At 67.7% G+C, this 56190-nt stretch carries 57 protein-coding genes (1 of these 57 only partly in view); 38 read left to right on the top strand and 19 right to left on the bottom strand.

All coding sequences use genetic code 11. The features are described from left to right. Positions 1–1170 (top strand): NAD(P)/FAD-dependent oxidoreductase (locus tag NET02_RS12020; RefSeq protein WP_284057663.1); only part of this gene is annotated, 1170 nt, incomplete at its 5' end. A gap of 298 nt (positions 1171–1468) precedes the next feature. Here the strand turns inward: NET02_RS12020 and NET02_RS12025 are convergent. Together NET02_RS12025 and NET02_RS12030 are read right to left on the bottom strand one after the other, a co-directional pair. Then, positions 1469–2854: an MmgE/PrpD family protein gene (locus NET02_RS12025; RefSeq protein WP_284057664.1), complete on the bottom strand. Its 1386-nt coding sequence runs from the start codon at positions 2852–2854 to the stop codon at positions 1469–1471. A gap of 97 nt (positions 2855–2951) precedes the next feature. Further along, on the bottom strand, positions 2952–3479 hold the full coding sequence (locus NET02_RS12030; RefSeq protein WP_284057665.1) for a YIP1 family protein: 528 nt from the start codon (positions 3477–3479) through the stop codon (positions 2952–2954). Positions 3480–3770: 291 nt separating this feature from the next. On the opposite strand from NET02_RS12030, the gene lplB reads away from it, so the two are divergent. From lplB to NET02_RS12050, 4 genes are all read left to right on the top strand, one after another. Further along, complete coding sequence (lplB, locus tag NET02_RS12035; protein WP_284057666.1) at positions 3771–4049, top strand: lipoate-protein ligase small subunit; 279 nt, start codon at positions 3771–3773, stop codon at positions 4047–4049. Further along, on the top strand, positions 4046–4858 hold the full coding sequence (locus tag NET02_RS12040) for a lipoate--protein ligase family protein (protein ID WP_284057667.1): 813 nt from the start codon (positions 4046–4048) through the stop codon (positions 4856–4858). Before lplB ends, NET02_RS12040 begins: the two co-directional genes overlap by 4 nt. Positions 4859–5007: 149 nt before the next feature. Continuing rightward, positions 5008–6216, top strand: coding sequence for an aminotransferase class V-fold PLP-dependent enzyme (locus NET02_RS12045; RefSeq protein WP_284057668.1), 1209 nt, complete (start codon positions 5008–5010; stop codon positions 6214–6216). A gap of 32 nt (positions 6217–6248) precedes the next feature. Next, positions 6249–7085, top strand: a complete 837-nt coding sequence (locus tag NET02_RS12050; RefSeq protein ID WP_284057669.1) for a creatininase family protein — start codon at positions 6249–6251, stop codon at positions 7083–7085. 7 nt (positions 7086–7092) lie between these two features. Here the strand turns inward: NET02_RS12050 and NET02_RS12055 are convergent, their stop codons facing one another. The 6 genes from NET02_RS12055 to NET02_RS12080 form a co-directional block, all read right to left on the bottom strand. Next, positions 7093–7356, bottom strand: coding sequence for a hypothetical protein (locus tag NET02_RS12055; RefSeq protein WP_284057670.1), 264 nt, complete (start codon positions 7354–7356; stop codon positions 7093–7095). A gap of 129 nt (positions 7357–7485) precedes the next feature. After that, the gene (locus NET02_RS12060) at positions 7486–9582 is read right to left on the bottom strand and encodes a vWA domain-containing protein (RefSeq protein ID WP_284057671.1); all 2097 of its coding nucleotides are present in this window, start codon (positions 9580–9582) and stop codon (positions 7486–7488) included. A 5-nt stretch (positions 9583–9587) separates the two neighbouring features. Continuing rightward, the gene (locus NET02_RS12065; RefSeq protein WP_284057672.1) at positions 9588–10988 is read right to left on the bottom strand and encodes a sigma 54-interacting transcriptional regulator; all 1401 of its coding nucleotides are present in this window, start codon (positions 10986–10988) and stop codon (positions 9588–9590) included. Positions 10989–11210: 222 nt separating this feature from the next. Beyond that, positions 11211–12095, bottom strand: coding sequence for a type II secretion system protein E (locus NET02_RS12070; RefSeq protein WP_284057673.1), 885 nt, complete (start codon positions 12093–12095; stop codon positions 11211–11213). 175 nt (positions 12096–12270) lie between these two features. Beyond that, a complete protein-coding gene (locus tag NET02_RS12075) occupies positions 12271–13386 on the bottom strand; it encodes a citrate/2-methylcitrate synthase (RefSeq protein WP_284057674.1) in 1116 nt (371 codons plus the stop codon). A 253-nt stretch (positions 13387–13639) separates the two neighbouring features. Further along, positions 13640–14014 carry an SWIM zinc finger family protein gene (locus tag NET02_RS12080; RefSeq protein WP_284057675.1) on the bottom strand — a complete coding sequence of 125 codons (375 nt, stop codon included), beginning with the start codon at positions 14012–14014 and terminating at the stop codon, positions 13640–13642. A gap of 142 nt (positions 14015–14156) precedes the next feature. Between NET02_RS12080 and NET02_RS12085 the strand changes: the two genes are divergently transcribed. The 13 genes from NET02_RS12085 to NET02_RS12145 all read left to right on the top strand — a co-directional run bounded on the left by NET02_RS12085 (position 14157) and on the right by NET02_RS12145 (position 27505). Then, on the top strand, positions 14157–15296 hold the full coding sequence (locus tag NET02_RS12085) for a hypothetical protein (protein WP_284057676.1): 1140 nt from the start codon (positions 14157–14159) through the stop codon (positions 15294–15296). A 39-nt stretch (positions 15297–15335) separates the two neighbouring features. Beyond that, positions 15336–15824 carry a YbaK/EbsC family protein gene (locus tag NET02_RS12090; protein ID WP_284057677.1) on the top strand — a complete coding sequence of 163 codons (489 nt, stop codon included), beginning with the start codon at positions 15336–15338 and terminating at the stop codon, positions 15822–15824. A gap of 140 nt (positions 15825–15964) precedes the next feature. Beyond that, positions 15965–17359, top strand: coding sequence for a dihydrolipoyl dehydrogenase (gene lpdA / locus NET02_RS12095; protein ID WP_284057678.1), 1395 nt, complete (start codon positions 15965–15967; stop codon positions 17357–17359). A gap of 180 nt (positions 17360–17539) precedes the next feature. Further along, positions 17540–18802, top strand: coding sequence for a cation:proton antiporter (locus NET02_RS12100; protein ID WP_284057679.1), 1263 nt, complete (start codon positions 17540–17542; stop codon positions 18800–18802). A 313-nt stretch (positions 18803–19115) separates the two neighbouring features. Next, positions 19116–19829: an MIP/aquaporin family protein gene (locus NET02_RS12105; RefSeq protein ID WP_284057680.1), complete on the top strand. Its 714-nt coding sequence runs from the start codon at positions 19116–19118 to the stop codon at positions 19827–19829. A 108-nt stretch (positions 19830–19937) separates the two neighbouring features. After that, positions 19938–20939 (top strand): dihydroxyacetone kinase subunit DhaK, encoded by a 1002-nt coding sequence (gene dhaK, locus NET02_RS12110; RefSeq protein ID WP_284057681.1) that lies wholly within the window; start codon positions 19938–19940, stop codon positions 20937–20939. A gap of 66 nt (positions 20940–21005) precedes the next feature. Then, positions 21006–21644: a dihydroxyacetone kinase subunit DhaL gene (gene dhaL / locus NET02_RS12115; RefSeq protein WP_284057682.1), complete on the top strand. Its 639-nt coding sequence runs from the start codon at positions 21006–21008 to the stop codon at positions 21642–21644. Between the two features lie 129 nt (positions 21645–21773). Beyond that, the gene (glpK, locus tag NET02_RS12120) at positions 21774–23276 is read left to right on the top strand and encodes a glycerol kinase GlpK (protein WP_347711039.1); all 1503 of its coding nucleotides are present in this window, start codon (positions 21774–21776) and stop codon (positions 23274–23276) included. A gap of 34 nt (positions 23277–23310) precedes the next feature. After that, positions 23311–23916, top strand: coding sequence for a class I SAM-dependent methyltransferase (locus NET02_RS12125; RefSeq protein WP_284057684.1), 606 nt, complete (start codon positions 23311–23313; stop codon positions 23914–23916). 135 nt (positions 23917–24051) lie between these two features. Next, entirely contained in the window at positions 24052–24450 is a 399-nt protein-coding gene (dhaM, locus tag NET02_RS12130; protein WP_284057685.1) for a dihydroxyacetone kinase phosphoryl donor subunit DhaM, read from the top strand. A 105-nt stretch (positions 24451–24555) separates the two neighbouring features. Next, complete coding sequence (locus NET02_RS12135) at positions 24556–24837, top strand: HPr family phosphocarrier protein (protein ID WP_284057686.1); 282 nt, start codon at positions 24556–24558, stop codon at positions 24835–24837. A 3-nt stretch (positions 24838–24840) separates the two neighbouring features. After that, the gene (ptsP, locus tag NET02_RS12140; RefSeq protein WP_284057687.1) at positions 24841–26577 is read left to right on the top strand and encodes a phosphoenolpyruvate--protein phosphotransferase; all 1737 of its coding nucleotides are present in this window, start codon (positions 24841–24843) and stop codon (positions 26575–26577) included. A 103-nt stretch (positions 26578–26680) separates the two neighbouring features. Beyond that, entirely contained in the window at positions 26681–27505 is an 825-nt protein-coding gene (locus NET02_RS12145; RefSeq protein ID WP_284057688.1) for a hypothetical protein, read from the top strand. Positions 27506–27514: 9 nt separating this feature from the next. On the opposite strand, the gene NET02_RS12150 is transcribed toward NET02_RS12145, so the two are convergent. The 4 genes from NET02_RS12150 to NET02_RS12165 are packed head-to-tail and all read right to left on the bottom strand — an operon-like array spanning position 27515 to position 30566. Then, complete coding sequence (locus NET02_RS12150) at positions 27515–27811, bottom strand: hypothetical protein (protein WP_284057689.1); 297 nt, start codon at positions 27809–27811, stop codon at positions 27515–27517. A 39-nt stretch (positions 27812–27850) separates the two neighbouring features. Continuing rightward, entirely contained in the window at positions 27851–28921 is a 1071-nt protein-coding gene (locus tag NET02_RS12155) for a type I phosphomannose isomerase catalytic subunit (protein ID WP_284057690.1), read from the bottom strand. 5 nt (positions 28922–28926) lie between these two features. Beyond that, positions 28927–30216, bottom strand: a complete 1290-nt coding sequence (locus NET02_RS12160; protein ID WP_284057691.1) for an FAD/NAD(P)-dependent oxidoreductase — start codon at positions 30214–30216, stop codon at positions 28927–28929. After that, positions 30213–30566, bottom strand: a complete 354-nt coding sequence (locus NET02_RS12165) for a (2Fe-2S)-binding protein (RefSeq protein WP_284057692.1) — start codon at positions 30564–30566, stop codon at positions 30213–30215. The genes NET02_RS12160 and NET02_RS12165 overlap by 4 nt, the downstream gene beginning before the upstream one ends. A 338-nt stretch (positions 30567–30904) precedes the next feature. Here NET02_RS12165 and NET02_RS12170 point away from each other — a divergent pair, with 338 nt between their 5' ends. Beyond that, complete coding sequence (locus tag NET02_RS12170) at positions 30905–32230, top strand: CapA family protein (protein WP_284057693.1); 1326 nt, start codon at positions 30905–30907, stop codon at positions 32228–32230. 93 nt (positions 32231–32323) lie between these two features. Here the strand turns inward: NET02_RS12170 and NET02_RS12175 are convergent, their stop codons facing one another. From NET02_RS12175 to NET02_RS12190, 4 genes are read right to left on the bottom strand one after another with little or no spacing between them, the layout of a single operon-like run. After that, positions 32324–33433 (bottom strand): metal ABC transporter permease, encoded by a 1110-nt coding sequence (locus NET02_RS12175; RefSeq protein ID WP_284057694.1) that lies wholly within the window; start codon positions 33431–33433, stop codon positions 32324–32326. Continuing rightward, positions 33430–34614 (bottom strand): metal ABC transporter permease, encoded by a 1185-nt coding sequence (locus tag NET02_RS12180; RefSeq protein WP_284057695.1) that lies wholly within the window; start codon positions 34612–34614, stop codon positions 33430–33432. Before NET02_RS12180 ends, NET02_RS12175 begins: the two co-directional genes overlap by 4 nt. Further along, positions 34595–35431 carry a metal ABC transporter ATP-binding protein gene (locus NET02_RS12185; protein WP_284057696.1) on the bottom strand — a complete coding sequence of 279 codons (837 nt, stop codon included), beginning with the start codon at positions 35429–35431 and terminating at the stop codon, positions 34595–34597. Before NET02_RS12185 ends, NET02_RS12180 begins: the two co-directional genes overlap by 20 nt. A 36-nt stretch (positions 35432–35467) precedes the next feature. Next, complete coding sequence (locus tag NET02_RS12190; protein WP_284057697.1) at positions 35468–36472, bottom strand: metal ABC transporter solute-binding protein, Zn/Mn family; 1005 nt, start codon at positions 36470–36472, stop codon at positions 35468–35470. A 325-nt stretch (positions 36473–36797) separates the two neighbouring features. On the opposite strand from NET02_RS12190, the gene NET02_RS12195 reads away from it, so the two are divergent. Together NET02_RS12195 and NET02_RS12200 are read left to right on the top strand one after the other, a co-directional pair. Then, on the top strand, positions 36798–37352 hold the full coding sequence (locus tag NET02_RS12195; protein ID WP_284057698.1) for a deoxyuridine 5'-triphosphate nucleotidohydrolase: 555 nt from the start codon (positions 36798–36800) through the stop codon (positions 37350–37352). A gap of 141 nt (positions 37353–37493) precedes the next feature. Next, positions 37494–37772: a hypothetical protein gene (locus tag NET02_RS12200; RefSeq protein ID WP_284057699.1), complete on the top strand. Its 279-nt coding sequence runs from the start codon at positions 37494–37496 to the stop codon at positions 37770–37772. Positions 37773–37884: 112 nt separating this feature from the next. Here NET02_RS12200 and NET02_RS12205 read toward each other — a convergent pair whose 3' ends face one another. The 3 genes from NET02_RS12205 to NET02_RS12215 form a co-directional block, all read right to left on the bottom strand. After that, complete coding sequence (locus NET02_RS12205; protein ID WP_284057700.1) at positions 37885–38181, bottom strand: putative quinol monooxygenase; 297 nt, start codon at positions 38179–38181, stop codon at positions 37885–37887. 363 nt (positions 38182–38544) lie between these two features. Beyond that, positions 38545–39333 (bottom strand): SDR family oxidoreductase, encoded by a 789-nt coding sequence (locus NET02_RS12210; protein ID WP_284057701.1) that lies wholly within the window; start codon positions 39331–39333, stop codon positions 38545–38547. A gap of 548 nt (positions 39334–39881) precedes the next feature. Further along, positions 39882–40946, bottom strand: a complete 1065-nt coding sequence (locus NET02_RS12215) for a glycoside hydrolase family 172 protein (RefSeq protein ID WP_284057702.1) — start codon at positions 40944–40946, stop codon at positions 39882–39884. A 316-nt stretch (positions 40947–41262) separates the two neighbouring features. Between NET02_RS12215 and NET02_RS12220 the strand changes: the two genes are divergently transcribed. From NET02_RS12220 to NET02_RS12300, 17 genes are all read left to right on the top strand, one after another. Continuing rightward, positions 41263–41634, top strand: a complete 372-nt coding sequence (locus NET02_RS12220; protein WP_284057703.1) for a VOC family protein — start codon at positions 41263–41265, stop codon at positions 41632–41634. A gap of 457 nt (positions 41635–42091) precedes the next feature. Beyond that, complete coding sequence (locus tag NET02_RS12225; protein ID WP_284057704.1) at positions 42092–42961, top strand: branched-chain amino acid ABC transporter permease; 870 nt, start codon at positions 42092–42094, stop codon at positions 42959–42961. Continuing rightward, positions 42958–43974, top strand: a complete 1017-nt coding sequence (locus tag NET02_RS12230; protein WP_284057705.1) for a branched-chain amino acid ABC transporter permease — start codon at positions 42958–42960, stop codon at positions 43972–43974. Before NET02_RS12225 ends, NET02_RS12230 begins: the two co-directional genes overlap by 4 nt. A gap of 14 nt (positions 43975–43988) precedes the next feature. Beyond that, positions 43989–45428 carry an ABC transporter substrate-binding protein gene (locus NET02_RS12235; protein WP_284057706.1) on the top strand — a complete coding sequence of 480 codons (1440 nt, stop codon included), beginning with the start codon at positions 43989–43991 and terminating at the stop codon, positions 45426–45428. A gap of 16 nt (positions 45429–45444) precedes the next feature. Next, positions 45445–46224: an ABC transporter ATP-binding protein gene (locus NET02_RS12240; protein ID WP_284057707.1), complete on the top strand. Its 780-nt coding sequence runs from the start codon at positions 45445–45447 to the stop codon at positions 46222–46224. A gap of 95 nt (positions 46225–46319) precedes the next feature. Then, positions 46320–47051 carry an ABC transporter ATP-binding protein gene (locus NET02_RS12245; protein ID WP_284057708.1) on the top strand — a complete coding sequence of 244 codons (732 nt, stop codon included), beginning with the start codon at positions 46320–46322 and terminating at the stop codon, positions 47049–47051. 22 nt (positions 47052–47073) lie between these two features. After that, entirely contained in the window at positions 47074–48318 is a 1245-nt protein-coding gene (locus NET02_RS12250; protein ID WP_284057709.1) for a Tm-1-like ATP-binding domain-containing protein, read from the top strand. Further along, positions 48315–49157, top strand: a complete 843-nt coding sequence (locus NET02_RS12255) for a phosphoenolpyruvate hydrolase family protein (RefSeq protein WP_284057710.1) — start codon at positions 48315–48317, stop codon at positions 49155–49157. The genes NET02_RS12250 and NET02_RS12255 overlap by 4 nt, the downstream gene beginning before the upstream one ends. 106 nt (positions 49158–49263) lie before the next feature. Next, entirely contained in the window at positions 49264–49992 is a 729-nt protein-coding gene (locus NET02_RS12260) for a GntR family transcriptional regulator (RefSeq protein WP_284057711.1), read from the top strand. Between the two features lie 42 nt (positions 49993–50034). After that, on the top strand, positions 50035–50757 hold the full coding sequence (locus tag NET02_RS12265; protein ID WP_284057712.1) for a cyclase family protein: 723 nt from the start codon (positions 50035–50037) through the stop codon (positions 50755–50757). Between the two features lie 6 nt (positions 50758–50763). Then, the gene (locus NET02_RS12270; RefSeq protein WP_284057713.1) at positions 50764–51735 is read left to right on the top strand and encodes a PEP/pyruvate-binding domain-containing protein; all 972 of its coding nucleotides are present in this window, start codon (positions 50764–50766) and stop codon (positions 51733–51735) included. 9 nt (positions 51736–51744) lie between these two features. Further along, positions 51745–52350 carry an HD domain-containing protein gene (locus tag NET02_RS12275; RefSeq protein ID WP_284057714.1) on the top strand — a complete coding sequence of 202 codons (606 nt, stop codon included), beginning with the start codon at positions 51745–51747 and terminating at the stop codon, positions 52348–52350. Further along, entirely contained in the window at positions 52347–52820 is a 474-nt protein-coding gene (locus NET02_RS12280) for an SRPBCC family protein (RefSeq protein WP_284057715.1), read from the top strand. Before NET02_RS12275 ends, NET02_RS12280 begins: the two co-directional genes overlap by 4 nt. Beyond that, a complete protein-coding gene (locus NET02_RS12285; protein ID WP_284057716.1) occupies positions 52813–53697 on the top strand; it encodes an FAD binding domain-containing protein in 885 nt (294 codons plus the stop codon). The genes NET02_RS12280 and NET02_RS12285 overlap by 8 nt, the downstream gene beginning before the upstream one ends. Continuing rightward, positions 53694–54677, top strand: coding sequence for a fumarylacetoacetate hydrolase family protein (locus tag NET02_RS12290; RefSeq protein WP_284057717.1), 984 nt, complete (start codon positions 53694–53696; stop codon positions 54675–54677). The genes NET02_RS12285 and NET02_RS12290 overlap by 4 nt, the downstream gene beginning before the upstream one ends. 149 nt (positions 54678–54826) lie before the next feature. Continuing rightward, positions 54827–55123, top strand: coding sequence for a putative quinol monooxygenase (locus NET02_RS12295; RefSeq protein WP_284057718.1), 297 nt, complete (start codon positions 54827–54829; stop codon positions 55121–55123). A gap of 96 nt (positions 55124–55219) precedes the next feature. Beyond that, positions 55220–56190, top strand: the 5' portion of a protein-coding gene (locus NET02_RS12300) for a PEP-utilizing enzyme (RefSeq protein WP_284057719.1). 733 nt of this gene lie beyond the right edge of the window; the window shows 971 of its 1704 coding nt (coding positions 1–971); it begins with the start codon at positions 55220–55222; its stop codon lies beyond the right edge, outside the window.

Raw genomic sequence — 56190 nt, forward strand, 5'->3', positions numbered from 1 at the left:
GCTGGCCAACCGGCGGCCAGAGGCCTATCGCGGATTTCCGGTTACGGTTTGACGGAGGTCGCGATGCTCGACGTTGCCGTGGTCGGGGCCGGCGTCGTCGGCGCGTCGATCGCCTGGCGATTGAGCCAAGCCGGCGCTCGGGTCAGGGTTATCGAGCGCTCGCGGCCGGCCGCTGGCACCAGCGGGGCGAGCTTCGCCTGGGTGAACGCCAGCGCGAAGTCCCCACGGGACTACTTCGAGCTGAACCTCGCCGGGTTGCGGGAGCACCAGCGACTGGTCGAGGAGCTCGGCGGGGCGCCCTGGTACCACCCTGGCGGCAATCTCGTCTGGGTCGCCGAGGACGAGCTACCGGTCATGGAGCGCCGGGTCGAGGAGCTCCTCTCTTGGGGCTACTGGGCTGAGTGGCAGTCGGCCCAGGACGTGCAGGCGAACCTGGAGCCTGGCCTTCGCTGTGCCGACCCAACGGCACGACTCGTCTTCTACCCTGAAGAGGCGTGGGTCGACGTCCCGTTGCTGGTGGGCACGCTGCTCGACCTGGCCCGCTCCGCGGGGGCGGAGGTCATCGAGGGCGATCCGGTCGTTGCGATCGAGGTGGCCGGAGGCCAGGTTCATGGCCTGCGCCTGCGGAGCGGAGCGGCCTTCGCGGTGCATGCCGTGGTCAATGCGGCCGGCCCCTGGGCCGGTCGGATCGCAGGGTTGCTCGGCCTCCCGCTGCCGCTGGCTCCGTCGGCCGGGCTGGTCGTCCGCGTCGCCGTCCCCGGAGAACCGATCCGCCGCGTGCTGCACACGCCGATCGTCAACGTCCGGCCAGACGGACCGGGCCATGTCCTGCTCCACCACGACGACGCCGACGCGCAGCTCGGGGATCGCCGCGAGGTAGAAGCGCACGACCCGCTGAGCTGGATGCTGCTGGAGCGGGCGCGCCAGGTGCTGGACGGGCTCGAGGAGGCCGACGTCGTGGCGGCGACGGTCGGCATCCGGCCGATCCCGGCCGATGAGCGCTCGTGTATCGGCGCGGTTTCGGCGGTCGGCGGGTACTACGAGGCGGTGACGCACAGCGGGGTGACGCTGGGGCCGCTGATCGGGCGGCTGCTCGCGCAGGAGATCCTGACCGGCGAGGTCGAGCCTGTCGCCGCGCCGTTTCGCCCGGACCGCTTCCCGCGCGGGTAGCGGTCCTGCCCTGAACCGCGCCTTGGCCCGCAGCGAGCGGACACCCGGCGGTGACGAAACCGGCTCCACCGGGTAGCCTGGGTATCACAGGGTAGTCTGGCAGGCTGCTCGCCTGTCGATCTGTCGGGGCGAGTAATCATTCGTTCCTACATGTCTACAGGCCGTAGCGTTCGAGACGTTCGGCTTCGGCTAGACCGGGCAGTCGCCCGGCAGGCGCAGAGACCGTGCCCGTGGGGCTGTCGCTCTGCGGCGCGATCGGTGGTACGCAGTAAGCCCTCGTGCCTGGGCAGTCCGAGGGCTAACGTTCGGGCTGCGTCAGGGCGAGCAACCCGCGGACGTCCGGTGCCTCCTCGATCTGCTCGATGGCCGCGATCAGCTCCTCGACCCGTGTGGGCGGGAGCGCCAGCCTCGCGCACTCGCGGAACTTGGCCAGCAGGTCGTCCCGGGTGAAGGGGCGCTGGGGGCTGCCGCGGGCGAAGCTGGCCTGGGCGCTCAGCGTCCGGCCATCGCGGAGGCGCAGCGTGACCCGGGTGAACATCTGGTGGTAGCCGGCCGCCTCGGCGTCTGGATCGATCGCGACCTCGACGCGGCGTACCAACGCGCTCACGTCGGGCTGCCGCACCCGCTCGTCGGTGAACTGGGCCAGCCCGGCTGCCCGATCAAGCAGCGTCACGGCGACGGCGTAGGGGAGACTGAACTTTGCCTGAAGCTCGTCCGCCGGAATGGCGTGCAGCAGCGCGTTCGGCATGTGGCGGTTGACGCCGACCAGGATCGAGTCGACCTGCTCCGGGCGCACGTCGTGCTCACGCAAGAGGTCGAGCGTGGCATCAATGGCTGGATGGGTCAGCGACCCGGAGGGCGCCGGCTTCAAAGAGACGCCAGGCTCGAGCAGGCTCCAGGGGTTGCCGAGCCGGCCGCGCACGACTTTCTCGTCGAAGCCCCCAGCGTAGGCGCTGAAAAAGCCGCGCGGTGCCTCCAGGGCATTCTCGGCTGCGGTGAACCCGGCAGCCGCGAGCTGCGCTGCCACGACGCCGTTCTCGGCCGCCCGCCCGGCGTGGAGCGGCTTGGTCATGGTTCCGAACTGCTCGCGCAGCCCACCGGCCATCGAGGCCGCGAGCGAGAGAGCCCGCGCAATGACCTCCGCATCGCGGGTCAAGAGCCAGGCTGCCCCGGCGGCCGCGCCCAGCGCGCCGACCACCCCTGTCGTGTGGAAGCCTGCTTCGTAGAGCCGCGGGTTGGCCGCCTCCGCCAGCTTGCAGGCTATCTCGACGCCGAGCGCGTAGGCGGCCAGCGCCTCGTGGCCGCGAGCTCCCGTCACCTCGGCGACTGCCAGCACGGCTGGCAGCACGGGCGCCGACGGGTGGGTGAGCAGCCCATAGACTCTATCCGGCTGCTCGGCGAGCTGCGTGTCGTCGTAGTCGAGCGCGTGGGCGGCGGCTCCGTTGGCCAGCGCTGCCTGCTGGGCCGATGCCCGGAGTGTCGAGCCGATCACCGTGGCCTGAGCGGCCCCACCAGCGCCAGTGATCTGCGCGCGCAGGATAGCGCTCAGCGGCTCCTGTGACCCGGCGAGCGCGACGCCCACGGTATCCAGAACATGAACGATCGCCTCCCGGCGAACGGCGTCCGGCACGTCCTCCGGACGCAGCGCGGCAATCCACTCAGCCACATGCCGTGTCAGGCTCATGGTTCGCGTGACCTCTCGTCGTTCCTCACATCACTTGCGGGGGCATCTTCCCGCCTATGCTTTGCCGGCTGCAGGCTCCGGCATGCTCAGCGACCGCTCATGCAGCGAGAACCCCGACCGGTATGAGGATGACCGCGTAGACGATCACCAGCACCAGCCAGGCGATCACTGCGGTGCCGATGGCGCGGCCGGTAGTGAAGTCGAGCGCCTGCCGGATTGCGACGACCGTCGTGATGAGAGTCCAGATGAACACGATCAGGGAGATGAGCACTCCGAGGATCGGGATCCAGCCGAGCACGAGGAGCAGACGGGGCGCCTGGGCGAAGCCGAGCGTCCGGAGAAGCTGGCCCCAGGTTGCCTGCGTCTGAGGGCCCGCGAGGAGCCGGCTTCCCACCAGGTATGCCACGCCGGCGTAGGCAGCCCAGCTCACGATGGCAGCTATGACTCCCAGGATGAAGGCCGCGATTCGACCGGAGCCGAGGGTTCCGATGCCAGCGGCGATGGCTGCTAGCACCACGACCAGGAGCGCGGACGATGTCGCCGCCTCATCGTGCTCGACGGCCTCGTAGGTCGCGGTGTCCAGCCGAGCCGCGCCGATGATGCGTGCCGTAAGCGATGCTTGCATCGGTCAACTCCTTCCCGTAACGCGCTGCATACCGGTCTACCAAGGTTATACCCGGTTAGTGCTGTTCGCGCTTCCGCCTGGTGTTGCGGCTGCACTCTCCCGTAGCGGCGTCACCAGCTCGGCCGGATTGCGATGTCAGTATCCAGGCCGGACTTCCCCTAGTCAATCAGGAAGACGTTCAACCGATCCCGCTGCATGGGCACCTGCGGCGTTCTTGCCCTCCCCCGTAGAATTATCGGTGGAGCGAGGGAGAACTCGTCTCAGCACTGCCCGACCGGAACGGAGGGACCGGTGCACGGAGAGTACAAGACGCCCGGAGGCAAGCTGGTCGTGGTGGACTTCGACGTGGTCGACGGCCGTCTGCGCGGAGTGCAGGTGACCGGCGACTTCTTCCTCGAGCCACCGGAAGCGCTGGAGCGCATCGCTGGTGCCCTGGAGGGGTTGGCGGTCAGCGAGGTCGGGGAAGAGCAGATCGCGGAGCGGATCCGGGCTAGTCTCGGCGAGGGCGTCGAGATGATCGGCTTCTCGCCGGAGGCGGTGGCACGTGCGGTGCGGAGGGCGCTGCCATGAGTGAACAGGTAGTCATCCGCGCGGAGCCGAGCGAAGCGCAGGCACGCTGGCGGCAGTACCGCTGGCAACTCCTCTATGGCCAGGCGTTCGATCCGCCCATGCAGATGGCGCTCGACGAGGTGCTGACCCGGCGAGTCGGCGCGGGCCAACGCTTGCCCACCCTGCGCTTCTGGGAGTGGACTGCGCCGGCTGTCGTCATCGGGCGCTTCCAGTCCCTGCGCAACGAAGTCGACCAGGAAGTGGCACGGCAGCTCGGCATCACCGTCGTGCGGAGGATTACCGGCGGCGGTGCCATGCTGACGGAACCGGGTAAGGTGATCACCTACTCGATCTATGCGCCGCCGGAGCTGGTGGCTGGCATGTCGTTCGTCGAGTCGTACGCCTTCCTCGACGCCTGGGTGATCGAGGCGCTGCGCTCGCTCGGGATCGATGCCTGGTACCAGCCGATCAACGACATCACCTCGGCCGAGGGCAAGATCGGCGGTGCGGCCCAGGCTCGCCGCTTCGGCGCCGTGCTGCACCATACGACGATGGCCTACGACATCAGCCCGGAGAGAGTCGTCCAGGTGCTGCGGATCGGCCAGGAGAAGCTGAGCGACAAGGGAATCCCCAGCGCGGCCCGGCGGGTAGCGCCGCTGCGCCAGCAGACGAATCTGCCGCGCGAGACCATCACCGAGCGCATGATCGAGGTCTTCTCCGCTCGGCACGGCTTGGAGGAGGGCCGGCTGCTGCCGGAGGAGATCGCGGAGGCCGAGGAGCTGGTCCGCATGAAGTTCGGCACCGAAGAGTGGACCGCGATCCTGCCGTAGGCGCTCTCGACCGATAAGTCGAGCCTCGCTGACCGCAGCATGTGCGTGGCCGGTTGACCAGGACACGCCCCGCTCGCGCCCCGTATTCACCGTCCAGCCCGGTAGCCATACACTAGACCTGTCGAAACGGGAACGGTGCGAGGGGAACGATGGGTATCTACGAGCTGCTCGGGGTGCGGCCGGTAATCAACGCGGCCGGGCCACTGACCAGGCTCGGCGGCATGCCGCTTCATCCGGATGTCCTCGCAGCGATGCGCGAGGCAGCGCAACAGTGCGTGCCGATGGAGTTACTCCAAGAGGCGGCCGGGCGCTTTCTGGCTGAGGTCACCGGCGCCGAGGCCGGCTACGCCACCGCGGGCGCGGCCGCCGGCCTGGCGCTCGCCGCGGCGGCCTGCATCGCGCGGCTCGACCCGGCGGCGATGGATCGCTTGCCCGACACGTCCGGGCTCCGGAACGAGATCGTGATCCAGCGTCCGCACCTCAACGCCTATACGCGGGCGCTCCGGCTCGCCGGCGCCAGGCTCGTGGAGGTGGGCTACCTGGGCTTCCCAGGGCAGGGCATTACCTGGCCCTGGCAGATCGAAGCCGCCATCACCGAGCGGACGGCCGCCATCGCCTACGCGGTGCAGCCGGAGCCACGCTCGGTAGGGGCGGTGCCGCTCGACCAGGTGGTCGCCATCGCGCGCCGGCACGCGTTGCCGGTAATCGTGGACGCTGCGGCCGCGCTGCCGCCGGTCGAGAACCTGCGCCGGTTCATCGCGGCCGGGGCCGATCTGGTGGCGTTCAGCGGCGGCAAGGCGATCGGTGGGCCCCAGGCGACGGGCATCCTGGTGGGCCGTGCCGAGCTCATCGATTCGGTCGCGCTTCAGCACCAGGACATGGATATCTACCCTGAGACCTGGGCCTGGCGAGAGCGCTTCCTAGAGACCGGCCGCCTGCCGGGCCCGCCACATCACGGGCTGGGCCGGGCGATGAAGGTCGGCAAGGAGGAGATCGCCGGGCTGATCGCCGCGCTGCGGCGCTTCCTCGCGCTCGACCATGCGGCCGAGCGGCGCCAGCAGGTTGCCCAAATCCAGTCTATCCTCGATGCGGTCGCCGACCTGCCAGCCGTGCGCTCGACCGAGCTGCGCGATGACCCCGAGGGTGGCTGGCCGGTCGCGATCGTCCGGCTTGATGAGCGAGCCCTGGGGCGGCCAGTCGAGAGGGTGGTCAATGAGCTGTTGGCCGGCGAACCCGCGATCGCTGTCTCTCAGAGCTACCTGCATCTGCGGGCCATCGGGTTGAACGCGTCGACCATGCAGCCAGGCGAGGCCGAGCGAGTGGCCCAGCGACTGCGGGCAGTGCTGGGTGCGAGCTAAGTCCGAGGCGGACGGGCGGAGAGGAGGCGTAGATGGTCACGGACGCATCGGTCTTCGGGGCCGGCCAGCGTGCACGCTTGGGTCGCACCGTCCACTGGCAGGAGATGTGGCGGCACGAGCTGCTGGAGGCGCTCGAGCGCGACCCGGTGGTGATCGTGCCACTGGGGTCGGTGGAGCAGCACGGACCGCACTGCCCGATGGACGTCGACATCAGCCACACGCAGGCGCTCGCGGTCGAGACAGCGCTCGCGATTACTGAGTTCCCGGTGATCGTCGCACCGCCGGTCTGGATTGGCCTGACGCATTACAACATGGGCGAAGTCGGCACGATCACCGCCAGCGTGGAGACCTACATCGCCCTGGTCTCGGAGGTCTGTCGCAGTATCTGGGCCAACGGGTTTCGCCGGATCGTCCTGCTCAACGGTCACGGCGGCAACCGTGACATCATCCGGGTCATCTCGATCAAGCTGGCGGAGGAGGATATCTGGGTGCTGCCGATCACCTACTGGGAGATGGTACCGGAGATCCTGCACCGGCATGCCGAGACCGACCGTGGCTTCATCGGGCACGGCGGAGAGTGGGAAACCTCGCTCCAACTCTTCCTGCGGCCCAGCCTGATCGATCGCTCCCGCATGGTCGCCGACCCTGAGCGACGGCCGAACTTCACGCCGGACATCCTCGCCTTCACCGGCTTCCCTGAGCGCCGCCGGGAGCGGGAGCACGGGGTGCACGGCAACCCGCTGACGGCCTCGGCGGAGAAGGGCGAGCTGCTCTTCAACGCGGCGAAGGAGCGGCTGATCGAAGTCTGCCGGCAGTATCACGGTCTGCCGGTCTGGCAATACCGGCAGTTCGGCTCGCACTGCCCGTAAAGGTGACCTATTGCAGGAGCCTGGAGCCAGTGCCGCGTCGTTGCTTCGCCTCCTCGTGAATGCGCGCGATCTCCTCGTTCGTGAAGGTCCGGTTGATGAACGATGTCGGGGTGGGATCGCCAGGGCGCGGCCGGCGGTAGCCGCGCAGCAGGATGCCCTCGTCGGTCTGGAGGATCACGACGTCCTGCAGATCGTGCTCATCGATGAAGTGGCCGATCGCCCGGAGCACGTCCTCATAGCGATAGACCAGAGGCTCGTCGCTCGAGGTCATCTGCACCCTCCGCTCGCTGCTGTTCCGCCGGCACGACGCCAGTCCGTCGAGTCGACCCAATTCAGTAACGAGTTCTCTCGCCCGCTCTTTGCCGCGACCCAGAGCCAGGTATCACAGCAAGCCAACGAGTCAGCGCAGGCGAGTGCGCTTGTTCGCGACGTAATCGAGTAGCACGTACTCGCCCAGGTGATCCGGAGTCGCGAAGAAGGCGCGTCCCTTGTTGATGCGCGCCATCTCGCTGACGAACCCGGCCATGTAGGGGCTACGCTCCAGCATGAACGTGTTGATGACGATCTGCTCGCGGGTGCAGCGGGCCACCTCCTTGAGCGTCTCCTGGAACGTCTGGTAGGTCGGCGGGTACGAGAAGCGCACCTGCTCGCCGTCGAAGTAGGCCGTGGGCTCTCCGTCGGTGATGACGATGATCTGCTTGTTACCACCGCGATGCCGGGACAAGAGCTGCCGGGCTAGCATGAAGCCGTGCTGCATGTTGGTGCCGTAGTTGTACTCGTCCCAACTGATGTGCGGCAACATCGACGGCTTCAGCTCTGTCGCTACGTAGGAGAAGCCGACGATGTACAAGTTATCGCGCGGGAACTGAGACCGGATGAGGCTGTCGAGCGCGAGCGCCACCTTTTTGGCCGCCAGGAAGCAACCGTTATAGAGCATCGACCGGCTCATGTCGACCATGAGCACCGTCGATGACTGGGTCATCAGTTCCGAGCGGTAGACCTCGAAGTCATCTGGCTGCAGCCGCACCGGGCTGCCAGGTCCCTCGCGGTAGACCGCGTTCATCACAGTCTTCGGCAAGTGCAGCAGGAAGGGATCGCCGAACTCGTAGGGCTTGCTGTCGTCGCTCGGCTCGCCACCGCGGCCGGTACGGTCGATCTGGTGCTGGCCGAAGCGATCCTTCTTGAGGTGCTGGAAGATCTCGCGCAGCGCCTTCTGGCCGATCTTCCGGACGCCGCGCGGGGTCAGCTCGTAGCCACGGCGGGTGCGCTGGATGTAGCCGGCATCCTCCAGCAACCGGGTGAGCTGGCGGAGCTGGTCCATCTCGGCGGCGAGCTGGTCGCCGAACAGCTCACGCACCTTGTCCATGTCCACTCGCTGCAAGTCACGCCAGTCGCGGACGCCCTCGAGCTGCTCCTCGAGTTCCTGCATCTCGCGCAGGTGCTCCATGAGCCGCATCGCCTGGCTCAGCGTTAGCTCTTCTCCCCCGCTGAACTGGTAGGACTGGGCATAGGGATTGTCGGGCATGAGCTGGCCGAGGTTGTAGGCGAGCTGGGCCAGCTCTTCCCGGATGCCCGGGTCTTGCAGCGCGGCATCGAGCGCGTCCTGAAGCTGCTGGCGCATCTCCGGCGTCATCGAGTCGAGCAGGCTCTGCATCGCCGCCATCTGGCGCGCCAGGTAGTCCAGCAACTCGTCGAGGTTCTTGAGGTCCTGGCCGAAGTAGTGACCATACTTGTGCATGAAGCGCTCGAAATCGGGCTGGCCGCCGCGCTGGCGCTCCTCCAGCATCTCGTTGAGGTCATGGAGCATGTTGCGCAGGTTGGCCAGGTCCTCTGGAGTCATGCTCTGGATCGCCTGCTGCATCCCCTGGAACGTTTGCTGCAGCATCTGCTGCTGGAGCGAGGCCAGGAGTTCCTGGAATTTCTGCCGGGCGGTGGGATCCATGAACTCGTAGTCCATCAGTGACTTGATCCGCCCGGCGGGGTCAGGTGGCAGCGCGTCCAGTTGCGACTGCTTGCGGGCCGCCATGCGCTCCAGCAGTTCGTGGAGCGACTCGTCGTATGGCTCCTCCTCAGCCTCGGAGGCGATCTCACTGGCCTGCCCGCTGGCCTCGAATGGGGGCTCGCCGCGCTGCCTGGCCTGCTGGCGCGCCAGCCGCTCGCGGCTCTCTGACAGGCGCCGCTCGATTCCCTGCCGCTCGGTGTCGATCACGTCGTCGAGCCGCTGGTTCAGGTCATCGAGCACCGAGCCGAGGTTGTAACGACTGAGTTCCTGTTGCCGGCGCTCGCGGATGCGTTCCAGCAAGTCGCGCATGCCGGGGAAGGGCGAATCGGGGCGATCGGAGCCCCAGCGAAAGAGGCGCTGGAGTGCCCGGGTCAGATCGCCGTCGGCCAGGACATCGTCGGCGATCGCGTCCAGAATCTGCTCGGCATCGAGCTGGTCGATCTGCTGCGTGCCATCCCAGCGGTAGTAGCGGAACCGGCGGCTGGACAGCGACATGGTCTTTACCCCCGATAACGGGCCTCTCCCCGAACGCCGGCCCGGTCCTTGTTGAGCCGGCGGTTGAGGTGGAGCCCCTCCAGAACGAACTCGACGGCGGCAGCGATCAGCTCGGGTTGGCCGGCAGCGCCGAGCCGGTTCGCTGCTGCCCGCAGGCTATCGATATGCGAGACCTGGTGAATGTAGCGCATTGCGGGCAACATGTCGGAAGTCTCGACCGCTAGGCCATTCTCGAAGGCCAGGATCAGGTCATCGAAGTCGCGCGTGGAGAAATACCGGTTGAACGTGGCCAGGACTGCGCCGTTGATCAGCTTCTCGATAACCCGCTCCTCTTGAACCTCGCCCAGCGTCTCTAGCTCGATCTTGCCCATCGTCGAGGCGACGACTGCCGGAAGGTCGCTGATGCGGGGCACGGCGTGCTTTTCGTCCAGCCGGATGGCGCGCTTCACCGCGTTGCTGACCAGGGTCTCGTAGTTGGCCACCGACATGCGCACGCTCACGCCGGAGCGCTGGCTGACATCGTGGCTGCGACGGGCCAGGTGCGTGATCTCGGCAATAATCTCCCGCATGTACTCGGGAACGGTGATCGCGATACCCGGCACTTCGAGCGGCGTTCGCTCCTGCTCCATGATCTTGATCTCGAGGTCGATACTGGCCGGGTAGTGCGTCCGGATCTGTGCGCCGTAGCGGTCCTTGAGCGGGGTGATGATCCGCCCGCGGTTGGTGTAATCCTCCGGATTGGCACTGGCGACGATATAGACGTCCAGCGGCAGGCGAACTCGATAGCCCCGAATTTGAACGTCGCGCTCTTCCATGATGTTCAGCAGGCCGACCTGGATGCGCTCGGCCAGATCCGGCAGCTCGTTGATCGCGAAGATGCCCCGGTTCGTCCGTGGGATCAGCCCGTAGTGAATGGTGAGCTCGTCCGAGAGATAGCGCCCCTCGGCTACCTTGATGGGATCGACCTCGCCGATCAGGTCAGCGATCGTCGTATCCGGAGTCGCCAGTTTCTCCGCGTAGCGATCCTCCCGCCGGATCCACTCGATCGGCGTATCATCGCCCATCTCGGCGATCAGGTCCCGGGCATACCGGCTGACCGGCGCGAAGGGGTTGTCGTTGATCTCGCTACCGGCGATGATCGGGATCTCCTCATCGAGGAGGTTGATGAGCGCGCGAGCCATGCGAGTCTTCGCCTGACCACGCTCACCGAGAAAGATAATGTCCTGTCCCGCCAGGATCGCGTTCTCGACCTGTGGGATGACCGTGTCGTCGTAGCCGATGATGCCGGGAAAGATCGGTTCCCCTGACTCGAGCTTGGCAATGAGATTCTTACGCATCTCCTCGCGGATCGGGAGCACCGTATATCCACTCTCGCGAAGCTCGCCCAGTGTGCGCGGTTTGCTCATCGATATGCTCTCCTCGACCGGGTGTCTACGAAGGCGCCGAACCGCTCGGCGCCGTGAACTCGACTCTACACGTCGCTTCCTTGGTAAGTGAGTCAATCCGCTACAATCCTACCCCAGTCTGCCCATCTGTCAATGTTCTATGTCAAGTACAGGGCTGGGTTTCGGGCGTCGCTATCGCGATCGACGCAGCCGTGGATGTGCCACCGTTCGGGCTCGGCAAGGCTAGGCTCCGGCCTGTGCATCCCCTCCCCGAGGAGCTGCGCCGGCATCCTTCTCGATCGCGCGCTGGCGATAGGCTGCCACTGCCTGCCGAACGGCCTCGCGGCTGGTGATGCCCTGGGCCAACCAGTGGAGCAGCACCCGTTCCCTCCGGGCCAGCTCGGCACTGGCCGCTCTCCGCTCGATCCCGAACCGCTCGGCCAGCAGCCGGACGAGCGCAGCAGGGTTAGAGACCAGGGGGGAGAGCGGGGTCATTCGCTCAGCCAGAACCTGGATGCCGAGCCGCCCATCGGCTGGCAGGGGCGCTTCCATTCGCATCAGCCGCCGTACCGGGCCGCGCGACCCGAGGCCCACGCCGAGCGTCAGCACTAGGTCGATCGAGGCCAGGTGAGGCTCGGGGACTTCGAGCGGGAACCCGCGAAACAGGTCGAGCACCTCTCTGGCTCCACCGGCATGAACGGTGGTGGCCATCGCGAATCCGTTCTGCAGCAGCTCGAACAGCCGGCGTACCCCGCGTCCCCAAAGGTAAATCGGCAGGTGACTGCTGATCTCGTTGCACAACAGGTACGTGCGTGCCGGGTCATCCTGATCGACGAACTCGAAGCGCTCGTACCAGCCGCGGAGATAGCGGCGCGTAGTGTTGGGTGGGATCAGGTCGAGCAGCGCAGTGAGCAGCGTGGTCTTGCCAGCCCGCGGCTCCGGGGCGGCCACGATCACGGTTGCGTGGTGCTCGACAGCGATCCAAAGGAATGCCGCCACGCGAGCATCCAGCATCTCGCTGGCGATCAGCTCGATAAGCGACAGCGGATTCGATGGAGATTCGCGGTAGCCCCACCAGCCCGGCGGCTCGTCCGGCCAGGGGGAGCGACTGCACTCACTCTCGGCCACGAGTATCCTGTCATGTCACGCTACATCCCCGCATCTGCGCGGCGGACGTCACGCTTTTCCCGGCACGCGCCCAGACGGGACGCATCATCGGCGACAACGGCACTGGCGACGAGCCAGCGACCAGTCATAGGAAGATCATACGCGAGCCGGCACGTCACCGGCTGGGCGAAGGAGCCTACCCGCGCTGGTCGAGCGGAACGTAGTGCTGGTCTACCGGGCCGGTGTACTCGGCACGCGGCCGGATCAGCCGGTTGTCTGCCTGTTGCTCCAGGACGTGCGCTGTCCATCCCGAGATGCGACTCGCGGCGAAGACCGGCGTCATCAGCTCCTTATCGATGCCGAGGTAGTGATAGACCGAAGCGGCGTAGAAGTCGACATTGGGATGGAGCCCCTTCTCGCGCTGCATGACCTCGGCAATCAGGGTGGAGAGCTCGTACCAGCGCAGGTCGCCCGCGCGCTCTCCGAGCTGGCGGGAGAGATCGCGCAGCCACTTGGCTCGCGGGTCCTCACCCTTGTAGACGCGGTGGCCGAACCCCATGATCCGCTCATGCCGGCCGAGCTTCTCCAGGATATACGGCTCGACGCGGTCCGGCGCACCGATCTCCTCGAGCATCTGCATCACGGCCGCGTTAGCGCCTCCGTGAAGGGGGCCCTTCAATGCCGCGATGGCCGCGGTGATGGCCGCGTGCATGTCGGCCAGCGTCGCCGCGGTGACTCGGGCGGCAAAGGTGGAGGCATTGAACTCATGGTCGGCATGGAGCACGAGCACGCGGTTCATCGCCGTCACTTCGAGATCGTCTGGCTCGCGGTCGTGCAGGACCATCAGAAACGAGCGCGCGGTGCTGTGCTCCTCCATCGGCGGGATGACCGGCGGCAAACCACGGCGCAGCCGCCCGATCGTCGCTACGATGGTGGGTACTTGCGCGACGAGACGGATCCCCTTGGCAACGCTAGATTCGCGGTCAGTGGCGTTGGGGCGTTCTTCGGTGAAGGCGAGCGCCGAGACCGCGGTGCGCAGGAGATCCATGGGAACGGCAGCAGATGGCGCGTCCTGAAGCAGCCTGAGCACGCCATCCGGCAGAGCCCGGCTCGCAGCGAGCTGGTCCTGGAACTCGGCCAGCTCGCCACGGGTCGGTAGCCGGCCATGGTAGAAGAGGAAAATCACCTCTTCGTAGAGTGCATGCTCGGCGAGCTCGTCGATATCGATGCCGTGGTAGGTCAGCGTCCCATCGATGATCGAGCTGAGCTGGGTCGTACCGGCAATCACGCCTTCCAGACCGCGGGCGACCATCGGTTTCCCCCTTCGCGTCGTACGTGCACTCGCGAGCAACTGGGGCGAGTGGCCTGCTGCTCGCTCGAGCCAGAGCGGCCATCTCGCTGCTCGTCGTCACCAATACCGCAGTCGCCGCATCCCGTAAAGCTCCCAGCCCCACAAGCACACGCCCCAGCCCGTCACCAGCCCGATACGGCCCGGTGACGCGAGCGCCGGGAATCTCTTCGAGTTGCGGGTGGGTCGATGCCCTCCGCTGGGCGAGAGCCGGACCTCAACCGGATGCCGGGCTGGGCTCTGGAGCTTGATGAGACTGCGTCGCTCGCACTCGCGCACGGTGACCCGCACGGGCTCGCCGTTCCGGCCGGTTCGGGAGTTCTCCGATCAGCCCCAGTTCAGCGAGGACCAGAGCGCGGTGCTTGCAATACGGGTAGTAGGCGCTACCGGGGCAGGAGCAGAGCAGGTCTCCATCGAGGATCGTCACCTCATAGGCAGTTCCGGGCTGGCTATGGCTGGTCACGGCCCAGGTACGAGCGTCGTCGTTGAGCCGGAAGGCACGCAACCCCTGCCGGCGGGCCTTCTCGGCTAGCCGGCGCCAGGTCTCTACCCCCACCACGCTTTCAAGTCGCTCGATCGTCGCCTGTGTCATTGTCGGGTCCATGATGCACCTTCTGTCGACTTCCATCAGAAAGTATGCCATATCGGCACAGTCAGGGCAGCGCTTTCGCCGCACCGACCCTGTTTCGGTCACCTGCGGCCATGTACCATCAGGCCGGGCGGAGGAGGCCACAGTGCGGCGCGGGGATGCTGATAAGAGACGAACTCGACCCGAATGTTCGATCCTGCGGTCCTGCCGGCGCTGGGGTGCCATCGGGGTCGGCCTGCTGGTCGCGCTGCAGCCCACGGTTGCCTCGGCCCACGTGCGATGGTTCGTTCCGGAAGAGCGGCAGCTCCAGTTGCCGGACTGGTCGCTGTTCGCGCGCTGGCCGACCCTGGCAGTGCTTGGGCTGAGCCTGGTACTCTGGCTCGCCCTCAAAGGCCTGGAGCGACTGGTCGGCACGCCCCACTTCCCGAATCCCCCGCTTCTGGCTCATATGGAGCCGCATGCCACCACGGTGCTGGCGCTGCAAACCGGGATCAGCCTGGTCTGGTTCGCCTACCAGCGTACCCTGTTCGTCCCACCGCTGGCCCTGCCGCCGACCTGGTTCGGCTGGCTTCTCGTCGCCCTGCAACTCGTCGTTGCCTTCACCTTCATTACCTCGCTGTTCGATCGTGCCGGGGCCGCACTGCTCGTTCTCGTGTTTCTCCTCGGGTTCGCCGTCTTTCCTCCCGAGGCGATGCTCGAGCAGCTCCTCTACGCCGGGATCGCCGTCGCGCTCTTTGTGCTCGGCGTGACGGTACCGCCGGCAGGGGTCGCCCGCCGCCTGCTCCCGCTGGCCCGGTTCGAGCGGCAGGCCGTGAGCGCGCTGCGCGTGTTGACTGGCTTTTCGCTGGTGATCGTGGCCTTCTCCGAGAAGTTGCTCAACCCCGACCTCTCGCAGTCGTTCCTGCGGGAGTACCCGCACTTCAACGTGCTGCGGGCGCTCTTCGGTTGGACGTGGGCGACCGATCGACTCTTCGGGGATCTCGCCGGAGTCGTCGAGGCGACGATCGGCCTGTTGTTGATCTCCGGCGTGTTGACGCGGGTCGTTATCCTGGCGATGTGGGTACCGTTCAATCTCACCGTACCACTGCTACCGCCGATCGAGCTGCTGGGTCACCTCCCCATCTTCGGGATCATGTACCTGCTGCTCCTCTACGGCTCCGGGGTAGCGCCCGACACCGCGGCCCGCCGGCTCGAGCCCGCGCTGACCGGCGAGCTGGAGGCCTCGCGCCGCCGGATTCGTGGGGAGGGTGACAGACGCGCTGCTGATCGAGGAGAGACCGGTTAGTCTACCCGGCTGGCATTGTTGACCGGTGGAGGATGCGAGATGGCTTCGGAGCTCAGCGCGAGTGCCCAGCGGGTACAGGAGGCGCTGGCAGATCGCGGCTTGCCTGGCCGGGTAGTCGAGCTTTCGCAGACGACGCGCACGGCCGTGGAGGCCGCTCGGGCGATCGGTTGCGACGTGGCCCAGATCGTGAAATCGCTCGTCTTCTGCGGTGCTCGGAGCGGTCAGGTCTACCTCGTCCTCGTCCGCGGGGTGGACCGGGTGGACGAGTCGCGCCTGGCTGAGGTGGTTGGGGAGCAAGTGACGCGCGCCAGCCCGGAGGTCGTGCGAGCGCGCACCGGGTACGCGATCGGTGGCGTGCCGCCGGTCGGGCACCGGGAGCCGCTTCCGACCCTTATCGATGCGGCCCTCCTGGAGATGGCCGAGCTGTGGGCGGCGGCCGGTACGCCACACGCGGTCTTTCGCGTGCGGCCAGACGAGCTGGTTCGAATTACCGGTGGCCGGGTCGTCGTAGTGGCCGCTGGCAGGTAATTGCCGTCGTTCTGGCGAGGAGAGCTCGAGAAAGCGGTGACGGCTGAAGGAGAGGCATGTCGCCTGCTCAGTTATACTGGGGATGAAGTGCGCCAGTGGCGGCGAGGCCACGCGGGTCGGCGCCAGTGAAGGGAGTGGAGATGGCTGGGGAGACCTACGACATCGTCTTCCTCGGAGGTGGCACCGGCGGGTACGTCGCTGCTATCCGGGCGGCCCAGCTCGGACTGAAAGTGGCGGTGGTCGAGAAGGATAAGGTCGGCGGTACCTGCCTGCACCGTGGCTGCATCCCGAGCAAGGCCCTGCTCAAGAGCGCCGAGGTCCTCACCCTGGCCAAGCGTGCCGCTGAGTACGGCGTCAAGATTAGCGGCGTGGAGGGCGATTACCCGCAGGCGATCAAGCGTTCCGGCCGGATCGTCGATCAGCTCTACAAGGGCATCCAGTTCTTGTTCCGCAAGCACGGCATCACGGTGATCGAAGGGGTCGGCCGGCTCAAGGATAACCGCACGGTCGTGGTGAACGGCTCCAACGGCAACGTCCAGGAAGTATCCGGCCGCAACATCATTATCGATACCGGCTCGCGGCCGCGCCCGATTCCTGGCATTCCGTTCGATGGGCAGCGAGTCATCAATAGCGACCACTCGACCTGGCTCGAATGGCTCCCCAAGCGGGTCATCATCCGCGGCGCAGGCGCGACCGGAGTCGAGTTCGCGACCGTGTATCACGAGTTCGGGGCCGAGGTCACGCTGGTCGGTCGGATCGTGCCGAACGAGGACGAGGAAGTCTCACAGCACCTCACGCGCACGTTTACCAAGGCCGGCATCCGGATCATCCCCGACTACCGCCCGAGCGCCGAGGACTTCGACATCACCGAAGGCGGCGTTCGCATGCGGGTCAAGCGCGATGGCAAGGAAGAGGTCATCGAGGCAGACACGCTGCTGGTTGCGCTGGGCCGGCAAGGGAACATCGAGGACATCGGCCTGGAGGAACTGGGCATCAAGACGAAGGACAGCTATATCGTCGTCGACGACTTCTACCGCACCGGTGTCGACGGCGTCTATGCCATCGGGGATGTCATCGGCCAGCAACTCCTGGCACACACGGCGATGCACCAGGGAATCATCGCAGTCGAGCTGATTGCCGGCGAGAAGCCGATGAAGCTGGACTACAACCGGGTGCCGGTCTGCACCTACTCCCACCCCGAGATCGCCAGCATGGGGCTGACCGAGCGCGAAGCTCGGGAACAGGGCTACCAGGTCAAGGTCGGGAAGTTCCCCCTGCGTGCCAACGGGAAGTCTCTGATCGAGGGCGAGGCTGATGGCTTCGTCAAAATGATCGCCGACGCGGAGACGAATGATCTGCTCGGCGTGCACATCATCGGTGGCCACGCGACGGAGTTGATTGCCGAGGCGGCGCTCGCGAAGCTGCTGGAAGCTACGCCCTGGGAGATCGGCTTGAGCGTTCATCCCCATCCGACGGTGTCCGAGGTCATCGGCGAAGCCGCGCTGGCGGTCGACGGCGTGGCGATCCATATCTGAGAGGGCCGGGCCCGGCAGCGCTCCTTCGCTGAGCTTGCCGGTACTCTCGGGATCGTGCGAACACGGGCAGAGCGCGATGATCTCCGGGGATCCGGAATCGCGCGTCTGCCCATCCTGGCATAGCCGCCACGGAACAGATCGACTCTGGCCAGCCGGGTGCGGAAGCGGGAGGGAGAGCCGGTGCCAGCGGCTGTGTCGATCCTCACCGACCTGCTGATTATCTTCGTGGCTGCCAAGCTGGTTGGAGAGCTCTTTACCCGGATCGGCCAGCCGGCTGTCATCGGCGAACTCCTCGTCGGGGTGTTGATCGGCCCCTTCGCCCTTGGACTGATCGGGCGTCCAGGCCCAGAGCTGCTCGAGCTCTTCCACGACGACCCCGCGGTAGCGACCGAAGCGCTTCATCTCGCGCTCGAGGTATTTGCCGAGGTGGGGGTAGTCGTCCTGCTGTTCTTCGTCGGCCTCGAGACGCGGCTGGACGACATGCTCAAGGTCGGATGGCGTGCTGCGATCGTCGGCGTACTGGGAGTTCTGTTGCCCTTCGTCGCTGGCACGGCGCTGATGCTGGCGCTGGGTGAGCCCACGATCGAGTCGCTCTTCATCGGCGTGGCGCTCGTTGCTACGAGCGTGGGCATCACCGCGCGCGTGCTGCGCGATCTGGGGGTGCTCGACGCGCAGGAGGCCCGGATCATCCTGGGAGCGGCCGTGTTCGACGATATCCTGGGCCTGCTCATGCTTACGATCGCCTCGGGCATCGGCAGTACCGGCGAGGTAAATGTGGGCCAGGTGATCACGATCGCCGTGCTGGCGTTGGGCTTCACGGCGGTGGTGGCGCTCGCCGGGACGTGGGCTGCCCGCCGGTGGTTCCACCTTGTCGACCGCCTGCAGATCGATAACGCTCCGGTTGTCGTAAGCCTGGCGCTGATGCTGGGGCTGGCGGTACTGGCGGCCGCGATCGGCCTGGCGGCGATCATCGGTGCCTTCCTGGCCGGGATGATGCTCGCGGAGATCGCTGAGGAATACGAACTCGGGCGCAAGATGCTGCCGCTCTACGAGTTTCTCGTACCATTCTTCTTCGTAGTTACCGGTTCGCTGGTCGATCCTCGCCTCTTCCTCCAGCGCGAGACGATCGGCCTGGCGCTGCTGGTAACGATCGTCGCGATCGTGACCAAGGCCGCTGGCGCCGGGCTGGGCGGTGTCGGCCTGAGCGGGCGCTCGATGTCGATCATCGGCGTCGGTATGGTTCCCCGCGGCGAGGTCGGGTTGATCGTTGCCAGCATTGGCCTCTCGATGGGCGTCGTCGAGCACAGGCTGTTCTCGGTCGTCGTGGTGATGGCCGTCGCGACGACGCTGATCGTTCCCCCGATCCTGAACTGGCTTCTGCGGCCGCTGGTCGAGGCCCACCGCCTGCAAGCGGCCGAGGTTCCAGGGCATGCGGATCGCTGACGGGCCATGTGCCCGGAGCAGCCGGCTCTTTATCCGCCGGTAGTTGACGTCCGCCCGGTTCAGGGGCTAATCTAGGTATTGATCAGTTTCCGTTGCAAGGAGGTGGATCTGCGCGGGCGTGGCGTCCGTCTCCCTTCTCACAGGGGAGATCCCGCATGCCTCGTTGGACGGGCCTGCAAACGATTCGGGCTGCTCGGGGAAGGAGGTGACCCGAAACAGGCATCAGCGTGCCCCCCGCTCTACCCTAAAGAAGTATCGACCTGGATACCCCGGCCACACCGCAAGGCCGGAGGTGAGGGAAGGGGGAACGACCATGGAAAACCTAGTTGCCGAGATTATCGGCACGCTGATTCTGATTCTCCTCGGCGATGGTGTCGTAGCCGGCGTCTTGCTCGCGAGGTCGAAGGCGCAGGGTGGCGGCTGGATCGTGATCACGACAGGGTGGGCTCTGGCAGTCGCGGTCGCGGTCTACGCCGTGGGACGGATAAGCGGCGCCCATATCAATCCGGCCGTGACCATCGGGCTGGCTGCCATCGGCGAGCTTCCCTGGGCGGATGTCCCGCTCTACATCATCGGCCAGTTCATCGGCGCCATCGTCGGCGCGATCCTGGTCTGGCTGACGTACCTGCCCCACTGGGCCGAGACCGATGACCCGGACCTCAAGCGGGCGGTCTTCTGCACGGCTCCAAATATCCGCAACTATCCCATGAATCTGGTCACCGAGATTATCGGCACGGCCATGCTGCTCTTCGGCGTGCTGGCGATCCTGGCCAACGAGGAAGTGGTCAACAGCGGTCTCGGGCCGTTTCTCGTCGGGGCACTAGTGTGGGGAATCGGTCTCTCGCTCGGTGGTCCGACCGGATATGCGATCAATCCGGCTCGCGATCTTGGGCCGCGGATTGCCCACGCCATTCTGCCGATCCCGGGGAAGGGCCACTCGGACTGGGAATACTCGTGGGTTCCGGTTGTCGGCCCGATCATCGGCGGCGTTCTCGGTGCCCTACTCTTTCAGGTGCTCCTGGGGTAAGGTCAGAGCGGGCTCTCACAGGAGGAGGATTCGCGGAGCGAACTGGAGGTGTTGCACCCACGACCCCCGCTATTGCCGGCGTGCCTGCACAGGTGAGGGAGGACCCCGATGAAGAAACTGATCAACGATCCACAGAACGTGGTCCCCGAGGCGCTGGAGGGCATGGCAAAGGCGCACCCCGACCTGGTCAAGGTGCACTTCGAGCCCAACTTCGTCTACCGCGCGGACGCCCCGCGCCAGGGTAAGGTGGCGATCATCTCCGGCGGCGGGAGCGGGCACGAGCCGATGCACGTCGGATTTGTCGGGTATGGGATGCTGGACGCGGCCTGCCCTGGCGCGGTCTTCACGTCGCCGACCCCTGATCAGATGTACGAGGCGGCCAAGATGGTGCACGGCGGGGCTGGCATCCTGCTGATCGTCAAGAACTATGCCGGCGACGTCATGAACTTCGACATGGCTGCCGATTTGCTGCGCGGTGAGGGGCTTCAGGTCGAGAGCGTGCTGATCGCCGACGATGTCGCCGTCGAGAGCAGTCTCTACTCACAGGGCCGGCGCGGCACCGGCACGACGGTCCTGGCCGAGAAGATCCTGGGCGCGGCGGCCGAGCAGGGCTACGACCTCCAGCGGCTGGCCGCGCTCGGCCTGCGAGTGGCCGAGAACGGCCGGTGCATGGGCATGGCGCTGACCTCCTGCACGGTTCCCCATGTCGGAAAGCCGACCTTCGAGCTGGGTGAGCAGGAGATGGAGATCGGCATCGGCATCCACGGCGAGCCGGGGCGCTACCGTGAGCCGCTGGCGCGTGCCGACGAGATCGTCGAGCGCCTGATGGAGCCGATCCTGAGCGACCTGCCGTTCCAGAGCGGTGACCGGGTGATCTGCATGGTGAACTCGATGGGCGGCACACCGTTGATCGAGCTGTACATCGTCTACCGCAGGGTGGCACAGATCTGCGAGGAGCGGGGAATCCAGATCGTTCGCAACCTGATCGGGCCCTATATCACCTCGCTGGAGATGGCCGGGACCTCGATCACGCTGCTGCGAGCCGATGACGAGATGCTCTCGCTTTGGGACCACCCGGTGAAGACGCCGGCTCTGCGCTGGGGAATGTGAGTGGCAGCGAGGCACCCTAGACTGCCGAACCCCGTGGCGAGCCCATCGGAGGGAGGTGGGAGTCGGATGCCGTTGACACAGGAGGCTGTACGGGCATGGTTGCAGCGCTGCGCCGCCGTGCTCGAGGAGAATCGGGACTACCTGACCCAACTGGACGCGGCCATCGGCGATGCCGACCATGGGGTCAACATGGACCGCGGCTTCAAGGCCGCCATGACGAAGCTGGCGTCGCTCGACACGCAGGATATCGGCACGGTCTTCAAGACTGTTGGGATGGCCCTGGTGTCCACGGTGGGCGGCGCCGGTGGGCCGCTCTACGGGACATTCTTCCTGCAGCTCGGGGTGAAGACGACGAACAAGCAGGAGCTAACGCCCCAGGATTGGGCTGAGGCGCTGGAAGCTGCGGTCAACGGGGTCATTGCCCGCGGCCAGGCCCGGCCTGGCGACAAGACGATGGTGGACGCCCTGCTGCCCGCACTGGAGGCGTACAAGGCCGCGCTCCAGGAGGGAGTCCCATTCTCCGAGGCACTGGCCCGTTCGGCGGCCGCGGCCGAGGAGGGCATGAAGGCTACCATTCCGATGGTCGCGAAGAAGGGACGCGCGAGCTACCTCGGCGAGCGCTCGGCTGGACACCAGGATCCCGGTGCGACCTCGTCGTACCTGATCCTGCGGGCAGCCGCCGAGAGCTGGGCTGGCGCGACCTAGCTGTCAGCCGCGTTCTCACCGCTCGCAGGGGGATTGCGTGGAGGTGCCAAGCTCTGTATTCGAGCTTCTCCGTCGCTTTGGTCACGACCAGCATATGAAGGGAGAGCAACCGTGGCTGGGCCATACGTCATGGCAATCGACCAGGGAACGACCAGCACCCGGGCGATGGTCTTCGATCGGGAGAGCAACGTCATCGCCCTCGATCAGCGGGAGCACCGCCAGATCTATCCCCAGCCCGGCTGGGTCGAGCACGACCCGATGGAGATCTGGGAACGAACCCAGGAGGTGGTCCGCAACGCGCTCGCCAAGAGCAACCTGACCGGCCGCGAGATCGCGGCTATCGGGATCACCAACCAGCGCGAGACGACCATCGTCTGGAACAAGCGCAGCGGCAAACCGTACATGAACGCCATCGTCTGGCAGGATACGCGGACCGATCAGATCTGCACCCAGCTCGAGCGCCAGGGCTATGCCCAGCTCTACCGCGAGCGCGCCGGCCTGCCGATCAGTACCTACTTCTCCGGCCCCAAGCTCCAGTGGATCCTGGAGAATGTGCCGGAGGTGCGGCGCGACGCCGAACGCGGCGAGGCTCTCTTCGGCAATGTGGATACCTGGGAGATCTGGTGGCTGACCGGCGGGCCGGACGGCGGCGTCCATGTCACCGACGTCAGCAACGCCAGCCGCACCATGCTGATGAACCTGCGCACGCTCGACTGGGACGACGAGATCTTGAAGATCCACGGCATTCCCCGCCAGATGCTGCCGCAGATCCGGCCATCGTCCGATCCCCAGCTCTACGGCAAGACCACGTCCTTCGGCCCGCTCGGCGCCGAAGTGCCGGTCTGTGGGGATCTCGGTGACCAGCAGGCGGCGCTGGTCGGACAGGCCAGCCTCGACGTCGGTATGGCCAAGAATACCTACGGTACCGGCTCTTTCCTGCTGCTCAACACCGGCACCGAGATCGTCCCTTCGAAGAGCGGGCTGATCACCACCGCGGCTTACAAGTTCGGCAACGGCCCCTGCATCTACGCGCTCGAGGGCTCGATCGCTATCACCGGCGCGGCTGTGCAGTGGCTGCGCGACAACCTCGGCTTGATCAAAACCTCGCCGGAGGTCGAAGAGCTGGCCCGCACCGTGGAGGACAACGGCGGCATCTACTTCGTGCCCTACTTCTCCGGCGCCTTCGCGCCCTACTGGCGGCTGGACGCCCGTGGCGTGATCGTCGGGCTGACCCGGTTCATCAACAAGGGCCACATTGCGCGGGCGACCCTGGAGGCGACCGCGTACCAGACCCGCGACGTGGTCGAGGCGATGGAGGCCGATTCGGGCATCCGGCTGGCCGAACTGCGGGTGGATGGCGGCATGGTCTTCAACGAACTGTTGATGCAGTTCCAGGCCGACATCCTCGGCGTACCGACCGTGCGGCCGGTGATCGCCGAGACGACCTCCCTCGGCGCGGCCTATGCCGCCGGGCTTGCGGTGGGCTACTGGAACAGCCCCGAGGAGATTCGCCAGTACTGGAAGGAAGACAAGCGCTGGCAGCCTCAGATGGACGAGGCCCGGCGTGAGAAGCTGTATGCCGGCTGGAAGAAGGCAGTCGAACGTAGCTTCGGCTGGGTGGAGTACTCATAGCGAGTCGTCGCGCAGTCTGGAGCTGGACATCGGCATGAGCCAGGGTGCCGGGCTGGATTGGGAGGCTGCCTGGGCACCCTGCGACGACGAGACCTGCGCCTGGGTGCTGGAGCGCGTGCGGCCTGGCGAGCGAGTGCTCGACATCGGCGCGGGTGACCTCCGGCTCGCGATTGGGATAGCCGAGCGTGGCGCCTTTGTGGTGGCGATCGAGCGGCGGGCCGACGTGCTCGAACTCAGATTGCGGTTGCTCGGAGAGGGGCGGCGGCTGGTGTGGGACCGTCCGCTCTCGCTGCTCGGTGGGCGCCTTACGGTCATCTGGGCCGATGCTCGTGACTGGCCCTTCCCGCCCGTTGACAGCGCCGTACTGTTGATGCGGCATTGCTCGTGCTTCGCCCATTACGTGAGCAAGCTTCGGGCTCTTGGCTGTCGCCGGCTCTTCACCAATGCCCGCTGGCGCCTGGGGGTCGAGGAGGTAGATCTGCTGGCGGGCCAGCGCTTCGACTCTATCGAGATCGGGTGGTATGCCTGTTGCTGCGGCGCCGTCGGCTTCCGCGAAGGGGAGCCAGACCGGATCGACGCGGCGACGCTAGAGCGAGTTCACGAGGTCGAGCGCTGCCCGGCCTGTGCTCGCAGGCCGTGACCCGGCTCGCGTGCCTCCGGCGGGAAAGCCTGGCGCACGGGCTGAGCTCTCTTCCGTGCCTGCTGCCCGAGAAGCGTAGGAAGCCTCCCCGGGGCGAGCCGAGCACGGAGTCGAATCGATGGATGGAGAGCGGCGATGGTCGCGCTGGTAATCGTGGCACACAGCGCCAAGCTGGCCGAAGGGGTGCGCGAGCTGGCCGCGCAGATGACCCAGGGGCGGGTACCGATCTTCGCGGCCGGCGGCGTGGACGACGACATTCTGGGCACCAACGCCGAGCGGATTCGCGAGGCGCTCGAGGCGGCGCTGGCCAGCAGCCAGGAGGTGCTCGTTCTGATGGATCTCGGGAGCGCAGTGCTCAGCGCGCGCATGGCGATCGACCTGCTGCCGGAGGAGCAGCGATCGCGCGTGCGGCTGAGCCAGGCGCCGCTGGTCGAGGGGGCAGTGGTCGCGGCGGTGGAGGCCGCCATCGGCAAGGGTCTGGACGAGATCGAGGCCTCAGCCGTGGAGGCGGCCCGGATGCCCAAGGTCACGTAGCAGACTGCGGCACTGTACCCTGCTCGCCCGAGCGGCCAGGCCGGATCACCTTTGGGTGGGCGGGAGCAGGTGTGTAACGAGCACGAGGCTGCTCTGGGAGAGAGCATGGAGATGCAGAAGGTGACGGTGACGTTGACCAACCGGGTAGGTCTGCACGCGCGCCCAGCGGCGCTCTTCGTCCAGACTGCAGCCCGCTTCCGGTCGAACGTCACTGTGCGCTCGCTTACTCGCGGTACCCCGCCGGTCAACGCCAAGGCCATCCTGAGCGTCATGACGCTCGGGGCCGAACAGGGGCATGAACTGGAGCTGGTGGCCGAGGGGCCGGATGAGTCCGAGGCGATCGCCGCGCTGAAGGAGCTGATCGAGTCGCGATTCGGTGAGGAGTAGCCCGTGGACGGCGAGCGCGTGCGCGGTCTCCCGGCATCACCAGGGATAGCCGTCGGGCCGGCGTGGTGGTACCGGCACGGCGAGGTCCGCGTGGTCCGCCGTGCTGGCGAGGATCCCGAGGTCGAGCGAGCGCGCCTGTGGCAGGCGCGCGAGGAGTCGGCAGCGGAGCTCGACGCGCTGATCGCGGCGCAGCGCGACCGGCTGGCTCCCGAAGAGCTGGCCATCTTCGAGGCCCAGCGGCTAATGCTCGACGACCCGGACCTGCTGGCCCGGGTCGAGGAGTCGATCGAGGGCGGCGCGTCAGCCGAGGCTGCGTGGGAGGAGGGGATTCAAGCCGTCGCCGCGCAGTTGCGCGCGCTTCCTGATCCGTATTTCCAGGCTCGGGCTGCCGACGTCGTGGACGTGGGCCAGCGGGTGCTCCGCCGGCTGCTCGGCGTGTCGGAAATGGCCGAACTTCCCGAGCGGCCGGTCGTGGTGCTGGCTGAGGATCTCACGCCGTCGGACACCGCCACGCTCGATCCCGATCGCGTGCTGGCGCTGGCGACGGTTGGCGGCGGGCCGACCTCGCACGCCGCGATCCTGGCCCGGAGGCTAGGCATCCCGGCCGTCGTCGGCGCCGGGGCCGCGCTCGGAGGGGTGGCGGAGGGTACCGTGCTGGTCGTCGATGGCGATACGGGTGAGCTCATCGTTCCCCCCTCCGTTGAGGAGCAGGCCGGCGCGGAGGCTCGCCGGCAGGTCTGGCTGGCCGCCCGCGCGGCTTCCGGCGAGGTTGCGGCCGAGCCAGCGGTCACGCGCGACGGCCACCGCATCGAGATTGCTGCGAACGTCGGCAGCCTCGAAGACGCACGCGCGGCCGTGCGACTCGGTGCCGAGGGGGTCGGGCTGCTGCGCACAGAGTTCCTTTACCTGGATCGGGCCACTGCGCCGGACGAAGAGGAGCAACTGGCAGTCTATCGAGCGCTGCTCGGGGCGTTGGAGGGCCGGCCGGTGGTGGTGCGGACGCTCGATGCCGGCGGCGACAAGCCGCTTCCGTATCTCCCGCTCGAGCCGCAGCCGAACCCTTTCCTGGGCGTTCGGGCGATCAGGCTGGCCCGTCGTCACCCCGAGCTGTTGCGGGTCCAGCTCCGCGCCATCCTGCGCACCGGCTACCCGGCCGTGCGGGTGATGTTCCCGATGGTCGCCGCCGTCGAGGAGATCCGTTGGCTGCGTGGCCTCTTCGAGGAGGTCAGGCAGGGACTGGAAGCCGCAGGTACCGGGCTCCCACGTGACCTCCAGATCGGCATGATGGTCGAGATCCCTTCGGCCGCCGTACTGGCCGACCGCTTCGCGCCGTGGGTCGACTTCTTCAGTATCGGGACGAACGATCTGGCGCAGTATGCGCTGGCCGCCGACCGCACCAACCCAGCAGTAGCGGAGCTGGCAGACGCCTTTCACCCAGCCGTGCTGCGGTTGATCCGTATGGTCGTCGAGGCCGGGCACGCGGCCGGTCGCTGGGTGGGCGTCTGCGGGGAGCTGGCCGGCGAGCCGCTAGCCGCGCCACTCCTGGTGGGCCTGGGCGTGGACGAGCTGAGCATGACACCGGTTGCCATCCCGTCCGTCAAAGCCGCCATCCGGCGCTGGGCTCTGGCCGAGGCGCGTTCCCTGGCCGAGCAGGCGCTGCGGCTCGACAGTGCGAGCGCGGTCCGAGATCTGGTGCGCGCGGCGACCCCGCCCGTGGTTCCGGGTGAGGACGGCGGTTGAGACGGCTCTGCTCGGCTCACTTCATCATCTGTTCCAGGCTGCGGCTCTGGCATCGGAGAGGCTGGCGGTCGCGCGAGGGCGATGCGCAATCGGAGGTGAGTGCATGGATTCGCTAGGAGAGCTTGCCGCGCGGTTGCTGAGCCACCTGGGGCCGGACCTTCGGCCACTCGACGTGGAGCTACTGCCCGGACAGGTGCCGGGCGAGTTGCCGCTCGAGCTGCCGCTCCCGCCGGGCGCGCGGCTGCTCGGCAGCGTAGCCTATCGCTCCGACGGCGCGCTGCAGCAGGCGATCGTGCTGCTGGACGTCGAACTCTCGCCTGAAGACGCACTCAGCTTCTACCACCGCGAGCTGCCCGCCCGGGGCTGGAGCGCGCTTCCTCGCGCCCCGCAGCCAGGCGGCTTCGTCCTGAGCTCCATGCTTGCCGTGCAGACCTTCTGCCAGGTTGAGCGTGACTCCTGGTTGTCCGTCACGGCGCAGCCGCACTCGGAGAACCGCACCGAGGTTCGCATCCAGATCGATCTGTCGACTGCTGGGCCCTGCTCCGGGGCTCCAGAGCCTGCCCCATATGTCTCGTATGCTGGGGAGCGGCTTCCGCCGTTGACTGTGCCGCCAGGGGTTCGGCTCTATCCGGGAGGCAGCGGAGGCTCCGACGATCACTGGTTCGCGCATGCCCTGGCCGAGACTGACCTGAGCGCGGTTGAGCTGGAGGCGTACCTCGCCGGGCAACTCGAACGCCACGGCTGGGAGCGCGTAGCGACGAGCAGCGCGGGGCCGGTGGTCTGCAGCGCCTGGCGCGTGGCCGGCGAGGACGACTGGCAGGGGATACTGGTCGTCGCTGAGTGGCCTGGCCGTCCCCTGCGCTCGCTCCTGGCCACGGTCGAGCGCACCCCAGTCGCTCGCCGGGGCTGGTGGGCACCGCTGGCGTAACCTGCCGTGTTACCGGTCCCGGCGGAGCCAGGCGCGCAGGCGATCGAGCCAGCCCGGCGGCCCGGGCAGCTCTTCCAGGAATTGCTGCACCTCGCGGTCGTACTCTCGCGTCTCCAGAGCCACCTGCGTACGATCCCCTCGCCGGCGCGTCGTGACGACGATGTGCCCGCCTCCGCCGAGGAAGGCACGCCGGTTCGGCATAACCTCTGAGCTCGTCAGGCCGAGCCGGCTCCGTGGGCCGAAGGCTCGTTCGGCGCGCGTCAGCACTTCATCGGCCGGGAGCCTGGTCTCGGCCAGATAGCGCATGGCTGGCGTCCTTCCCGTGGAGAGATCGCCAGTCCTCCGTCACAGGCCCAGGAACCGGTGGAGGTCGTGGATATCCCCGGCGAGCTGGGCGATGGCTTCTCCGTCGTACCCTCTCGCCAGGAGCGGAGCGACGACATCGTGCTCGAGGTCGGGCACGCTGCTCGCCAGAAACGTTGCCGTGCCCTCGATCGTAACCGCGTCGAGGCTTGCCGGTAGCACGACCGTCTGCCCCACCCTCACCTCGACCGCTGCCGAGCCCCCGCTGACCTGCGCCTCTCCCTGGATGCAACTCAGGATGTGGAACGTCTGCCCCACCTGCCGCGCGCGCCGGGCCGAACCCTGGACGCTCCAGCGCTCCAGCAGGAAGTAGCGGCAGGCAGCCAAGACGGTGCAGCCCGCGTCCACCTCCAGCGGTCGGGTGCGCCGGGCGTGCCGGTCGGATCGCAGGGCAGCGAGCGCCTCCTCGACGTGGAGCTGGCGAGGGCGACCATGCGGGTCGCGACGCCCCCAGTCGTAGAGCCGGAAGGTGAGGTCGCTCGACTCCTGGATCTCGTACAGCAGCACGCCCGCGCCGATGGCGTGGACCGTTCCGGCCGGGACGATGACCGTATCGCCGGCGCTTACCGGCAGCCGCTCGATCAGCGTGCCGATCTCTTCTCGCTCCAGGGCCAGGCGAACCCGCTCCGGCGTGACCGGCTCCTGGAACCCGGTGATGAGAAAGCCTTCCGCGGTCGCGTCCAGGATATGCCAGGCCTCGGTCTTGCCTCGCTGGCCTAGCGGCGCGGCTCCCTCGTCGTCCGGGTGGACCTGTACCGATAGGGTCTCCTCGGCGTCGATGAACTTGGCCAGCAGCGGGAAGTCGTTGAACGGCTGGCTGGCGGCCCGGCCGCGCTCGCCGAGGAGGCCGGCCGGGTCGCGCTCGACGAGTTCCTGGAGCGTCGCGCCGGCCAGCGGGCCATTGACGACCCGAGCCACCCCCGTCGTCTCCCAGGACTCCCCGATTCGCCCAGCGTCGGGGAGCCGCTTGCCTAGACGCGTCGCCAGCCGGCGCCCACCCCATGGCCGCTCATCGTAGCGGGGCTCGAGCGCGAGCGGATAGTCTGCGCTCACCGCGCTCACTCCTCGATCTCGACCAGACTGACCAGCGGAATCGGCCGGGCCGGCGGGCGCTCCGTCATCGGCACGATCTCGGAGAGCGGTATACCACGCTCCGCATGGAGCAGCAGCGCCATCGCGCCGGTGCAGAAGATCCCCTGGCACAGCCCCATGCCCGCTCGCGTGCGACGCTTGATGTCGTTGATCGTCAGCGCCCCTTCCTCGATCGCCTGCCGCACCTCGCCGATGGTCACCTGCTCGCAGCGGCAGAGCGCAACCCGGGCGAGCGAATTGTCCCGCCCTTCTGCCGTTGCAGCCCGACCCCACGATCTCCAGGGCGAACTCGTGTCTGCTTCTACCTGAGCGCGATCGCTTGTCCCTAGGCGTAGCCGATCCACCTCGACGGATCGCTCCGGCGAGCGCGCCCGCGCGAGCGCCTCCTGAGTCGCGGCGATCCGCTCCGGCGAGGCGCCAGCGGCTGCCAGCCCAGCCAGCCGGCCCTCGGCGAACGACTCCGCCAAGTCGGCGGCTCCGGCCGCCTCGCCAGCCACGTAGAGGCCGGGCCGCGAGGTCTCCAGCAGCGCGCTCCGCAGCGGGAGGTGACAGCCGAGCCGGGCGCTATAGCCGAGGTCGACCTGCGCCTGCAGCGCCAGCTCGGGATCTGGCTGGCGACCGAGCGCGATCACGACCGCGTCGGCCTCGCGCCGCTCACCGTTCGCGGTCACCCACTCGACCCGCCCATCGCCGCTCACTACCACCTGTGCCGGGTCGGACGCTCGTAGGACGACCTCGGCCCCGGCTGTCTCCAGATCGGTGACGAGCTCGGCGGCGTCCAGCCCCTCCCCGACGACGGCGACGCGGCGGCCGGGGAGCACACGGTGGAGGTGGAGCAAGATCTGCGCTGCGCGGGCTGTCAGTACCCCCGGCAGCGTCCAGCCCGGGAACGGCAGGGCGAGGTCGACCGAGCCGGTGGCGACCACGATCTTCTCGGCCTGCAGGAGGAAGCCGCCGCCTGGCGTGGCCACGGCCAGGCTACCGTCCTCGAAGAGCCCCCAGGCCACCGCATTGGTGAGCACGGACACGTCCGCCGCAGCGAGCCGCTCTTCCAGCCTCTCCACGGCCTGGCAGGCGGGCAGTCCGTCGAGCCCATCGCCCAGACCGCGCAACGCCGCGATCCGCCAGCGGAGCTGCCCGCCGACGGTCGAGTTCTCGTCGATCAGCGTGACGGCGGCACCAGCTTCACTGGCGGCCAGCGCCGCGGCGATGCCTGCTGGACCAGCGCCGATCACCGCAATTCCCGTCGTCTTCATCCGGCCCGCCCTTCCCACCTGCCGAGCCCGGCCTGTGTCCAGACGACCTGCCCCTCGCGCACCGGAATCAGACATGCCCGCACGTTCGGCTCGCCGTCGACGGTCATCAGGCAGTCGGCGCAGCGGCCCAGCGCGCAGAAGACCCCGCGCGGCTCGCGGCCCCCGGGCATCGTCCGGCAGACGAGGATGCCGTGCGCGAGCAGCGCGGCGGCGATGGCCTCACCCTCGCGAGCGAGCAGTGGCTGCCCGTCGACCGTAATCTGAACGGGCCGGCTCTCCGGCAAGTCGCCGAGCACCGGATGGTGGAGGACCCTGAGATCGCCGGCCTGGTTTCGGTGCGCCTGGTCCACGATGTCACCCCTCTCACCTCACGGCGCGGTGCCGCTGTCCTGGGCTCGATCTTCACCCGGAGCCCTCCGGGCGTCAACCGTTGACCCAACACCAAAGTGTTGTAAGGGCCAATGATCATTCGCCCTCGCTCATGTGCTGGGGAGCGTTCACGACCGGCTGCGTGGGAGCGCGAAAGGGAGCCACGGACAGAATCACGGCACGATTACCCTCTCGCGCGAGACGGCCTCCTGCGGCCTCGCGTGGCTGCGCGCGTCGCGGGCTCTCGACGAGGTGTGCGAAGATAGGAGCGGTCGAGGGAGGAGTAGCCAGCCCCGGGCATGCCGGGAGGAGGTGACTGATGGCTGAGCGACGGCCGGCACGCGTTCTGCTGACCGGGGACAGCATGATCACCCGGCGGGTGACCCGCGCGCTCGACCCAGCGGTGCAGAGCTTGATCGAACTCGTCCAGAGCGCTGACATCGCCTTCACGAACCTCGAGGTGCTGCCGAACGACTTCCGTGGCTACCCGGCCGAGGAGTCCGGCGGCACGCACCTCGCTGCTCGCTCCTGGGTGCTCGACGACCTCCTGGACTTCGGCTTCACGCTCTTCGCCTGCGCCAACAACCACAGCCTCGACTACGGCGTCGAGGGACTGCTGGCGACGATCGAGGAGCTGGAGGCCCGTGAGGTGGCCTTCGCCGGCGTCGGTCGCAACCTGGATCTCGCCCGCGCGCCGGCCTACCTCGAGCACCGGGGCGGGATCGCTGCACTGCTCGCGTGCGCCTCCACCTTCGCTAGGGGGCAGCAGGCCGGCGCCCAGCGGCCCGAGTTGCCTGGGAGGCCTGGGCTCAACCCACTGCGAGTCGAGACGACCTACGAGGTCACTCCCCAGCAGCTCGAGGCGCTGCGCGAGGTGGCCGAAGCGCTCGGCCTGGAGCAGCAACGGCTCGAGCGGATCCAGCTCGGTTTCGCCTTCCCGCCGGACGACCCGGACGTCTTCCCGTTCCTGGAGGCGCGGTTCCGCCCGGCCGAGCGCCCTGCGGTACGCACTGCGCCCAACCGCCGGGATCTAGACGCGATCCTGGCCTGGACGCGCGATGCCCGCCGCCGGGCTGACCTGGTCATCGTGAGCGTCCACGCTCATGAGCAGGCAGCGACCAAAGAGGAGCCCGCCGAGTTCCTGATCACCTTCGCACACGCGGCGATCGACGCCGGGGCGGACGTGGTGGTCGGCCACGGGCCGCACCTCCTGCGCGGGATGGAGCTGTACCGGGGCAAGCCGATCTTCTACAGCCTCGGGAACTTCATCGCTCAGAACGAGCTGGTCGAGCTGCTGCCGGCCGATGCCTATGAGCGTTTCCGCGCAGACCCAGCGATGACGCCCAGCCAGGTCTTCCTCCAGCGGAACGAGAACGAGCGCAAGAGCTTCCCGGCCGACCGCCGCTACTGGCAGACGGTGGTACCGATCTGCGAGTTCGAGGGGAGCGAGCTGCGGCGCATCGAACTCGTGCCGGTGAGCCTCGGCTTCGGCCAGCCGGTATACCGCCGCGGGCAGCCGCGCCTGGCCGACGGGGAGGAGGCAGCCGAGATCCTGGAGCGCTTCGCGGCGCTCTCGCGGCCGTTCGGCACGGCGATCCGCATCGAGGGTGGCCGCGGCCTGGTGGAGATCGACCACAGCGCGTGACACGAAGCTGCCGCGCCTGATGGGAGGCAGTGCGAGCGAACCTCAGAGGATGCACGTGGTCCGGTTTCATCCGGCAGGGAGAAGCCACCTGGGTCAGGCCAGTAGCGACTCCTGGGCCAGCAGGCGGCCGCGGTCGGTCAGCTCCAGCCGGCCGTTCTGCCGGGTGACCAGCCCCCGCCCCTCGGCCAGGCTCACGACGCGGGTGGCGAACTCCCGATCCCAGCGCAGCTCCTGCCAGAGGTGCTCCACCTGGAGCTCCGGCTCGGCGCCGGGCTGCCGCTCATGGTTGAGCAGGTGGATCGCCAGCATTCGCTGGGCGAACTCCCAGCGCTGGCGAACCCGGCGACGCTGGCCCGCCAATAACCCGCGCTCCGGCGCGAAGCACCAGGCCAGGCCGAAGATGACACCTGCCATCGTCGCCATCGAACCGGCGATCGACGCGTCGAGCAGGAAGGCTAGCCAGTACCCCGAGAGTGCCGCGGCGACGCCCAGACCGGCGCTGAGGAGGAGCATCCGCGCAAGGTCGTCGGTGAGCAGGTACGCGGCGGCAGCAGGGGCGATGAACAGCGCCACCGTCAGGATCGCGCCGACGGAGTCGAAGGCGCCGACAGCGGTCAGCGAGGTCACGCCCATCAGCCCGTAGTGGATGACCGCGGGGGAGAAGCCGAGGGCAGCCGCCAGCCCCGGGTCGAAGGTGGCCAGCTTCAGCTCCTTGTAGAACAGGGCCACCAGGGCGGCGTTGATCAGCAGGATGATCCCTCCGGCGTAGAGGCCCTTCGGGCCGATGTCCCAGCCGGCCACGACGACCCGGTCGAAGGGGGCGAAGGCTAGCTCGCCGAGCAGCACGACGTCGGTGTCGAGGTGGACGCTGCCGGCGTAGCGGGAGATGAGAATGACGCCGATGCTGAAGAGCGCTGGGAACACCAGCCCGATGGCGGCGTCCTCCCGTACCAGGCCCGTCCGGTTCAGCAGCTCGACCAGGAGCGCGGTGAGCAGCCCGGTCAGCGTCGCGCCGAGGATCAAGAGCGGCGAGTTGAGATCCTCGGTCAGGAAGAAGCCGACCACGATGCCGAGGAGCATTGCGTGGCTGATCGCGTCGCTGATCAGCGCCATCCGGCGCAGCACCAGGAAAGCGCCGGGTAGCGCGCAGGCGGCGGCGACGATCGCGGCGATGAGCTGGATCTCGATCTGCGGCGCTGTCATGACTGCCCCTCACCCGTCCCTTCGGGGCGGCTCGCTGCCGGGTGTCCTGCCCCGTCGCTGAGGTCGTCTCCCTCCGTGGCTGGTCGCACGCGGGCCATACCTGTGGCCGTGATCGCCCAGCGGTCCGCGCTCACCTGCCGGACGTAGCCCGCCGACTCCAGGTCATGGAGCACCTGCACGACCTGATCCGCTGACCAGCCGGAGGCGCGTAGCACAGCGCTCGGATGGCCGTGCTCGAGCGAGCCGTGATGCTCGGCGAGCGCAGCGAGCTGCCGCAGCATCCCTTCGGCTCGCACCTGGCCGCGCCGAGCGCGCTCGCGTGCCCAGTTCCAGACCAGACCACGGTTGGGAGCGAACAGCAGTGAGACGAGGACGAGACCACTCACTACCAGCACGATCGTCGGACCGGTCGGGAGTCGCGGAGTCAAGCTGCTCACCAGCGCGCCGGTCATGCCGGCCACCACCCCGAACAGCGCGCTGAGCAGCACCATCAGCCCGAGCCGGTCAGTCCACTGGCGCGCCGCCGCGGCCGGAGCGACGACCATGGCGCTCATCAGTACGACGCCGACCGTCTGGAGGCCGACGACGATCGCCAGCACGATCATCGAGGTCAGGATCACCTCGAGCAGGCGGACGCGCAGGCCGAGCACGCGGGCGAAGTCAGGGTCGAAGACGAGCAGCTTGAACTCCTTCCAGAGCAGTAGTACCGCCAGCAAGACGGCGACCACGCCGGCTCCCATAACTATGACGTCGCGCCGGAGGAGCGAGGCGGCCTGGCCGAAGAGGAAGCGGTCGAGCCCGGCCTGGCTCGCGTCAGGCTGCTTCTGGATGAAGGTGAGCAGCACCAGGCCGAAGCCGAAGAAGACCGAGAGGATGAGGCCGAGCGCGCTGTCGAGCTTGACGCGCGTGGTGCGGGTGATGGCGTTGACCAGCAGCGAGCCGAGCCACCCGGCCGCGACCGCGCCGGCCAGGAGCACGGCTGTCTCCTTGCTGCGGGTGAGCAGGAAGGCGAGCGCGATCCCCGGCAGCGCGGCGTGCGACATGGCGTCGCCGAGCAGGCTCTCGCGGCGAAGCACGGCATAGGTGCCGACCACTCCGCTGCTCAGACCGAGCAGCATTGCCCCCAGCGCCACGGTGCGTAGCGTGTAGTCGAGAGCGAGATCAGGCAGCGCCAGCGCCATGGTTGCCTCCTCCGCTCCTCGACCGGTCTGGGGTGACGATCGCTGGAGCGGCCTCTTCCACCTCTCTGGCGAAGGCCGCCATCGCGAAGCGACCGCCGTAGGTCAGCCTGAGGTTCTGCTCGTTGAAGACCTCGGACACTGGCCCGCAGGCGATGCGCCGGACATTTAGGAGCATGACCCAGTCGAAGTATTCCGGCACGGTCTGCAGGTCGTGGTGGACGGCGATCACGGTCTTGCCCTGGGCGCGGAGCTCCTGGAGTAGCGTGACGATAGCGCGCTCGGTGAGCGCGTCGACACCCTGGAAGGGCTCGTCCATGAGATAGATGTCGGCATCCTGGACCAGCGCCCGGGCTAGGAAGACCCGCTGCTGCTGGCCGCCGGAGAGCTGGCTGATCTGCCGGTCGCTAAGCTCGCGCATGCCCACCTGGTCCAGCGCGGCCAGCGCCCGCTCCCGCTCGCGGCGGCCTGGCCGGCGAATCCAGCCGAGCTCTCCGTACGTGCCCATCATCACGACGTCGAGCACGCTGGTGGGGAAATCCCAATCCACGCTGCCGCGCTGCGGCACGTAGCTGATCCGCCGCCGCTGTTGCTCTACCGGCTGCCCGAAGATCAGCACCTGGCCCGCCACCGGCCGGAGGAGCCCGAGGATCGCCTTGAGCAGCGTGGTCTTGCCCGCGCCGTTCGGGCCGACGATGGCCAGCAGCACCCCGGGCGGGACGCTCAGGTCGACGTCCCAGAGCGCCGGCTGCTCGCGGTAGGCGACCGTGAGGTCCTGAACCTCGACGGCGGAAACCGTTCTGTTCTGTCGATCACCCATGCTCAGTCCTCTCCGGTCGACAAGCATCCTCGCTGGTTAGCTCGTGCTGGCCAGCGCCTGCACGATCGTCTCGACGTTGGAGCGCACCATACCCACGTGAGTGCCGGCCGGCGTGCCGGGGTCGCCGAGCGCGTCGGAATAGAGCTGGCCGCCGATCCTTACCGCGAAGCCACGAGCGCGGACTGCTTCCTGTACTGCCTCGATGAAGCGAGGTGGCACCGAGGTCTCGACGAAGATCGCCGGGATGCGTCGCTCCACGATCAGATCGGCCAGCGCCTGCACGTCGGCGACTCCGGCCTCGGCTGTGGTACTCACGCCCTGGAGCCCGTAGACCTCGAAGCCGTAGGCACGGGCGAAGTAGCCGAAGGCGTCGTGGGCGGTGATCAGCACGCGCCGCTCGGGCGGGATCTTCGCGATCTCCTGGCGAACCCAGCGGTCGAGCTCGCCCAGTTCGGCCAGGTACCGCTCGGCGTTCGCCTGGTAGACGGCGGTGTGGGTCGGGTCGACTGTGATCAGCCCGTCGCGGACGGCCTCGACCGCGATCATCCAGAGTCGGACATCGAACCAGACGTGTGGGTCGTACGCGCCTTCGAACTCAGGTGGCTTGCGCAGGAGCGAAGGGTCGATCCGCTCGGCAATCGCGACGGTCGGCACCCGCTCGCTGACGCGGGCGAGCACGTGGCTCATCTTCCCCTCGAGGTGGAGTCCGTTGTAGAAGATGATGTCCGCGCTGGCCAGACGGAGAACGTCACCCTCGCTGGCCTTGTAGAGGTGCGGGTCGATGCCCGGCCCCATCAGCGTCACGATCTCGACCCGGTCGCCGCCAACCTCGCGGACGGCGTCGGCCACGATGGTAGTGGTCGCCACCACGCGCACCTGCCGGGTGGCGATGTCGCCGGTTTGGCCGGCGACCGGACGGCATGCGGCGAGCGGTCCGCTGACCGCCAGGATGAGGAAGCCGAGCAAGATAAACGGCAAGCGGCGTGCCCGATCCCCCGCTGCCCCAGCCCGCACATGCTTAGGTTGCCATGCCAGCCGCATACGCCCGCCCACTTTTTCCTCAAAGGAGACCCGATCCGTTCGGCCCACCCGACGCCTCGCCGGTCTTGCCTGTCACCAGCCTCATGAGCTCGCCTTCGGGGTCTACCTTGCTCCTGAACGCTATGCACGGATCCGCTCGACGGCACCAATTAGCTATCGCTAAATTCTGACTTCAGGATAGCTACTCGCGCTGCCCTTGTCAACCCTGCTTTCGGCCGGGCCAGCTCACAGCCGCGCCGGCGCGCTTGACCGGTGAGGACTGCAGCAGGTAGCCTCTGGGCGGCGAGCGTGACGGGTGGAGATGGTGAGGGGCTGGGGCGGTACGATGACGGAGCAGCTCGGAAACGGCGACCTCGGGGGAGTGCTGAGCCGGGAGCAGATCCAGACCTTGCTTCGGCGCGACCCGCCGCTCGTCTCTGGCATGCCGGACCCGGAGATGCAGCTACAGCCGAACGGTGTCGATCTCACTGTGGCATCGGTCGCGCGCTTCAGCGGGGCCGGCGCGGTGACAGTGGATAATGCCGGCCGACGCCTGCCAGGAACCGAGTTGCTGCCGCCTGATGCCTCGGGCCGCTGGACACTCGCGCCCGGGCCCTATCTGGTGCGCTTCAGCGAGACCGTCAATCTTCCCGCGAGCTGCATGGCATACGCCCGGCCGCGGTCGAGCCTCCTGCGCTGTGGCGCTGCGCTGCACACCGCGGTCTGGGACGCTGGCTACTCCGGCCAGGGTGTGGCGCTCCTAGTGGTCTACAACCCGGACGGCTTCGTGCTCGAGCAGCGCGCGCGGATCGTGCAGCTCGTGTTCCACTGGCTGGGCCAGCCGGCCGCCGAAGGTTACCGGGGCGCCTACCAGGGAGAGACCGGCCAGCCAGCCCCCTGATCGCTCAGGTCGACCAGGATGGTGCGAGGTGCGTGGTGGACCGGCACCCCTTCTCTGGAGAGGCCGGCTGGACGGCAGCTTGCGCGGCCGCTGGCGAGTCGACCATACTCGGGTGAGAAACGTCGAGCGCGGGAGGATCGGGTGAAGCTCGCTAAGCAGCTCGTGAAGCTCATGATGCGCCGGCGCTGGCAGCCGGTCGAAGTCGCTGCCGATGGGTACCGGCTCGAGGTGCGGCCATACCACGGCAAGATCGAGGCAGGGTTCGTCCTCTGGCGGGCAGGCGAAGACGGACGCCTGCAACCTGTTGCCAGCGGCCACACCGAAAACGGCTACCTGCTAACCGCCGAAGGCTTCCGGCTCGATCTCCCAGCGGAGACGGCTCGAGCGATCGAGCGACTGCTCCAGCGGGCGCCGCGCTGAGCGGGCGGGGTGTCGCCTGCGACGGTGAAGCCAACGCTGGAACAGGCCGGGGCGAGCGCGGAGTCATCGAGGGGTGAGCGCGCTCGCCCGGCCCGCCGGGGTTCGGGGCCGGCTAGTCCTGGGCGATGATCTCGCCGTCTTCCCAGGTCGGATCCTCGGCCAGATGCTCGCGCAGCCGCCGGTACCACCGATCCTGTTCCGGATCGGCGGCGTTGGCGTAGTAGCTGTCGCGGTCCTGGAAGACGGCGACCATGATCATCTGGTCGGGCTCCTTCTCCGAGCGAAAGAGGTAGCCCGCCAGGGCGCCTTTCACCTTCGGTCTCCGTTCCCGATTCCACTCCTCCATCAGGCTGATGAGCGCCTGCTCATGCCCTGGCATCACACGCACGTGAGCGACGGTCCCGAACATCGCTTTCTCCTCTCCAAAGCGGTGGTCCATGGAGTTCCTCTTGCCCGCCGTGCTGCAGCCGGCAAGCATCTCGCCGAGGGATAGAGAAGCGCGCTACATGCAGCATAATGCTGCAGGAGGCGAAGTCAACCATCACTTTTACCAGAAGGTGAACGAACTTGATCATTGATCCGAATGTTAGTCCAATGGATATATATGAATCTGAATCCGCTGGATTATATCCGGGAAGAACATCCGAAATTTGTGCAGGGGTGAACAATCATTCACCTCTACACAATTCTCAGCATAGTGACTGCGTGACTCCGGGTGTACGCTCCGCTGACGAGTGGAATCGGCCGGTCACGGAGGCCAACCTCTCTGCCCCTACCACAGGCTACGGATCATCCCGCCGTCCACCTGGAGCGTCGCTCCGGTGATGTAGCTCGCGCGCTCGGACGCGAGGAAGACGACTGCGTCGGCGAACTCCTCCGGCTCGCCGTAGCGCCGGAGCGGGATCTGGGCCAGCATGCTCTGGCGGACCGTCTCGACATCGACCCCTAGCCGGGCCGCGTTGGCCTGGTCGAGCTGGACGATCCGCTCGGTGGCGATCCGGCCCGGCACCACGTTGTTGACGCGGATATTGTCGGGCGCGAGCTCATCTGCCAGCGTCTTCGCCAGGGCAGCGACTCCGGCGCGGAAGACGTTCGAGAGGATCAGGTTGGAGATCGGCTGCTTGATCGAGGAGGAGGTCATCGTGATGACGACGCCCCCGCCGCGCTGGCGCATCGAGGGCAAGGCGGCCCGGATCAACCGGATGGCGCTGAGCAGGGTCAGCTCGTACCCGGCCTGCCAGGCCGCGTCGTCGAAATCATCGAACCGGCCGGCCGGCGGGCCGCCGGCGTTGGTGATCAGGATGTCGATCCCACCGAACTGGTCGACCGTTCGCTGGACAAGGTTCGCGATATCCTCGGCCCGCGTGAGGTCGGCGGCTAGGGCCAGAACCTCGGCGCCGAGCCGGCGGGCTTCCTCGGCGGTGGACTCGATGGCGTCGAGTCTCCGGCTGCAGATGGCGAGGCGCGCGCCCTCCCGAGCGAAGGCCAGCGCTACCGCCTTACCCAGCCCCTGGCTCGCAGCCGGCACCAGAGCCACCTTGCCCCGCAGTCCTAGATCCATCGCCAGCTCCTCTCTCCCTCGAGCGCCGGTCTGATCCGTCCTGTGGCGATTATCGATATGGGCTCACCGGCTGGCAACCGGAGGCCGCGTCAGCAGTTGCGCCGAAGGAAGAGCAGGATCCGCTCGAGAGCGTCGTCGGCCCATGCCGAGGCGAGGAGCCGGCAGCCGGTCTCGGGAACCGGCAGCGTGCTGAGGATCGTTGGTTCTCGGCAAACCCAGAAGAATTGCTGTACGTTCTCCAGATCGGCTCGGCCGAGGGGAGACGCCAGCACAAACTTCCGTCCCGTGTGCCCGCGCAGTGCCGCCTCGCAAAGCTTGTAGCGGATGTGCCGATCCACGCACTGCCAGGCGCTGAGCTTGAGCGGCCGAACAAAGAAGAGCCAGCACGGCTCGTTCAGCGTCGGTACCAGTAATCCGGTCCGTGTTCGCCCAAGTAACGGTAGGACATCTGCCGTGTGATCCCGACCCATTGCCCGCCGACGTGGGGCCGCTCGACGACTTCGGCCCGGCCGCGCGAGGACTCTCTGCATACCCAGCCGGTTCGATCCTCACGCGTCCGGGCGGGGCAGGCGGGCTTGGACCGGCAGCAACGGGGGAAACGGTCTGTGCGGCTCCGCCTGGTACCAGTAGGCGGTGCTGGAGTAGTCGTCGCAGCGCCGGTTGGCGTGCCCATGCTCGATGGTCACGCGGATCGACTTCTGGAAGTGGATCGGGTCTTCGATATGGTAACGGTAGAGCGAGATCTTGCCGCTCCAGTTCGGCCCGCCGGGCATGGTGAGGCCGAAGTACGGCGACGCGAACGGCTCGCTCGGGCACCAGGCCAGGTTGAAGTAGTCCTCGGTTCCGGTGCCGTGCAGGCTCGGTGGCCAGGTTTCGCCGTCGATGAAGATCATCTCGTCTCCCTCGCCGTACCAGTTCGACCCCTCGATCTCGGTCAAGTTGTGGATGTCGAGGTGGCAACCAACGTAGTGTCCCCACCCTTCCGCTTCCAGGATCACGTAGTTGCCCTCGCCGCTCGCGTTCGTGCCGCCGAACTGGTACTCGTCGTGGCTCATGCCGGCCGGTGAGATCCCATCACAGGGGTTCTGCCGCCGCCACTGCGCGTGGAAGCGCCCGAGGTCATCCGCCAACCGCTCGTAGCTCTCGTAGTCGATGGCGAAGTACAACCGCACTGGCTCTGCGGCGCACTCGCTGGTCACCTGTACGACGGCCCGGCTCGAGAACGGCATCGGGAAATAGCAGACCATCCCTCGCCCGTTCTGTGGCGCCATGGCGAGTGGCAATGAGGCAACGTTGCGTGTCTCGGCGTGGCCGAGGCCGAAGAAGTCGCCGAGTGGCACCTCGACGCTCGGGTGTGGCTCGCCGTCCCACCACATTCGGAGCACGCAGCGCCGCAGGTAGTGCGGTTCCTGGCAGGCGGACGTCATCCAGACGTGTGTGATGCAGCCAGCGCCCTTCGCTTCGAGCAGGGTCACGGTCTCGCCCGGTTGGATCCAGATGTAGTCCTGGTTCCCACCGCTACGGTCATAGCTAGAGGCTCGTCGGCTCCTAGCGCGGCGCAGGCGCGCCAGGCTGCGGAGCGGCCCTCCGATCGTGCCGTCGCTCTCTGTCATCGCCGTGCTCCTCCCCCACTGGTTGTCGACGGAGCGGAGTCTCCTGCTAAGCTGGTGCCGTGTCAATGAGCGGTGCGCTCGAGGAGATCGCCGATGGAAACCGATGCGTCTCACGCCACACGTGTATCTGGTGGGCGCCGGCCCGGCGTTCGCCTTCAGGCGGTCAACCGATCCTGACGGCCAAGCAGACGTGCGGATCGCTGACCGATGACCGTCTGAAAGGACGCGGATGCCTATTCCCGACCTTGGGTGAGGTTGAGACCTCGGGGCAGGTTGCGAGTTCGAGGTCTGTTACAGTACGAGAGAGGAGACGTCGATGGGCACAGTTCGACGCATCCAGCACGTCTCGATCACGGCCCCGCTCGATGGAGTCGAGACGGCGCGGCAGTTCTACAGTGGCGTGCTGGGCTTCCGGGAGAAGCCGGTCCCGGAGACGCTGGCCGGGCTGAACATCCTGATCTGGTTCGACGTCGGCCCGGACGAGCTGCACGTTGTGGCCGAAGACGACCCCGGGCGGGGGCGCTCGCGGCGGCACCTCTGCTTCGAGGTCGAAGACCTCGAAGCAGTGCGCGCGGCGCTTGAGCAGGCCGGCTACGAGCCGTACGACGCCGCGCCGATTCCCGGTCGCCCACGGTTCTTCTGCCGCGACCCCTTCGGAAACCTCCTCGAATTTATGGTCTTCGAGTGATCCGGGTCTGAGCGGGAGCTCGCCCTGATGCACCGGCGTCCGCCGGGCAGCGGTGGTGGCATCTGGTTCCCAGCCTGGCGTAGCGCGGGCGCGACGTGCCCGGTAGATCACTAGCCACCTCGGGAAAGACAGGGGCCACGGCGGCCCCGATTTCTTGTCTCGTCGGTACGGTACCTCGCGCGCATGCTTCAGGAGCACTGGCCGGAACACCTGCGACGTGCACACCGGCTAGCTGTGGCCGCGAGGGCGTAAGAACCGGCCCGCTGGGGCCGGTGCCCAGTGCGCCTTCTACCCGCGACGTGCACGGCTCGAGCCGGCCAGGCGCCGGGTCTTGACAAGCGTTCGATCCTCGATTACGATCATCGATAATCGGTTATCTATTCTCTCCGGCTAGCACTGAGATAGCCTTCCCGCCCGGCGGGGGCGGCGCGGCGTAGACAACGCGGCTGGAGGCGCGGTGAGCTGGAACCAGTTCGTCACGGTGACTCTCAACGGCCTGACGCTGGCCGCGCTCTATTTCCTGGTGGCGGTCGGGTTCACCCTGATCTTCGGCCTGATGCGGGTCGTCAACCTCGCCCACGGCTCGCTCTATCTCTTCGGTGGCTACGTAGGCTGGACGGTGGCCGACCGCACCGGGAGCTGGATTCTCGGTGCCCTGGCTGCGGCCGCCGTGGCTGCGGTCGCCGGTTTGGCCCTCCAGCAGGCGCTCCTGCGCCCAATCCAGGGGCAGGATCTCCGCGAGGCGCTCGTCACCATCGGAGTCTCGATCGTGGCCGCCGACCTGATGCTCGCCCAGTGGGGCGGCTTCACCTACGGTTTCTCCCCGCCGGCAGCGATCAGCGGTGGTGCTCGGCTGCCGGTGCTCGGCATCGGCTACCCGAAATACCGGCTGTTCATCCTCGGCTTCGCCCTGGTCGTCGGGCTGGCGCTGTGGCTCCTGCTTACCCGCACCCGGCTGGGTATCACGATCCGCGCCGCAATCGACGACCGCGACATGGTCTCGGCGGTCGGGGTCAATGTGCAGCGCCTGTTCGCGCTCATGTTCGCCTTCGGCGCCGCGCTGGCCGGGCTGGCGGGGGTGGTCGGCGGTTCGGCGCTCTCCATCGCCTCAGGCGAGGACGCTCGCTACTTGCTCGCATCGCTGATCGTGGTGATCATCGGCGGGATGGGTAGCCTCGCTGGTACGGCGGTGGCCTCGCTGCTGGTCGCGCTGGTAGAGCAGTACAGCCTCGCGCTGTTTCCCACCTATGCCGCCATCGTCAGTTTCTTGCTGATGGTGCTCGTGCTTGCGTTGCGCCCCCAGGGACTCTTCGGGAGGCCGGCATGAGCGCGCTGATCTCGACCCGTACCGCGCTGGCGCTCCTGGTGCTCGGGCTGCTGGCAACGTTCCCGCTCTGGGGCAGTGCCTACTTCGTGGGGCGAGTGTTCAGTCCCGCGCTTTTCTTCGGCATCGCCGCGCTCAGCCTCGTCCTACTAGCCGGCTATGGTGGCATGGTCTCGCTCGCGCAGATGACGATCTTCGGGCTGGCCGGCTACGGCTACGGGGTACTCACCGTAACGCACGGTCAGCCGTGGTGGGTCGGGATCTTGGGCGGGCTCGCGGCCGCGACGCTGGCTGCCTTCCTCTTCGGTCTGGTTGCGGTACGCACGCAGGGCATCTACTTCCTGATGATCACCCTAGCGCTGGGGATGGTCGTCTACGCGCTCGCCAACCAGAACCGCTCCGTGTTCGGCGGGCATACCGGCATCCTCGGTATCAGGGCTCCGGAGCTCGGTGGCCACCTACTGACCGAGCGGGCGCTCTTCTACGAGGTCTGCCTGGTGACGGCAGTGCTGAGCTACCTCGGGGTGCGCTACCTCTTGCGGACGCCGTTCGGCCTGGCCCTCCAGGCGGTGCGCGACAACCCGCGACGGCTGGCCGCGCTCGGCTACCACGTGGCGCTGCACCGGCTGGCGGCGTTCACCCTCGCTGGGTTTCTGGCCGCGGTCGGCGGGTTGCTCGGCGTTTGGTACAACGGCGCGATTTCTCCGACCGCTATCGACGTCACCCGGCTGATCAACGTCCTCGTGATCGCCGTGATCGGGGGGCTGGCCTCCGTCGAGGGGGCGTTCCTGGGCGCTCTGGCCTTCATTCTGGTCACGAACTTCGCCAGCTCGTTCACCGAGCGCTTCAACACGGTCATCGGGCTCACCTTCCTGGCCATCGTGCTCTTCTCGCCGGAAGGGTTGAGCGGGCTGGCCGCTCGTCCCGTGGAGGTGCTCCGGCGCTGGCGCGGTAGGAGGTGGCGGGCGAGCGACACGCTGGATGTGCGGCAGGCAGTCGGTCGTCAAGACGAGTGAGAGGAGGAGAGTCTATGCTCGATCGGTACGGTTCTCAGCGGTTGAGCCGGCGCGAGCTCTTGCGACGGGCCGGGCTGCTCGGGCTGGCGATGCCGGTTGCCTCGGGGTTGCTCGCTGCCTGCGCGCGTGAGGAGGCGACACCGACGACGGCACCGTCCGCGGCGTCCCCGACCGCGGCCCCGGCAGCTACGCCAACGGCGGCCGCAGCTCAGACCCCTGCAGCGGCGGCCTCGCCCACGGTCACGGTCGGCCCCGCGGCCGGCGAGATCGTCATCGGCGTGCTCGCCACGCTCGAGGGGGCGTTCGCGCTGTTCGGCGACGAGGGCGTGCGCGGCGTCGAGATGGCGATCGCCGAGTTCGGCGGTGAGATCGGCGGCAAGAAGCTCCGCATCGTGAAGGAGAGCACCGACGCGACGCCCCAGGTGGCGCGCGAGAAGGCGCGCAAGCTGATCGAGCAGGATCGGGTCGACCTCATCGTCGGGCCGCTCTCGGGCGACGAGGGGCTGGCCATCCGCGACTATGCCAAGACGGTGCCGGACAAGACCTTCGTCAACGGCACCTCGGCAGCGCAGGACACGACGCTGCGCGACCCCGCGCCGAACTTCTTCCGCTTCTCGACGGACGGCGTGCAGTGGATGGCAGGGCTCGGCACCTACTGTTACGAGGAGAAGGGCTACCGGCGCGTCGCGACGCTCGGTGAGGATTACTCCTATCCCTACAGCCAGGTCGCCGGTTTCCTGCTCGAGTTCTGCCGCCTCGGCGGCGAGGTCGCCGCGCAGTTTTGGGTGCCGATCGGTACGCGGGACTACAGCTCGGTCATCAGCTCGATGCCGACGGACATCGACGCCATCTACGTGATCCTCGGCGGCTCCGACGCGGTCAACTTCCTCCAGGCCTACGCAGACTTCGGTGGCCAGGCGGCTCTGATCGGCGGGAGCTCCACGATCGATCAGAACGTGCTGGAGGCGAGAGGGAATATCCGCCAGCGCGTCATCGGCATCCCCGGCGCCGGGCCGGTGGCCGCCGATAACCCGGACAAGGCCTGGCAGGACTGGGTCAACGCCTATAAGCAGCAGTTCCCACAAGGGCTGACCACACCGTCGCTCTTCTGCTGGGGGTACTACGTCAATGCCAAGGGCTTGCTGCTGGGGTTGCAAGAGGTCGACGGCGATCTGAGCGATGGCCAGAAGAAGCTCCAGGAGGCCCTGGCCAAGGTCGAGTTCGATGGCCCGACTGGGCATATCGCGCTCGACAAGAACCGCCAGGCCATCGCCAACAACTATGTGACCGAGGTGGCGGAGGGGCCAGACGGCAACCTGTACAATAAGCTGGTCAAGGTGGTCGAAGGGGTGAACCAGACGCTCGGCTTGCCCGAGGAGCAGTATCTCGCCCTCGGATCGTTCACGCGCGACAACCCGAAGTGCGAGGACATCCACCGCGTCTTCGGTTCGTAGGGACGAGCGGCTCTCGATGGTCACGGTGCAGGCCACGACAGCGCAGGCGATCGGACACGCCCTGGAGCTCCAGGGCGTGAGCCGCCGCTTCGGCGGGTTGCGGGCCGTGCAGGACGTCTCGCTCAGCCTGGCTCCCGGTGAGCGCCGGGCGATCATCGGCCCCAACGGAGCTGGCAAGACGACCCTCTTCAACGTCATCGCTGGCGACTTGCGGCCGACCAGCGGGACGATCCGGTTCTACGGTGACGACATCACGCACCTCCCGCCACACGATCGCGTTCGGCGCGGCATCGCCCGAACGTATCAGACGCCGCTCGTCTTTCCGCGGCTCAGCGTGCTCGACAACCTCTATCTCGCTGTGCGCGGGGTTCGACCCCGGCGGATGAGCCTCCGGCGCCCGCGGGCAAGCGATGCGGAGATGGTCAGGGCGCGGCAGCTCGCCGAGCAGGTCGGGCTCGGCGACGCGATCCACGCGCTGGCGGGCGCGCTCGCTCACGGCCAGCAGCGGCAACTCGAGCTGGGGATGGCGCTGGCGGCGGATCCGAAGCTCCTGCTGCTGGATGAGCCCGCCGCCGGTCTATCGCCAGGGGAGCGCGAGCTGCTGGCCGGCCTGCTCCTGGGGCTCGACCCGGGGATGACGATCCTGCTGGTCGAGCACGATATGGACGTGGCCTTTCGCGTGGTCCGGCAGGTGACCGTGATGCACGAGGGGCGGGTCATCGCCGAGGGCACGCCGGAGGAGATCAGCGCCGATGAGGTGGTGCAACAGGTCTACCTGGGATCGCGCCATGACTGAGCCGCTCTACGCGACGGGCTATGCCGCCTGCGCTCTCGTGCCCCGGTGGTGCCGAAGTACCGGGACGACGGACGTGCTGCGGGGAAGGTACGACCATGCCTGACCACCTGCTAGAGATCCGCGACCTGCACGCCTATTACGGCCAGAGTCACATCCTGCAAGGCGTGAACCTGACACTCGGTCGCGAGCCGCTCGCGCTGCTCGGCCGCAACGGCATGGGCAAGACGACGCTCTGCCAGGCGCTGGTCGGGCTCCTCCCCACGGTGCGGGGCTCGGCCCGCTTCGACGGACAGGAGCTGATCGGCAGGCGGCCGCATGAGATCGCGGCCGCTGGGGTGGGTTATGTCCCGCAGGGGCGGCGGATCTTCCCCTCCCTCACGGTCGAGGAGCACCTCCGGCTGGTGTTCCGGCGTGCCGGGGCCGGCCGGGACGGCTGGACACCGGAGCGCATCTTCGAGTTCTTCCCGCGGCTAGCCGAGCGACGGAGGCACCGGGCCGGAGCGCTCTCCGGTGGCGAGCAGCAGATGCTGGCGATCGGCCGCGCGCTGCTCACGAATCCCCGTCTCTTGATCATGGACGAGCCGTCGGAGGGGTTGGCCCCGGTCATCGTCGACCATCTCGTCGAGGTGCTGCGGGGACTCTCTTCGCAAGGGCTGGCGATGCTGGTCGTGGAGCAACGGCTGGCCGTGGCGACAGCGCTCGCTGAGCGCATCGCGATCATGGTCACCGGGCGGATCGTGCTGGAGACCACTGCCGCGGCGCTGCTGGCCGATGTGTCGATCCAGCAGCAGTACCTCGGGGTGAGTCCGCGGCGCGAGGTGGCGTGAGTTCCGGGCTGGAGGGTCAGGCATGGCGACAGTCGTCCTGCTGGGCACGCTGGATACTAAGGGGGTCGAGTACGACTACCTGCGGGCACGTATCCGCGAAGCCGGCTGCGAGGTCATCCTGATCGACGCCGGAGTGCTGGGCCGGCCGCTCGCGACGCCCGATGTCTCTCGGGAGGAGGTCGCCCGAGCGGCCGGGGCCGACCTGGCTGAGCTGGCTGCCCGAGGCGACCGGGGAGCCGCGATCGAGACGATGGCTACCGGCGCGACCGCGATCGTGCTCGACCTGTTCCGGCAGGGCCGGCTGCACGGGATCCTGGCGCTGGGTGGATCTGGCGGCTCGGCGCTGGCGACGCCGGCGATGCGCGCGCTCCCCGTTGGCGTCCCCAAGCTGATGGTCTCCACGCTCGCCTCCGGCGACACGCGGCCCTACGTCGGCGCCAGCGACCTCGCCATGCTCTACCCGGTCGTCGATATCGCCGGCATCAACCGGATTTCCGAGCGCATTCTGACGAACGCCGCGGCTGCGATTGCCGGCATGGCTCGGGCCTACGAGTCGTTCCGGCCCAGCGCCGCGAGCAAGCCGCTGATCGCGGCGACTATGTTCGGGGTAACGACACCCTGCGTGACCGAGGCGCGCAGGCTGCTGGAGGAGCGCGGCTACGAGGTACTGGTCTTCCACGCCACCGGAACCGGCGGCCAGGCGATGGAGGCGCTCGTCGACGCCGGCTACCTAGCCGGCGTGCTCGATGTGACCACGACCGAACTGGCAGACGAGCTGGTGGGGGGCGTGCTCTCGGCCGGCCCCCAGCGCCTGGAGGCGGCCGGGCGCAACGGGGTGCCGCAGGTCGTCTCGCTCGGGGCGCTGGACATGGTCAACTTCGGACCGATCGACACGGTGCCGGAGCGCTTTCGCGGGCGTACCCTCTACAAGCACAACCCCACAGTGACGCTGATGCGCACCACCCCCGAAGAGTGTGCCGAGCTCGGGCGGATCATCGCCCGGAAGCTCAACCAGGCGCGTGGCCCGCTCGCGGTCTTTATCCCGCTGCGCGGCGTCTCGATGATCTCGAAGGAGGGCGGGCCGTTCTACGATCCTGAGGCCGACCGGGCACTAGTCGAGAACCTGAAAGCGAACCTGCGTCCCGACATCGAAGTCCACGAGTGGGATACGGATATCAACGATCCGGCCTTCGCCCGGGCGATGGCGGAGCGGCTGGATGAGCTGATCCGGGCTCGGGCGGCCGCGCGAGCGGAGGTGCAGGGATGAGCTGGAGGCCGATGACGCGGGCGGACGCGCTGGCTCGGCTGCGCGCGACGATTGCTTCTGGAGGGGTGATCATCGGCGCCGGGGCCGGGACAGGGCTCTCGGCGAAATGCGCCGAGGCCGGTGGGGCAGACCTGATCATCATCTACAACTCAGGCCGCTACCGCATGGCCGGGCGCGGCTCCCTCGCCGGTCTGATGCCCTACGGCGACGCGAACGCGATCGTGGTCGAGATGGCAGCGGAGGTCTTGCCCGTCGTCAAGCACACCCCGGTCTTGGCCGGGGTCTGCGGCACCGACCCCTTCCGGCTGATGCCAGTGTTCCTGCGCCAGCTCAAGGAGATGGGCTTCGTCGGGGTGCAGAACTTTCCCACCGTCGGCCTGATCGACGGGGTCTTCCGCCAGAACCTCGAGGAGACCGGCATGGGGTTCGACTTGGAGATCGAGATGATCCGGCAGGCCCATGAGCTCGATCTCTTGACCGCGCCCTACGTCTTCGATCCCGAGCAGGCGCGGGCGATGACAGAGGCCGGAGCCGACGTGCTCGTGCCCCACCTCGGGCTGACGACCAAGGGGATGATCGGGGCGAAGACCGCAGTCAGCCTCGACGAGGCGGTCGAGCTCGTGCAGGCGATGTGCGACGCGGCCCGGGCGGTCAACCCGGAGGTCATCGTGCTCTGTCACGGCGGGCCGATCGCCGAGCCGGAGGACGTGCAGTACGTGCTGGAGCGCACCCGGGGCGTGGTCGGGTTTTTCGGCGCCTCCAGCGTCGAGCGGTTGCCGACCGAGCGGGCGATGACCGAGAACATGCAGCGCTTCAAGGGACTGAAGCGGCTCGGCTAGACGCTGGCACCGGCGGCTGGGCCTTGCAGAGCTCGGAGATGGTCACTCGGTCGTATGTATGGTGTCGGTCGATTCCGGACGCTTGAGGTGGATGGTTGGAGGGAGCATGACGACAGGTTCGAGGCGGGGAACGGCTTCGTCGGGCGCGGGGGCACGAGCGAACCGGCGGCCCATTGCTCGCCGGGTGCTCCGAGACGAGATCAAGGAGTACCTGATCGAGGCGATCCTTCAGGGCACGTTCAAGCCTGGGGATCGGATCGTCGAGACCCGGATCGCCCAGGAGCTCGGCGTGAGCCAGGCGCCGGTGCGCGAGGCGCTGCGCGACCTGGAGATGTTGGGCGTCGTCGTCAGCTCGCCGTTCCGCGGCGCCCACGTCCGCGAGTTCACCGATGAGGAGCTGGTCGAGATCTATCCGATCCGCGCCGCGATCGAAGGCGTGGCGGCACGCGCCGCTGCCGATCGGATCACCGCCCAGCAGATCCTCCAGTTGGAGGAGCAGATCGACCGCATGCGCGAGGCGTCGATCGACGGCGACGAGGCGACCGCGATCGAGGCGGATGTGGCCTTTCACCGGATCATCGTCGAGGCCTCCGGCAACCGGCTGCTGCAGCAGTTCTGGACGAGCTTGAGCCTGGCGACCACGACGTATCTGACCTTCACGGCAGTCAAGCGCGCACTCGGTGGGCTGGCCGAGCGTCACGAGCCGGTGCTCGAAGCGCTGCGCGCTCGCGATCCTGATTTGGCCGAGCAGGTGATGCGCCGGCACATCGAGGAACCGGGACGCTGGGTGCTTCAGGCATTGAAGGGTGTGCAGGCGGAGGAAGCAGCGCGGTAGGGGCGCGGCGTGCCGCGCGCCTGCCCGGTGAAGGAGAGCAGGATGGGGGCGCGACTGATCGATCTGAGCATGCCGGTGCATAACGACATGCTCACCTTCCCACGGATCGCCAAGCCGAAGCTGGAGATGTTCGAGACGTGGGAAGAGTTCGCCGAGAATATCGGCGCCGCCGAGTACGGTGCCACCTGGCTTACCGCCAGCTACAAGATCGAGCTAAGCGACCACGTCGGCACGCACATCGATGCCCGCAAGCACCTCGTCGCCGAAGCACCCGGTCCCGAGGGCATCCCGCTCGAGTACTGCTACGGCGATGGCGTGCTGCTCGACTTTCGCCACAAGGAGAAGGGCGCTGGCATCACCGCGGCCGAAGTCCAGGAGGCGCTGGACAAGATCGGCTACCGCTTGAAGCCTCTGGATATCGTGTTGATCTGGACCGGTGCCGGAGCGTACCAGGACGAGCAGCGCTACCTGACCGACCACTGCGGGATGACCCGCGAGGCGACGCTCTGGCTCATCGACCAGGGTATCAAGGTGATGGGCATCGATGCGATCACCTTCGACCCGCCGGTCTGGGCCATGTTCGAGCGCAAGCAGTTCTGGGAGGCCCACCTCGTGATGCGGGAGCGGGAGTACTACCACATCGAGAACATGACGAATTTCGATCAGATCCCCGCGCCCTTCGGCTTCAAGGTAGCGGCCTTCCCCATCAAGTGGGTCGGAACGACCGCAGCCCCCGTGCGAGCGGTCGCGATCGTCGAGGAGTAGCCAGCGATGGGCTCGATCGCGACCCGCCCATTGATCCACTGGTTCGGCGATCCCGCCTGTGCCGACGTGCAGCTCGCCGGTGGGAAGGGAGCCAGCTTGAGCCGGATGGCCTCGGCTGGTCTCCCGGTGCCACCCGGCTTCGTCGTCAGCACGACGGCGTTCGCTCGCTTCCTCGACGCGCACGGGGTGACCGGACGGATCCTCGAGGCGCTGGAACTCGTTGACCCGGCGAGCACCGCCAGCCTGGAGGCGGCCTCGCGGGAGATCAAGGCAATGATCCGCTCGCTCGAGGTACCGCCTGAGATCGCCGAGGTCATCAAGGAAGCCTATGCGGAGCTCGGGCGCGGTGAAGACGTCCCGGTCGCGGTGCGGTCGAGTGCGATCGCCGAGGACTCGCAGGCGGCGTCGTACGCCGGGCAGCAGGAGACGTACCTCAACGTCGCCGGCGAGCGGCAGGTCATCGAGCGGGTGCGGGACTGCTGGGCCTCGCTCTTCGGCTCGCATGCGCTCTTCTACCGCTCCGAGAAGGGCTCGTTGCGTGACACCGCCATCGCGGTGGTTGTCCAGCGGATGGTTGTGCCGGAGAAGTCCGGCGTGCTCTTCACGGCTGATCCGGTGCAGCGGCGCCGGGATTGCTGCGTGATCGAGGCGACGTGGGGCTTCGGCGAAGCCCTGGTGTCCGGTCTGGTGGTGCCGGACAACTACCTGGTCGCCCGCGCCGACCGGCGACTGCTGAGGTCGTTTGTCCCGGCCAAGACGGTGATGCTGGTGCGCGACCCCTCTGGTGACGGCTTGCGGCAGATGCCGGTTCCCCCGGAGGCGGAGCGCGAGCGTGTCTTGACTGACAGCGAGGTGCAGGCGCTGATCGAGCTGGCCGAGCGAGTGGAAGCCTATTTCGGAGCGCCGCAGGACATCGAGTGGGCGATCGAGGGCGGCACGGTCTACCTGCTGCAGAGCCGCCCGATCACCACGCTGTAAGGGGAGACCATGCCGACGGTCGACGAGTTACTCGAACGGGCCAGCGCCTGGATCGAAGGCTACTGGAACGCCGACCACCTGCGGCGGACGCTCGACTGGCTGCTGGTGCTGGCGCCGGACGCTCGGGGCCACTTGAGGCTCGCCGCGCTGACGCATGACATGGAACGGGCCTATCCCGGGCCGGACTCGCCGGTGGCCGACGCCCGGAGGCCGATCCCTGACCGTGACTATGACCGGCTGCACCAGCAACGCTCGGCGCGGATCGTGGCCGACTGGCTACGCGGGCAGGGCGCCGAGCCCGCGCTGGTGGAGCGTGTCCGGGAGCTGATCGAGGCGCACGAGGAAGGGGGTTGGCCGGAAGCCGACCTGCTCCAGGCGGCCGATAGCCTGAGCTTCCTCGAGACCAACGTGGAGCTTTTCATCGGATATGCGCAGGAAGGAAAGCATCACTACACGCCGGAGCGTGTCCGTGAGCGCATGCGCTACATGTACGAGCGCATCAGGCTGCCGCAGGCGCGCGAGCTGGCGAGACCGCTCTACGAGGCCGCCCTGGCGCGGATCGACGATGCCTTCGCGCGGCAGGCGTCTCGCCCTGGAAGGGAGAGTGCCGGGTGATCATCAGCCAGGAATTTACGCTGAACGCACCCCGAGAGCGGGTCTGGGACTTCTTTCTGGACGTTCCCCGGTCGAGCGCCTGCATGGCGGGAGTCGAGGAGGTCACCCAGGTAGACGAGAAGACCTACCGGGGGCGCATCCAGGTCAAAGTCGGGCCTCTGCGGGCGGGCTTCAGCGTGACGGTCGAGCTCTCGGAGGTGCAGCCGCCCGAGCGCCTGGTACTGCAGGTTCAGGGCGATGACCGGGCCACCGGAAGCCTGGTGCACGCCGTCGTCACGGCCGCGCTCCAACCGCAGGGGGAGCGCACGCTGGTCAGCTACCAGATGGATCTTTCGATCCGCGGCGCGCTGGGACGCTTCGGCGGCACCGTGATCCAGGACGTCGCGCGCAAGATGACGGCGCAGTTCGTCGAGTGCGTCGAGCGGTCGCTCGCTGCGCAGGCAGGATTCGACGGGCGGCAGGATGGCTGAGTTCGCGGTCGTCGAGCCGGCAACTGTCGATGAGGTACTGGATCTCCTAGCCCGGTACGGCGAGGAGGCGAAGCCGGTAGCCGGGGGTACGTGGCTGGCGCTCGTGTTGCGCCAGGGGCTGCTCTGGCCCTCGCTGCTGGTGAGCCTGCGGCGCGTCTCCGGGCTGGCGGGGATCACGGTGGACGAGGTGGGGAACCTGCGGCTGGGGGCGATGACCCGTCTTCGGTCGATCGAGACCTCACCGCTGGTGTGGGAGCGGCTGCCGGTCGTCGCCGAGACCTACCGGGAAGTGGCCAACGTGCGCGTCCGGTACCAGGCTACTGTCGGCGGCAACCTCTGCGACGCGGATTACGCCTCCGACCCGCCAGCGTTGCTGACAGCGCTCGATGCGCGGGTGATCGCGGTGAGCCAGCGCCGGTGGAGGGCGATCCCGGTGCGGGACTTCATCCTTGGTCACTACCAGACGGTGCTGGAGCCGGACGAGCTGGTCACCGAGGTGGTCGTGCCGGCGCTGCCGCCGGACGCCGGTGCCGTCTACGTGAAGTACCGAACGCGCTCGCACGAAGACCGGCCGTGCATCGGGGTGGCCGCCGTGGTCGTTCCGGACGCCGAAGGGCGCCTGGCGCGGGCGGAGGTGGTCGTCGGCGCGGTCGCCGAGCGTCCCCAGCGGCTGCCGGAGGTTCTCGACGCCGTGAGGGGCCGCGCGCTCGACGACGCGAGCATCGGCGAGGTCGCCGAGCGCTACGCGGCGGGCATCGATCCACTCTCGGACCTGCGCGGCTCGGCGTGGTACCGCAGCGAGATGATTCGCGTCTTCGTCGAGCGGGCGCTCCGTGCTGCCCGCGAGCGGGCGCAGTGGGAAGGGAGACAACCGTGAAGCTCGCGACCTTCGCCATCCCGACACCGGCCGGGCCGGTACGCCGGATCGGCGCGCTGGTCGATGGGCGGCTGGTGGACCTGCAGGTGGCCTACGCCGGTTATCTGGAGCGAACCGACCCCGGCTGCGATGCCACACGCCTGGCGGCGGCGCTGCTCCCCGACGATATGGTGCTCTTCCTCGGCAACGGGACACTCGGCCGGGAGGCGGCGCTCCGGGCGATCGAGGAGAGCGGGCGGGGCGAGGAGGCACTGGGGAGACGGACTGCCTACCGGCTCGAGGAGGTTCGCTTGCTGGCCCCGGTGCCGCGCCCGCGGGTCATCCGCGACTTTCTGACCTTCGAGGGCCACATGCGCAACGCGAGCCGCGCGCTCGGCCGGGGCGGCGAGATCCCGCCGGCCTGGTACGAGGTACCGGCCTATTACAAGGGCGACCCCGACACGGTGGTCGGCCCCGACCACGACGTGGTCATGCCACGCTACACCGAGAAGTTCGACTTCGAGCTGGAGCTAGGCATGGTCATCGGGCGGCGCGGGAAGGACATCCCGAGGGAGGAGGCTCCGAAGTACATCGCCGGCTTCACCATCTTCAACGACTTCAGCGCTCGCGACCAGCAGATGCGCGAGGCGCCGGTCGGCATGGGGCCGAGCAAGGGCAAGGACTTCGACACCGGCAACGCTATCGGCCCGTACCTAGTGACGCCGGACGAGATCGACATCAGCGACGTGCGGATGGTCGCGCGGGTCAACGGTGAGGTCTGGTCGGAGGGCCGAAGCGCGGGGATGCACTTCTCCTTCGCCGACCTGATCGCCCACGTCTCGCAGAGCGAGACGATCTACCCGGGAGAGCTGTGGGGTTCGGGGACAGTGACGAATGGCTGCGGACTGGAGCTCGGGCGCTGGCTCCAGCCGGGTGACGTGGTGGAACTGGAGGTGGAAGGGATCGGCGTACTGCGGAACCGCGTCGTGCGCGCGGAGTAAGCGGCCAGTCGCGTCGCGGCGTCGGGCGCTGGGGCACGCTCTCCCCTCGAGGCGGTACTCCGTGCCCTTCGGTGGCGTGGTGCGACGCAGCGACGCTCGAGAGCGAGCTAGGGCAGCGTGAGGGAGACAGGACGGAGAGGAGGTCGCCGGTGTTCGTGGTGGTGGCGCACTACTACGCCAAGGAGGGCAAGGACGACGAGATCGCGGAGATCCTCCAGCGGATGATCCCGATCTCGCTGGCCGAGCCTGGCTGTCTTGTCTATTATGTCAATCGTTCGCTCGACGATCGACGCAAGTTCCTGCTCTACGAGCAGTACCGGACCCGTGACGACTACGAGGCGCATAAGGCCTCGGCGGCGTTCCAGGAGAACATCGTCGGCAAGGTGATCCCGATGCTGGAGAGCCGGGTGCCGGAGTTCTACGAGCTTGTGGAGCCGGCGGAATAGGTGTTGTGCCCGGCCGTGGCGGGAAGGGCAGCCGGGTGGGGAGCGAGCACGGAGTTGCGCGCGGTGTGAGGCGGATGAGCTGGAGGGAGGCCGGACATGGCTGCGACGACACCCGAGGTCCAGTTGCCGGTGACTTTCTTCGGCGATGATGAGTTCCCGGTCGAGTGGGAGAGCGAGGAGGAGAAGCAGCTTCACTGGTGGTGGGATGACCTGCACTGCCCACAGCCGCTCTCGCCGATGTGGTTCGACCTGGGCGGCTGGTGGTCCACCTGCGCCTACATGTTCCGCCGCTTCGGCGCGCCCTTCGCGGTGGACTGGAAGGCCAAGCTGGTCAACGGCTACCTCTACACTGCGGTGGTGCCCCCCGACCCTAAGTATGCCCAGGAGATCGCTCCCTACTACGGCATGGTCATGCCGATCTACGCGGAGCGCGGGCTCGAGTGGTGGGAGAACCGGCTGCGGCCGGAGATCCTGCGCAACTTCGAGTACCTGGACAACTTCCCCTATGACTCGGCCAGCCTGCCCGAGCTGATGGTCCTGTTCGAGGACGCGCTCGACATCCAGGAGCGCCACTGGCGCATCCACTGGATCCTGAACCTCTCGCAGTTCCAGGCCTCGCTGGACTTCCAGAACGCAGTCCAGGAGGTCATCGGTGAGGTGGACAAGGATCTGCTCGGCCGGATCATGGTCTCGGACGACGATCGCAACTGGGACGCGATCCGCGAGCTGTGGGAGGCGAAGGAGCGGGTCAAGCGGAACGCTGTGCTCACCGAGGCCTTCGCAAAGGAGACGCCACGGGAGGTTCTGGAGGAGCTCGAGAAGACGGCGGAGGGCCGGGAGTTCCTGCGCTGGCTGGACGAGTACAAGCGCGAGTACGGCAACAAGGCCATCTACAGCCACGAGTACGTCTATGTGACCTGGCGGGAGAACCCGGCGCCGATCATCGCGGCCATCCAGGGCTACCTGGCGACCGACTACTCGTTCCCCGAGGCGCTGCAGCGTCTCCGAGAGGACCGGGACGCGGCGATCCGCGAATTGATGGGCATGATCCCGGCCGACGACGTGCG

The sequence above is a fragment of the Thermalbibacter longus genome, from assembly GCF_023806485.1.
In the GTDB taxonomy this organism is placed as follows: Bacteria; Chloroflexota; Chloroflexia; order Thermomicrobiales; family Thermomicrobiaceae; genus Thermalbibacter; species Thermalbibacter longus.

Bases quoted from the DNA above. Each gene is read 5' to 3' on its own strand.
- NET02_RS12025 (WP_284057664.1), bottom strand. From the start codon at position 2,854: ATGAGCCTGACACGGCATGTGGCTGAGTGGATTGCCGCGCTGCGTCCG.
- NET02_RS12245 (WP_284057708.1), top strand. From the start codon at position 46,320: ATGCCTGACCACCTGCTAGAGATCCGCGACCTGCACGCCTATTACGGC.
- NET02_RS12220 (WP_284057703.1), top strand. From the start codon at position 41,263: ATGGGCACAGTTCGACGCATCCAGCACGTCTCGATCACGGCCCCGCTC.
- lpdA (WP_284057678.1), top strand. From the start codon at position 15,965: ATGGCTGGGGAGACCTACGACATCGTCTTCCTCGGAGGTGGCACCGGC.
- NET02_RS12185 (WP_284057696.1), bottom strand. From the start codon at position 35,431: ATGGGTGATCGACAGAACAGAACGGTTTCCGCCGTCGAGGTTCAGGAC.
- NET02_RS12215 (WP_284057702.1), bottom strand. From the start codon at position 40,946: ATGACAGAGAGCGACGGCACGATCGGAGGGCCGCTCCGCAGCCTGGCG.
- NET02_RS12235 (WP_284057706.1), top strand. From the start codon at position 43,989: ATGCTCGATCGGTACGGTTCTCAGCGGTTGAGCCGGCGCGAGCTCTTG.
- NET02_RS12060 (WP_284057671.1), bottom strand. From the start codon at position 9,582: ATGTCGCTGTCCAGCCGCCGGTTCCGCTACTACCGCTGGGATGGCACG.
- NET02_RS12175 (WP_284057694.1), bottom strand. From the start codon at position 33,433: ATGACAGCGCCGCAGATCGAGATCCAGCTCATCGCCGCGATCGTCGCC.
- NET02_RS12075 (WP_284057674.1), bottom strand. From the start codon at position 13,386: ATGGTCGCCCGCGGTCTGGAAGGCGTGATTGCCGGTACGACCCAGCTC.
- NET02_RS12210 (WP_284057701.1), bottom strand. From the start codon at position 39,333: ATGGATCTAGGACTGCGGGGCAAGGTGGCTCTGGTGCCGGCTGCGAGC.
- NET02_RS12040 (WP_284057667.1), top strand. From the start codon at position 4,046: ATGAGTGAACAGGTAGTCATCCGCGCGGAGCCGAGCGAAGCGCAGGCA.
- NET02_RS12105 (WP_284057680.1), top strand. From the start codon at position 19,116: ATGGAAAACCTAGTTGCCGAGATTATCGGCACGCTGATTCTGATTCTC.
- NET02_RS12050 (WP_284057669.1), top strand. From the start codon at position 6,249: ATGGTCACGGACGCATCGGTCTTCGGGGCCGGCCAGCGTGCACGCTTG.
- NET02_RS12055 (WP_284057670.1), bottom strand. From the start codon at position 7,356: ATGACCTCGAGCGACGAGCCTCTGGTCTATCGCTATGAGGACGTGCTC.
- NET02_RS12275 (WP_284057714.1), top strand. From the start codon at position 51,745: ATGCCGACGGTCGACGAGTTACTCGAACGGGCCAGCGCCTGGATCGAA.
- NET02_RS12170 (WP_284057693.1), top strand. From the start codon at position 30,905: ATGGCTGAGCGACGGCCGGCACGCGTTCTGCTGACCGGGGACAGCATG.
- glpK (WP_347711039.1), top strand. From the start codon at position 21,774: ATGGCAATCGACCAGGGAACGACCAGCACCCGGGCGATGGTCTTCGAT.
- NET02_RS12045 (WP_284057668.1), top strand. From the start codon at position 5,008: ATGGGTATCTACGAGCTGCTCGGGGTGCGGCCGGTAATCAACGCGGCC.
- NET02_RS12030 (WP_284057665.1), bottom strand. From the start codon at position 3,479: ATGCAAGCATCGCTTACGGCACGCATCATCGGCGCGGCTCGGCTGGAC.
- NET02_RS12230 (WP_284057705.1), top strand. From the start codon at position 42,958: ATGAGCGCGCTGATCTCGACCCGTACCGCGCTGGCGCTCCTGGTGCTC.
- NET02_RS12285 (WP_284057716.1), top strand. From the start codon at position 52,813: ATGGCTGAGTTCGCGGTCGTCGAGCCGGCAACTGTCGATGAGGTACTG.
- dhaL (WP_284057682.1), top strand. From the start codon at position 21,006: ATGCCGTTGACACAGGAGGCTGTACGGGCATGGTTGCAGCGCTGCGCC.
- NET02_RS12145 (WP_284057688.1), top strand. From the start codon at position 26,681: ATGGATTCGCTAGGAGAGCTTGCCGCGCGGTTGCTGAGCCACCTGGGG.
- NET02_RS12160 (WP_284057691.1), bottom strand. From the start codon at position 30,216: ATGAAGACGACGGGAATTGCGGTGATCGGCGCTGGTCCAGCAGGCATC.
- NET02_RS12065 (WP_284057672.1), bottom strand. From the start codon at position 10,988: ATGAGCAAACCGCGCACACTGGGCGAGCTTCGCGAGAGTGGATATACG.
- NET02_RS12135 (WP_284057686.1), top strand. From the start codon at position 24,556: ATGGAGATGCAGAAGGTGACGGTGACGTTGACCAACCGGGTAGGTCTG.
- NET02_RS12195 (WP_284057698.1), top strand. From the start codon at position 36,798: ATGACGGAGCAGCTCGGAAACGGCGACCTCGGGGGAGTGCTGAGCCGG.
- dhaM (WP_284057685.1), top strand. From the start codon at position 24,052: ATGGTCGCGCTGGTAATCGTGGCACACAGCGCCAAGCTGGCCGAAGGG.
- NET02_RS12150 (WP_284057689.1), bottom strand. From the start codon at position 27,811: ATGCGCTATCTGGCCGAGACCAGGCTCCCGGCCGATGAAGTGCTGACG.
- NET02_RS12205 (WP_284057700.1), bottom strand. From the start codon at position 38,181: ATGTTCGGGACCGTCGCTCACGTGCGTGTGATGCCAGGGCATGAGCAG.
- NET02_RS12240 (WP_284057707.1), top strand. From the start codon at position 45,445: ATGGTCACGGTGCAGGCCACGACAGCGCAGGCGATCGGACACGCCCTG.
- NET02_RS12250 (WP_284057709.1), top strand. From the start codon at position 47,074: ATGGCGACAGTCGTCCTGCTGGGCACGCTGGATACTAAGGGGGTCGAG.
- NET02_RS12270 (WP_284057713.1), top strand. From the start codon at position 50,764: ATGGGCTCGATCGCGACCCGCCCATTGATCCACTGGTTCGGCGATCCC.
- NET02_RS12180 (WP_284057695.1), bottom strand. From the start codon at position 34,614: ATGGCGCTGGCGCTGCCTGATCTCGCTCTCGACTACACGCTACGCACC.
- NET02_RS12265 (WP_284057712.1), top strand. From the start codon at position 50,035: ATGGGGGCGCGACTGATCGATCTGAGCATGCCGGTGCATAACGACATG.
- NET02_RS12080 (WP_284057675.1), bottom strand. From the start codon at position 14,014: ATGACACAGGCGACGATCGAGCGACTTGAAAGCGTGGTGGGGGTAGAG.
- NET02_RS12125 (WP_284057684.1), top strand. From the start codon at position 23,311: ATGAGCCAGGGTGCCGGGCTGGATTGGGAGGCTGCCTGGGCACCCTGC.
- NET02_RS12190 (WP_284057697.1), bottom strand. From the start codon at position 36,472: ATGCGGCTGGCATGGCAACCTAAGCATGTGCGGGCTGGGGCAGCGGGG.
- NET02_RS12255 (WP_284057710.1), top strand. From the start codon at position 48,315: ATGAGCTGGAGGCCGATGACGCGGGCGGACGCGCTGGCTCGGCTGCGC.
- NET02_RS12260 (WP_284057711.1), top strand. From the start codon at position 49,264: ATGACGACAGGTTCGAGGCGGGGAACGGCTTCGTCGGGCGCGGGGGCA.
- dhaK (WP_284057681.1), top strand. From the start codon at position 19,938: ATGAAGAAACTGATCAACGATCCACAGAACGTGGTCCCCGAGGCGCTG.
- NET02_RS12090 (WP_284057677.1), top strand. From the start codon at position 15,336: ATGGCTTCGGAGCTCAGCGCGAGTGCCCAGCGGGTACAGGAGGCGCTG.